A 57,671-nucleotide genomic window follows, 5' to 3' on the forward strand; every position below is an offset into this window, starting at 1 on the left:
ACGGAACTCTGTCTCCTACTCGTGGGGTCGGGCCCATTCCTGCCGTTGGCCAACTGGTCAAGATGCTGCGGTGCAGCCCGCATACCCGACATTCGCTGCGTGCGCGACATCTGGAAATGATCGAACTCACACAACGCGGACAAAGCTGCCGTTTATACCAAAAGCTAAGTTCCAATTTCTTGTTAGCTAGGGCTGGCTTCGGGGTTTGGAAAATTCAAAATCGACAAAGTAAGAAAACAAGAAAAGACAAGCATTGGTACTCCGGCCCAATACGCATCTCCGGGATCAACAATTACTTGGAAAACCCCTAGGGCACCGATCGTAAGGCACGCTGCCCAACCGCTTCTCTTCACCCACTTATCCAGAGGCTTACGCCGGAACTTTTGATAAATAATACAAAAGGTTATCGCGAAAGGAATAAAGGCCAGTACGATACCTGCTGCTCCGATTAGTATGTCAGTGGTGGTGCCTCGCCCTGAGCCCAAACAATCGGTCATTTCACACAGACTCAGCGTACCAAACGTCGAAAAGAGCAGTGTCGAAGCGATGAATGTAGGGATTATGAAGAACAGAAATTTCACACTAATTTTCCACTTGTTCAATTTCTGTCTATATATATGCAGGACCTCGAATTCCTTGCAAGCGTCACTTCTGGGCTCTTCGCTGACTTTCTCTGCAAACAGGATCAATGCCTGCTACCAGACAAATTTAAGTGATGGTGCGTGAGGTTCACAGTGGAGCTGATCACTCTAACTAAGCTCGCTTCACATAACACCTGCTTTGCGATATTCACAATTCGTTTTGGAGTCATCAAACATCCGTGGGTTGCAGAGTGTGATGCGCTCAAAGTCTTGCCTCGGTGCACAATATCCGCAACACAATAAGTATGAAAAATAATTGTAGCTTGGAGTTTCAACAGAGGGAATTTAGTTTAGCGTAAACAATTTTTCCACGAAAACGCAAAACAACATGGGATGAAGGGCAGCTTCAAGCCTCGTAAAGGTGCTTCCGCACAGTAGGATCGATCCTATTACTTTGGGCAGGGTAGATACCGCAAGCGGCAATAGCCTCGCGCGCTGATACGCGCTCGTGCAAGCGTTTCCAGATTGTTTTGGCAGCGTAGGGGTGCGGGTATGGGCGCCATGCAACGCCCATGGTCATGCCTCGCAGATACTTCAACTGCTGACGGTGTGCGGAGTATAGGATGGTATTGGCTACGCTGCCTTCGCGCGCCAGCTCGTGTTCGGTCACGAATATCCTGTTTCCACGCATTGTCACCAAGCCAGCGTAGCGCGATATCTGGTGCGTGCTTTTGTCTGGTGATGTGGCAATTTCTCGGGAACGGATCGTGATAAGCCCATCAACTTCCTGAATGCGTATCAACGAACAGAAGATCCGTCCTTCCCACGATGGCGTGCAGAAATATGAATGATAGAAACCTACGTAGCGCCTCAGGTTTTTCTGCTGACCCCGAAAAGGATCCAGAAACGCATCTGTGGGTGTTTTACCAATTTGCGGCAGAACACCGTTTAGCATGCGTTCGAAGCTTGCAGTATCAGCGAACAGCTCAGCTTCTGTCAGGTCGAAATGGCGTGCAATCCGACGCATGTTATGGGCCGAAGGCAGGCTAGAGCCATTCAGGTAGCGATTGAATTGCTGTCTGTTGACGCCGATATCGCGACAAATCTGTGAAATATTGCCGTGTTCTGCGCACAGTGATTTTAAGTTGGCGGAAAAATACTCTGACACAGACAAAACCTTTCGCGTTTTGACGCTATGTCGCGACAAATAGCATCAATTCGCACAAGATCGCACAATTTGTTTTTCCTGCAAACTGCTTTCTTCTTCGACAGCAGCTCCTAACAGACAAGCCCATCAAGATGCTGATTGAGACACTAGAAAACACATGGATCACTCTCTCCGATGGGCGGAGGCTTGCTGCACGACTCTGGTTGCCCGAAACGAGTCCTGCCCCGGCCATCCTGGAATACCTACCTTACCGCAAACGCGATGGCACTGCGCCAAGAGATGAAACAACCCACACGGTATTTGCTGAGGCAGGCTATGCCTGCATCCGGGTTGACATAGCTGGCACCGGGGACAGCGAAGGGCAATTCGACGATGAATACTCTGAGCAGGAACTACGTGATGGCGAGGAAGTCATAGCCTGGATTGCCGCGCAGGATTGGTGTGACGGCCATGTCGGGATGATCGGAATATCGTGGGGCGGATTTAACGGCTTACAACTGGCTTTTCGCCAACCACCAGCTTTGAAGGCTGTGATCAGCGTCGCTTCGACCGTGGATCGCTATGCGGATGACATCCATTTTATGGGAGGGTGCCTGCTGAGTGACAACATGAATTGGGGCAGTCAGATGTTTGCATACCTGACCCGCCCCGCAGATCCTGATCTTCGTAAGGATTGGCGCGAGGACTGGCTAAATCGCCTGCAAAACGTCCCGTTCTCTGCCGCGGTCTGGTTGCGCCATCAGGTGCGTGACTCATATTGGCAACATGGCTCGGTTTGCGAGGATTGGTCCGCAATCCAAACCCCGGTCTTGGCAATCACAGGTTGGGCAGATGCATACGTCAATGCGCCCCCGGCTTTGGTAACCAACCTGACAGTGCCAACCAAAGCCGTCATTGGGCCGTGGGAACACCGCTATTCGCACATCTCGAATCTTGACCCTGCAGACTTTCATTCCGAAGTCATCGGGTGGTTTGACCGCTGGTTGAAGGGACAAGAGAACGGTGCCGAGGACTTGCCTGCGTACCGGACATACATGCAGGAACACTTTAATCCGACAGCGCATAACTGCGCGCGGCAAGGTCGCTGGATTGCAGAGACGACTTGGCCGTCGCCCTATGTATCTGAAAAAGTCTGGCATCTCGCTTCCGGCGGGTTTTCTCTGGAACCGACGGCTGGCACCGTCGCTATTGCGTCGCCTTGCCATATCGGAAGGGAAAGCGGGTACTTTTGTCCAGGCATGCGGATCGACAACGAACTTGCAGGGGATCAGGCAAGCGATGATGCCTTGTCGGTTTGTTTTGATAGTGAGCCGCTGCAATCACCACTGGAACTGATGGGTCGCGCGCAGCTGACGTTTCGGTTTTCAGTGGATCAGCCTGTTGCTCAGCTTGCCGCGCGGTTATGCGATGTTTCGCCTGAAGGTGTTTCGCAACGGATCAGCTATCGGTCGTTGAACCTGTGCCATTACCGCAGTCACGAAGTACCCGAAATCTTACAGCCAGGTGAGATTTATGAGGCTGATATTGCCCTGAACGAATGTGCGCATCACTTGCGTGAGGGTCATGTATTGCGGTTGGCTCTGTCGACTTCTTACTGGCCGATCGTCTGGCCAACGCCACATTCTGCCGAAGTGACATTGCACTTGCAGGACTGCGCCATCCACCTGCCAGTGCGCGAAGTCACGCACGAAATCCAAGCCGCTGAACCCGGTCCAGCGCAGGATTTTCCAGTTCTTGCAGCCGAGCAATTGCGCGCGCCTTCGTCACAATCCGAACGCGCCGTGACGGAAGACGGTCGAATGGTTCTGGAAACGTTTGATGATTACGGCAAAACGCGCGACCCCTACCATGATCTGATTGTCGGCAGTGACGTGCGTATGCTCTACCGCATTCACCCCGATGATCCGACAACCGCGCATTTCGAGACCGCTTGGAGTTTTTCGTTCGAGCGCGAAGATTGGCAGATCGCCATCTCGACCGAGTGCCGCATGCGTTGCGACACACAGAATTTCTACCTCAATCGCAAACTGCGCGCCACTGAAGGCGCAGACGAAATCGAAGTCCTGACAAAGGAATGGTCCGAAACCATTCCGCGCGGATTTCTCTGACTTAATCCAAGGGAGGATACTATGAAGATCGAATGGACACAGGCCAATGTTGGTCGCCGCAGATTTCTGAAGGGCGCAACTGCTCTTGGGGCAGCCACAGTGCTTCCTATGGGGTGGGCGAACCGTGCGTTCGCGGCGGATGACGGCGTTTTGCGGGTGCGGGCCTATGGCGATGCGCAAAACATGGATCCGGCACATTCAGTTGGTGTCGTTGAAGAAGAAGTGCATGCCTCCATCTACAACAAGCTGATTCAGTACAAGCCCGGCAATGAATGGGGCTGGCAACTAGATGCGGCTACGATGATCGAGCAGGTGAATCCAACCCACATCAAATTCGCATTGCGTGACGATATCGGATTTACCAACGGATTTGGCGCCATGACCGCCGAGGACGTCAAATTCAGCATGGAACGGATCGTGGACGACGCGACCGACAGCCCGAACAAGCCCGACCTGGGGCCATTCAGCCATGTCGAAGTGACCGGCGAACGTGAGGGGACAATTGTTCTGAACAGCCCGTTCGCACCGATCTGGTCGATCGCCCTGCCTTACATTACGGGCAACATCGTCTCGAAAGCAGCGGTAGAAGCCGCCGGCGGCCGGATCGGTGCTGACCCGGTCGCGGAATCCGGCCCTTACCTGCGGGACAGTTGGTCGCCCAAGGAAAAGACTGTCCTCAAGCGTAACCCAGACTGGAAAGGGGATGCCCCCACTTGGGACACCGTTGAGATCTATCCGATCGATGATGAAAACACCGCCGAAATTGCGTTTGAAGCGGGTGAGCTGGACATGACCCGCGTATCGTTGGCTTCGGTCGAGCGTTATCGGGCAGGGGTTCCAAATGGTGGATCGCTGGTTGAGAAGCCTTCGCTCTATTATGTCTGGATGGGAATGAACGTCGAGCATCCGAAGCTGCAAAATCAAAAACTGCGGCAGGCGATTCAACACGCGGTGGACGTACCCAGTATTCTGGAGGCCGCGTATTTTGGTGCTGCTGAACCAGCAACAGGTATCATCGCACCTGGCCTTGCCGGGCATCGAGCGGAATCGCTTGTGCCGCCTGCGGCCAATTTTGAGAAAGCGGCACAGCTGCTTGCGGAATCCGGTGAAACCAACGTGACGCTGACGCTTGATACGCTGAACAAGACGACATTCACAACCACAGCGCAGATCATTCAGGCGACGTTGGCACAGATTGGGATCACGGTAGAAGTGAACGTTCTGGAATCCGGGGCATTCTGGGCGTCTGGTGACAATGAGAACCTGCAGCTTGTTTTGAACCGCTTTTCAATGACACCAGACCCATACTATGCGACGTCGTGGTTCACACCTGAACAGATCGGAAAATGGAACTGGGAACGCTTTAACAGTCCTGAATTCAACGAAATTCATGAATCGGCAGCTGCTGAAACGGATATCGCAAAGCGGGCAGAGATGTATCAGCGTGCACAGGATCTGATGGAAGAAAGCGGCGCCTACCGCTTCATCACCCACGAGGCGACACCGGTCATTCACAGCGCGCGTGTCATTCCTGCGCTGCGCCCAGATGGCCTGTCATTGCTTCGTTATTTCGGCAAGGCGACCTGACCTCCCCAGGTCGGCCGGGTACGGCGGGCAGTTGATGTTTACCGTACCAAACTAACGCCATCAAGCCACAAGGAGCCAGTTGGCCATGCTGAATTTCGCAACCCGTCGCTTCGCGCTGTCGCTGCTTATCCTGTTCGTGGCGGTCACCGTCATGTTCCTGATGATCCGCGCCGTGCCAGGCGATCCGGTCCAGATCATGTTGGGGCCCCGCGCCACGCCCGAGCTTCAGGCCCAGCTAACAGCGGCGCTGGGGCTTGATCAACCGATCTGGAAACAGCTTCTGATCTTCTACGGGAATCTCTTACAGGGTGACCTTGGAACCGATGTCTTTTCGGGTCGGTCCGTGACTGACATCGTATTCCAGCAATTGCCCTTCACTCTGGAACTGATTTTTGCGTCGATCCTGTGGTCTGCAACACTGGGCATTGCGCTTGGTGCGTATGCGGCGGCGCATCCCAACACGTTAATCGATCGGGTCGCCGCTGCAATATCTGTCAGCTTCGTCGCTGCCCCGGCCTTTGTTGTCGCGCTTTTGGCGCTTTTGGTTTTCGCCGTGCATCTGCAATGGTTCCCCGCCATTGGCGCGGGAGAAGGGTTCTGGGACCGCCTCGATCACCTCGTCCTGCCCGCTTTCGCCATCGGACTAAGCTGGGTTGGTTATATTGCCCGTCTGGTGCGAGCCTCGATGCTGGAAGTCATGGGTGAAAGCCATGTGCGCACAGCCCGGGCCTTTGGTATCGCCGAACGCCGCGTGGTCATGGTTTACGCATTGCGGATCGCCATTCTGCCAGTGGTTACCGTGATCGGCGTCGGGATGGGCTTTCTTCTCAGCTCGGCCGTTTTTGCTGAAATCGTCTTTGCCCGCCCAGGTCTGGGTAAGTTGGTGATCGATAGCATTACAACCCGTAACTACCCAGTTGTTATGGGCTCTGTCCTTATTTCAACGGCGTTGTTCGTGGTGTCGACCGCATTGGCAGATCTGATCAATGCGTTGCTCGACCCACGTGCACGCACGGCTCATTGAGGAGGGACAGTCATGGAAAAATCTCGTTCCGAACTTGGCCAGATTATTGTCGGAGTCGCGCGCGATCCACTTGGTTTGATGGGATTGATCATTGTCGGTGTGATCGTTTTCTGCGCAATCTTCGCCTATTGGATTGTGCCTTATGACCCGATTGCGATGGATATCAAATCCCGCATGCAAGGACCGTCCACCGCGCACCTGCTGGGCACAGATCAGCTAGGACGCGATACGTTTTCGCGGGTTATCGCCGGGGGTCAGGTCGCGCTTAAGGTGGCGTTGCCGGCTGTTTTTGGCGCGATGGCGATTGGCCTGACGCTGGGCATGATTGCAGGGTATGGGCCCAAATGGCTCGATAACCTTCTGATGCTGTTTTTCGACACCATACGGTCTTTTCCGACAGTGATGTTCGCGCTTGCCGTTGTGGCCCTGATCGGGCCCAGCCTGCAGACGGTGGTGTTCGTCGTCATGGCGACTTCGATCCCAACCTATGGGCGCGTGGCGCGGACCCAGACAATGACGCTACGCAATTCAGAGTTCATTCTGGCCGAACGCTCGATGGGGGCCAGCATGTCCCGCATTTTGGGCGTTCATATGCTGCCTAACATTATTGGCGTTCTGGCGGTGTTGGCAGCCATGGACATCCCCACGGTTATCGCACTTGAGGCAGGTTTGTCCTTTTTGGGTCTGGGCGTAAAACCCCCGACACCCAGCTGGGGCTCCTTGCTGAAGGATGGGTATTCCCTGATCCGCCAGACGCCTTGGCTGGTGGTGGGCGGAGGTCTGCCGATCATTCTGGCAACGCTTGGATTTACCTTCCTGGGTGAAAGCCTGCGCGATGTTGTTGACCCGAAACTGAGGAAACAGCGATGACCGAGAAACTTCTGGAAATCGACCACCTCTGCGTGGACTATGAAACTGGCCGTGGCGACCTCAAAGCACTGAGGGACATTACATTCAACGTCAACAAAGGTGAGATCGTTGGCATCGTCGGGGAATCCGGGTGCGGCAAGTCCACCTTGATCTCATCCATCCTGCGCCTGACCGCGCCCAATACGCGGTTCCGCGAGGGAGAGATCAGGTTCAAAGAGCAGGATTTGCTGCAGGCGTCAGAACGACAGATGCGCGATCTGCGCGGTTCGGACATATCCATTGTCTTTCAGGATCCAATGCAAACACACAACCCGGTTCTGACCATCGGGCAGCAGATGCTGGATATTCAGCATCGATCCAAACAGTCAAAGGCTGACAAGTTGTCCCATGCGGCCAAGATGTTGGGTGCGGTCGGTATCCCCGATCCCGACGCGCGTCTGAAGCAATACCCGCATGAATTCTCAGGCGGGATGCGCCAACGGATTGCCATCGCGATGGCGTTGATGTCCGAGCCCGACTTGCTGATCGCGGATGAGCCCACGACAGCACTGGATGCGACGCTGGAGGTGCAGATCATTGAGCGCCTGCAAGAGTTACAGCGCGAATTTCACTGTGCCATCTTGTTCATCTCGCACCACCTGGGCGTTATTGCAGAACTCTGTGACAGGGTAGTGGTGATGTATGCTGGCGCGGTCGTCGAAAGCGGGGAGGTGCGTGAGATTTTCCACAATCCCAAACACCCATACACACGCCGCCTGATCGAGTGCGACCCCGGTCACATCAAGGAACGCGCCCGCATTTTGCCGACCATTCCCGGCGAAGTGCCTGATCTGGCCAATCTGCCAGGGGGCTGCATTTTCCGGGATCGTTGTGATCAAGCCATGGCACGATGCGCCACCGAAGTGCCGCCGCTGGATCAATTGAAAGAAGGCCATCACGCCGCTTGCTGGCTGAACCATGCGGAGGCCACATCATGAGCTTGCTGAACGTTGTCGATCTGAACACCAGCTACGGGCCCATAAATGTGCTGGCCGGCGTCAGCTTTACAGTAGAACCCGGCGAAACCTACGCGCTGGTAGGTGAAAGCGGGTCTGGCAAAACGACGGTTATTCGCGCCATTGCCGGGCTTGCGCCTGCTCAAGACGGCTCTGTCACCTTCGAAGGTCAAGAAATTCGCGGTGCTCCAGAAAGTGTCATGCGCCCGCTGCGCAAAGACATGGCGATGATGTTCCAGGACCCAGTGGGGAGCCTATCACCGCGTCTGACTATCCGCAGCCTGATCACCGAACCCTACCGCATCCAGGGCATGAAAGACCGAGATCTTGATGCCGAGGCCAAGCGTTTGTTGGCAATGGTGAACTTGCCCACGCATTTCGCCGACCGCTATCCTTATCAGCTATCAGGCGGGCAGGCGCGGCGTGTGGGCGTGGCACGCGCGTTGGCTCTTGAACCCAAATTGATCCTCGCGGATGAACCGACTGCAGGCCTCGACGTGTCGGTGCAGGGCGAACTCTTGAATCTGCTCAACGATCTGCGCGAACGGCTGGGTCTGGCGATGGTGATCATCACCCATAACCTCAGCGTCGTGCGCCACGTGGCCGACAGAATGGGTATCATGTATTTGGGCCGGTTGGTCGAGGAAGGCACAACCGAGACGATCTTCAACAATCCGCGCCACCCCTATACCCGCTGCTTGCTAAGTGCCAACCCAGAGCCGGACCCGGATGCACGATTGGAACGGATCGCCCTAAAAGGTGAACCTCCCAGCCTGCTCAAGCGCCCTTCGGGGTGTGAATTCCGCGAACGCTGCCCCTTTGCCAAGGACATCTGCACCCAGACCCCACAATGGGAAATGAACGGCGACCACGGGCTGCGTTGTCTGGCCCCGTTGTCGTAATAGGGAATCCAATGCCAAGCACACTTTTTTTCAACGGCACAATCCTGACCATGGATCCGCAGAACTCTGTGCCTGAGGCTGTTCTGACCGAAGGAAACAAAATCCTGGCCGTGGGCTCCGAGGCTGAATTGCGCGCACGCATGGCCGCAGATGCTCGGGAGCACGACCTGCAACATCGGACGCTGATGCCCGCGTTTATCGATCCACACGGGCATTTCCCGGATCCCGGGTTTATCCGGCTGTTCCGTGTTGACCTGTCTTCGCCCCCTTTGGGCAATTGCAGGGACATGGCGCAAGCGCTGGACAGGTTACGAGAAAAGGCTAGCGCAACGCCCGAGGGTGAATGGATCATGGGGGTGTCGTTTGACAATACGTTCATTCTAGAAGGCCGAATGCCCACCCGTGCAGAGTTGGATGAGGTATCACAACGTCACCCAATCTGGGTTATTCATGCGTCGGGTCACAATGGCGCGGCCAATTCCCTTGCGCTTGAGAGGCGCGGGATTAATCGTCAAATGCCTGACCCAGAAGGCGGCCGCTTTGGCCGTGATCCTAATACCGGAGCCCTAACAGGATTGATCGAAGGGCTATCTGCCATGGGTGAGATGGGCGACACTGATTTCCTGATTGATCGCGAAAGATTCTGGCAGGGTTTTGACGCCTGCCGTGACGAGTATTTGACCCATGGGGTGACCTATGCCCAGAATGCCTGGGCTTCGCAAACCATGCTGGATCATTTCGCCAGCTTGCCCGCAGATCAGGACCCGGGAATTGATATAGAGCTATTGCCTGTCGCAAGTCTGGAGCCAGAGCTCAGTGCGCACTGGATCGGCAGCAATTGGCCCGGCAACCCGCATTTCACACTGGGTCCGCGTAAACTGTTTACTGATGGGGCCTTTCAGTTGCAGACCGCGTATCTGTCAGCCCCGTATTTCAAGCCAGCTAATCCGGATCGCCCGTATGGGATGATTTATACCTCGCAAGAGCAATTGGATGCTGATGTCGCCAAGCTACATAGCAGGGGCTTGCAAATTCATTGCCACTGCAATGGTGACGCCGGTGCGGAGATGTTCATCGACGCGGTCGAAAAAGCTCTTCATGCATACCCACGTGAAGATCATCGTCATACCATCATCCACGGTCAGGCCCTAAGGGACGATCAGTTAGAGCGTATGGCTCAGCTCAGCCTTACCGTTAGCTTCTTTCCAGCACATGTATATTATTGGGGAGATCGCCACTACGACACCTTCCTGGGACCCGAGCGGTCCGAGAGGATATCTCCAGCAGCGTCAGCAGAACGGTATGGCGTGCGATATACGATCCACAACGATGCCTCAGTCACGCCGACACGCCCGATCCATCTGGCCCATTGTGCCGTGAATCGGACAACCGCTTCGGGGCGCGTGCTCGGTGAAAATCAGAAGATCAGCGTTCTTTCTGCCTTGCGCGCCCAGACCATCGACGCCGCCTGGCAGGTCTTCAAGGAGGACCAGCGCGGATCTATCGAACCGGGTAAGGTAGCTGACTTTGTTATCCTTTCGCGTAACCCACTAAATGCACCTGAGCGTCTGACCAATACACAGGTGCTCGAAACAATTCGTGGCGGCCAAAGTGTATTTGCCGCAACGCATACCGAACAAGAATTTGAGCACACTTGATGGCGAACAAGCGAATTGCGATTGCTGGATTTCAGCATGAAACCAACTGTTATGGTGCAACGAAGGCCGGCCTAATCGAGTTTGAGATGGCTGATTCTTGGCCAGGCATGTTGATCAGTGCACAGGTTATCTCGGAAACTGAAGGCATGAACCTGCCTGTCGCTGGCTTTACCGAGGCTGCTAAGGCGACAGGATTTGAAGTCGTGCCGATATTGTGGTGCTCTGCCGAGCCGTCCGCACAAGTATCTGATCATGCCTTTGAGACGATTTGCGGAATGCTGTTGGATGGAATTTGCAAGGCTGGTCAGATAGATGGCATCTATCTTGATCTCCACGGGGCAATGGTTACCGAAGCCTTTGCCGACGGTGAAGGTGAGATTTTGCGTCGCGTCCGTGAAATCGTGGGCCCCGATGTTCCTGTGGTTGCAAGTTTGGATCTACATGCCAACGTCTCTGCGCAGATGGTTGAACACGCGGATTACCTCTCTATTTTTCGCTCCTACCCTCATTTGGATATGGCAGAAACGGGGGCACGATGCGTTCCTGTCCTGCAGCGCTTGCTAGCGGGTGAAACACTACACAAAGTGTTCCGGACAATGCCGTATCTCATCCCTTTGCATGCGCAACATACGGGTTCCGCGCCATTCAACGAAATCTATCAGTTGCCGGTAAGGTTCGAACGGCAGAAAATCCTGGCAGAAATTGCTCTTGGTTTTACTGCGGCGGATTTTCCCGACACCGGCCCGTCCTGCGTTGCCTACGCAGCCAGAGCCCAACAAGCCACCGTTGCCGTTGAAGAGATCGTCAACTTGTTTGTGGCCCGGGAAGCAGACATTGATTGCTCAATGTTGTCTCTGGAAGAAGCTGTTTTGATAAGCCGCCAAAGTCGGGAAAAGCCGGTTGTTCTTGCCGATGTTCAGGACAACGCTGGTGCAGGTGGGACATCTGACACCACGGGGTTGCTGGCAGTACTGATTGAAAGTGGGGCAAAGAGTGTCTTGATGGGTCTCTTCCATGATCCGGAAAGTGCAAAGGAAGCCCATGTGGCGGGTGAGGGGGCTCTGGTTAAACTGGCAATCGGAGCGAAGTCCAACCTGGCAGGGCACGTTCCGGTCAATGCAGAGTTTGAAGTCCTGGCTCTGGGTGATGGCGCTTGCCGCTATACCGGAGAAATGTATGGCGGCGGTGTAGCAACCCTCGGTAAGACAGCTGCGTTGCGTTTAGTAGGGCACGAGGCAGAGGTTGACCTGGTCCTCACAAGCATACGCAACCAGTGCCTGGATCGCGCACACTTTACTCATATCGGACTAAACCCGAAGAATTACTCGGTGATTTGCGTTAAGAGCACCACCCACTTCCGAGCAGATTTTGAACCTATTGCAGGAGAGGTTTTTGCAGTCTCTTCTCCGGGTGCCTTCCTCTGTGACCTCGAAAAAATCCCTTACACTTGTATCACCAGAAGGCTGCCGAAGACCCGTGAAACTGTTTTTGATACAAGTAAAGCTGACAGCAAAAAGAAAATTCTCATTCTATGAAGTGTGCCTATTCAGGCATCGAATAATGAAGGCTTGTGATGCCAGAGCGTTGAATGTTTGACGCAACTGGCTGGAAACGCTTTTGGCTTGTGCATCGAAACAGGCGATTACACACAAAGGTAACGACTGTCAGTTCCAATTCGCTCCTGAAGCGGCACCGCTCAAGATGGGATCTATCAGGACAATTTTCGTGGTGTCTATGATGACGTTACCAAAGAACTAACGGATGAATGGAAAGGTTTTGAGTCGCAAATGGCAGGGTTGGTGAGCCAGAGAAATACCTGTTCGTTCAAAATCAATTGTTTAGTCGGCGATTAATGGCAAAACTATGTGTCGCCCGACATCAATATAAAACGCCAGAGATGTTTGACTTTTCCGTCACAACATTGACCCAAATGCCTATTGAACCCAACTTGGCATGGGCCGGCCGCTTCATCTTGGCGGCTAACACGGCGCTAAGATTTGTGTGATAGGCGAATCTCAAAACTCAACTTGGACAAAGCGGTCAATGGAAACGGGCGCTTCTTGAGCGGTTCGAGAAGCTCAGGGTTCCCCTATATTGAGAGCAGCGCGATACTCAGTTTCGACTCTTGATAGAATCGTTACACCCTGCCCATAGCGGTCCTCCACTGTTATATCGATGCTGCGCTGCAGGCCGCCACCTTGAGCAGGATTAGCAGTTCCTTCTTGGTTTGGAAATTTGACGGCGACGAACTTCCGCTACATCCCAGAAAGGCCTGCATTGGTGTTTAATAGAAACTGGCGGAAAATCGGGCTGCTTGCAGCCCCTATGCCACGGGCGTTCTCTCCAACTGCTGCGGCTTCCACGACCGGGGGGATCAGACCGCGTTTGTCCTGATTGATCAAATAGCGGCGAACCCTTGCCACCAGTTCTTCTCTTACGTCCGGCGGAAACGCCCCGTCGATGAAAATGGCCTCGAAGTCGATGACGGCACAGATTGAAAGAGAAGCCTTGGCCAACTCCTGTGCGGTCGTTCCAATCCATGGCTCGACATACCGTGAAATGCTGCTCCAGTCCTGCGGCTTCTTCCAGAGAATCCCTGGATCGACCCCCCCTTCGATCAGCCTGTCCTCAAGCAGAAACAGTGAGGCGGTGTCGATCAGTTGCTGGCTTTCACCCAATGGACCCGTCGTGCGCATCGCGCCCAAGGCACCAGCATTGCCTTGGTTGCCTTCAAACACGGTGCCGTTCAACGCGACTCCACCGCCGATCATTGAACCAATGAAGAAATAAAAGTAATCGCGATACTCAGCCCCACGACCATAGAGATGCTCCGCGTGACACGCAGCCGTCGCGTCGTTGACTACAAAAACCGGCAAGTCGCTGAACTTTGCAACCTCCGAGAAGAAGTTCACGTTTTTCCAGGAGCTAAACCTCTTGGCCGCAAGCCCAGACAGGTCGTGCCATTTCCAAAGTTCGAACGGTGTACCGATTCCAATCCCGCATACGCGATCACGAAGCCTCTGAGGTTCTTGGGAGAAGAGCGTTTCCAAGCCAGATTCCAAAAACCCGAAAACGGCCTCTGGCAACGGATAGTCATAGGTCGTGGAAAGTTGGCGGCGTGGCCTGCCGGTAAAGTCGATCAATAGCAGATCGGCACTGCGTCGCCCTATCTTCATCCCGACTGACAAAATGCCTTCCGGATTTAGCTCCATTGGGATCGAGGGCTTCCCAACTTTTCCTCGCAAAGGGGCTCCGCGCTTGAGAATCTGGTCTTTTTCGAGTTTGCGCAAAATGATTGATACGGTCTGAGGAGACAGACCTGTCAACCGCGCAACGTCGGCACCTGCCGCAGGCCCATGCCGTTGTAAAACTGTTAAAATCAGGCGTTCGTTGTGGTCTCGAACACCACTTTGGCTTACGCCCCCTGTCAGTATTCTCAGCGCGTCTTTCTCCATAACGCAAAACATAACCACCTTGTTTTACTATGGAAAGGCAGTCGATCAAGTTAATAAATAAACTTTATTTATTTATTGACAGGGAGACCAGAATCACAGTTTCTTGAATGGGGCCTTCATTAGCGGATGGAGGTAGGCCTCGTTGGTACGCCGCTCGGGGCAACAACAATTTTCTGGGAGGACAAATATGAGAAATCTATTCAGGATTGCCGCATCTGCGACTGTGCTCACGATGGCAGCAGCCTCTGCTCAGGCGGCCGGAGAAACCGTCTGCCTGATCACGAAGACTGACACCAATCCATTCTTTGTAAAAATGAAGGAAGGCGCGACGGCCAAGGCCGAAGAGCTTGGAATGACACTGAAGGCCTTTGCCGGTAAAATTGACGGCGACCACGAAACTCAGGTTCAGGCCATTGAAACTTGCATCCTCGATGGTGCAAAGGGAATTCTACTAACTGCATCGGACACGAGCTCGATAGTTCCTGCGGTCCAACAAGCGCGGGATGCAGGACTTTTGGTCATTGCGCTGGACACACCGCTCAGCCCGATCGATTCAGCTGATGCAACCTTCGCAACGGATAACTACAAGGCCGGACTATTGATAGGGCAATGGGCAAAGGCGAAAATGGGTGAGGCAGCGGCGGATGCAAAAATCGCGACGCTTGATTTGAATGTCAGCCAGCCAACTGTGGACGTTCTGCGCAATCAAGGCTTCCTCGACGGTTTCGGAGTGGACTTGGCTGATCCCAATGTCATCGGCGACGAAACGGACGCGCGGCTGGTTGGTAGTGACGTGACCGACGGCAACGAAGAAGGCGGGCGCCGCGCCATGGAAAATCTTCTGGCTAAGGACTCGACGATCAACGTTGTGCATACGATCAATGAACCGGCAGCGGCGGGCGCTTACGAGGCCCTGAAATCCATTGGACGTGAAAACGATGTTCTGATCGTTTCAGTCGATGGCGGGTGTCCCGGCGTACAAAACGTTCAGGCCGGTGTAATCGGCGCCACAAGCCAGCAATACCCCTTGCTGATGGCTTCGCTTGGTGTTGAAGCCGTAAAGAAATGGGCAGACGAAGGCGTGAAGCCTGAAAACACACCTGGAAAAGACTTCTATGATACCGGTGTGGCGTTGATTACTGATCAACCCGCCGATGGTGTTGAATCGATTTCAGTCGCAGAGGGCCTGGAACTCTGCTGGGGCTAAGTACAAGCCCATTTGGTGAGGCGCATATGAGCGCCTCACCATTGCTTTAACCAGCAATCCGAAACTTCCTGTAAACTGACCTCGTGACCCCAATGCAAGCCACGAAAGGGTGAGATATGTCTGAAACAAACCAAAGCACCCCGGAATTTGAAGCCGCCGCAAGCAGGGCAGAAACCGTCGCGGAGTTTGAGGATCATCGGCGCGGCGTATTGGGGAAGTTGCAGCACCTTCTCCATGTCAATCCGTCCCTTGTGCCTCTTATTGTCTTAGTCGGCGCGATGTTGGTTTTTGGCCTGCTTTTGGGCTCAAAGTTCTTCTCGCCTTTCGCGATGACGTTGATCCTACAGCAGGTTCAGATCGTCGGCATTGTAGCCGCAGCACAGAGTCTTGTAATTCTGACCGCTGGCATCGACCTGAGCGTCGGTGCGATCATGGTTTTTTCTTCGGTCATCATGGGACAATTCACATTTCGTTACGGCATTCCAGTGCCAATTGCCGTTATGTGCGGACTTGCTGTTGGAACCTTGATAGGGGCACTCAATGGTTGGCTTGTGAGCCGTGTTAAGCTCCCCCCTTTTATTGTCACACTTGGAATGTGGCAGATCGTTCTGGCAACCAACTTCCTATATTCCGCAAACGAGACCATTCGTAGTCAGGACATTGAGGCAAACGCTCCTTTCCTTCAATTTTTCGGCACCAAGTTCAGCATCGGTGGGGCGACTTTTACAGTTGGCGTCATCTTCATGCTCGTTCTTATCTTCGTGCTGACCTATGCACTCAAACACACTGCGTGGGGACGGCATGTCTATGCTGTAGGAGATGATCCTGAAGCGGCTGAACTGTCCGGTGTCAACGTCCATAAGACCTTGATGTCAGTTTATATGCTCTCCGGCCTAATCTGCGCGTTCGCCGGCTGGGCTCTGATCGGCCGTATCGGGTCAGTCTCTCCAACTTCCGGCCAATTGGCCAACATCGAAAGTATCACTGCGGTTGTGATCGGGGGCATCTCACTGTTTGGCGGGCGGGGATCAATTCTGGGATCGTTGTTCGGAGCACTGATCGTTGGGGTATTTACTCTTGGGCTGAGGCTACTGGGCGCAGATGCGCAGTGGACCTTCCTGCTCATCGGTCTTCTCATTATCGCAGCGGTCGCAGTCGACCAATGGATCAGAAAGGTATCGGGCTAATGTCAGACACAACACCCGTCGTCCAAGGCCGCGGAATCGTGAAGCGCTATGGCCACGTGACCGCCATTGACCATTCCGATTTTGAACTGCGTCGGGGAGAAATACTTGCGGTCATAGGGGACAACGGCGCCGGAAAATCATCCATCGTCAAAGCGATCTGCGGCGCCACGATCCCGGATGAGGGCGAGATTCTGATCGAAGGGAAGAAGGTTAATTTTACCTCTCCGATCGACGCCCGGAACATGGGGATCGAAATCGTCTATCAACAACTTGCTATGTCTCCTGCCCTGTCGATTGCCGACAACATGTTCATGGGGCGCGAGATCCGGAAACAAGGCTTTATGGGCAAATACCTGCGTCAGCTTGACCGACCCGCCATGGAGAAGTTCGCCCGTAAAAAACTGACCGAACTTGGCCTCATGACCGTTCAGTCGATCAATCAAGCGGTTGAGACACTGTCGGGCGGTCAGCGCCAAGGCGTTGCCGTTGCGCGCGCCGCAGCCTTTGCGACCAAGTTCATCATCATGGACGAACCGACGGCTGCACTGGGGGTGAAAGAGAGTCGGAAAGTTCTCGAACTCATCCAGGATGTGCGCGGGCGTGGCATTCCGATCATACTTATCAGCCACAATATGCCGCATGTCTTCGAAGTTGCTGACCGCATCCATGTGCACCGGTTGGGCAAAAGGCTCTGCACAATCGATCCCAAGGACTACACGATGTCCGATGCCGTGGCCTTCATGACCGGTGCCAAGGAGCCCCCGAAAGAGGACGCCGCGTGATCGAGCAGGACGTAATGCGCGTTTGCGACCTGATCTTCTCCCGGAGGCGGGTTGGGGTTCGGACGATTGTCGCAATCGCTGGCCCGCCAGCATCCGGCAAGTCGACCCTGGCAGAAGCCGTTGTGCAATCGCTGAACGCACAACAGGGTTCCGCGGTTCCATCAGCCACGCTGGTACCCATGGACGGCTATCATCTGGACAATCGCGTGCTTGAGACGCGTGGTTTGTTGGCGAGAAAAGGTGCGCCAGAAACCTTCGACGGAGTTGGGTTTTGCAATGCAATCAGAGGACTGCAGTCTGCGCAACAAGAGTCCTTTCACCCCAAATTTGACCGCCAAATGGATCTGGCCAATGCCAACGCGATTGCTGTTCACCCAGAAACTCCAACTATCGTAGTTGAGGGAAACTATCTACTGATGGATAGCGACCCGTGGAGAACATTGGCGGATGTCTATGCTGCAACGGTTTTTGTCAGCCCAACTTTGGAAGAACTCGAAAGCAGGCTACAACACCGCTGGATCAAGCATGGATTTGGCCCCAAAACCGCGATGCAACGCGCGAAAACGAACGATCTGCCCAATGCTAGACTTATCATCAGTGATAGCAGGAAAGCCGATCTTACATTGAACCAAAATTACACCGAATTCGGGACGCGCTACGCGTTCTGAACCCGCACAATGGATTCCGAAGTGATCCGTTGATGCTAACGCCCTTGGGCGGTTTCAAGTGCAATCAAAATCACCCCATACATGATGAGGAAAACTCATGAGATTCTTCGTGGACACTGCAGAAGTAAACGACATCAAAGATCTGATAGATTTCGGATTGTTGGATGGGGCATTGCCAGGTTGCTCGCCTGACTTGACCGGGCTATCTGCGGGTCATGAACATTCCGACCAATATGCCGCGCCTGAAGGGGTTCCGCTTTCCTCGTGAGATCTTGCTTGGGTAGTCTGGGCGTACCACCGCTTCGCACTGAGCACGGCAGATGTTGAAGACCTGTTGGCGGCGCGGCGCGTAATTGTAAGCCGGGAATCGATCCGGCTATGGGTCAACCGCTTTGGGCAGCATTTTGCAGACTGCATTCGGCGGGACCGCCCGCGGCCGACCGACAAGTGGCACATGGACGAAGTCGTGATTTCGATCCGCGGAAGAAAACACTGGCTGTAGCGCGGTATCGACGCAAATGGCGACGTACTCGACGTTCTCGTGCAAACACGCCGAAACGCAAAGGCAGCAAAGCGGGTTTTCCAAAGGCTGATAGCACTATTCGGCGAGCCAAGAGTCCTGATCACAGACAAGCACCGCAGCTACATCAAGCCGGTCAATAAACTGGCCCCCGAAGCTGATCATCGCGCCCACAAAGGCTTGAACAACGCAATCGAAGTGTCGCACAGGCCGACCCGGAAGCGAGAGAAGATGTTCGGGCGATTCAACTCACATCGGCAAGCACAGAGGTTTCTGTCTGCGCATGACCAGATCAACCTAATCTTCCGTCCTCGCCGATATCAACTCACCGCAAACTCATACTGACACGCACGCTCCGATGCATTCAAGCTTTGGGGTGAGTACACCGCTGAAATGGCAGCTTGAGTGCTGCGAGACAACATTTTTCATGCAGCCTCAATTAACTTGGCAATACCGAGGCCACATGTAGAGCGTTTCGCCTCGCCACGCGTGGCGCGCGGGATAGTTCGATGGGTTTTGCCAACACGAAGATAGCATCGCAGGGCGAGCTTAAGTTTCGATTAACTCCTTGCGGCCGGGTGTTGCCAGTTCTTCACGGCGTCCGCCGTGACTGGGCAGAAGCTGGGTTTCACGCGGACTAGGAGCTTCTCGTTGAAATCATGGGCGGAGCCATGGTGGGGTACACATGTTGCAAAGTCTTGGCCTTTGAGGGTTCAATTCTCGGTCGCCGTAACAATGATTTCAACCTTCAATGCTTCTCGCGCCAGTTTTGCCTCTCCGCAGGCGCGGGCAGGTGCGTGAGCGTCTTCGACCCATGCATCCCAAACAGCGTTCATTTCAGCGAAATCTTCCATATCCGCCAGCCAAACAATGGCTTGAAGAATGTGGTTCTTGTCTGACCCGGCCTGCTTCAGCAACGCGTCGATCCGTGACAGGCAGTCTCGGGTCTGCTCAGCAGCAGTTTCGCCGGCCCCGACCTGCCCACACAGATAGACTGTACCACTGTGCTTGACGATCTTGCTCATACGTGGGCCGGTTTCCATGCGGGTTATGGTCATCTGTAGAATTCCTGCTGTGTGTGTTGATGAGATTGAGTTACAAAACTTTTCGGTCATATCGATCGATGCGAAAAGCATCCAGCACGAAACTGGATTGCCCGTTCAGCACCAAATCGGCCATGACCTGTCCAACCACCGGCCCCATTTGGAACCCGTGCGCGGAAAAGCCAAAGGCATGAAAAGCGCGCGTTGCGTTCACTGCTGGTCCAATCACAGGAAGATTGTCTGGCATATACGCCTCAAGTCCCGCCCACATGCGATTGATGGCAGAGCGTCGCATAATCGGAAAAAATTCGACCGCTGTGCGTGCAGCATTGGCCAGTTTGGAATAATCCAACCGTGTGCGATTATTGGCACGATCGGCAAAGCCCTTGGCCCCACCGCCTATCAGAACAGTGCCATTCTCGAACTGCTTGAAGCTGAGTTGCCGGCTGACCGCCCCAACAACCGGTTTGGCAAAATGCGGCATCCGGGCTGTGATCATCAGCATTGGCGCTGCATGGCTAAGCGGGACGTTGTCGCCAATCATCAGTGCAATCCTGTCAGCCCACGCCCCGGCACAATTGACAACCGTATCCGCCTCGAACCGGGTGGTAGTGCCCTGCGCAAGCCAACTATCCCCGACCCGGCGCAGGTTGAGCACTTCCTCACCCGCGACGATTTGTGCACCGTGGCGCTCTGCCGCAAGGCGGAAGGCATTGGTGGCCATGTAAGGGATCGCATATCCATCCAGATCAGAGGTCACACCGCCCACACAATCAGGGTTCACGTGCGGCAAGTGTTCCCGCAGCTCGTCGCGGGAGATGATGCGCTCATGGGTGTAACCTTCGCAACGCATCATCGCTTTGCGCTGGCGCAGAGTTTCCATGTCCGCCTCATCCAACGCGATGTTGATCATACTCTGGCGTCGAAATCCGGTGTCCTGGCCCAGATCGTCCGACAAGGTTTGCCACATCTCCATCGAGGCCTTGGACAAGGGAACTTCGGCCATATCCCGACCCAAAAGGCGCACGCCGCCCGCGTTCACACCCGACGCGTGACGCGCGATGTAATCCTTTTCCAGAACGACTACCGATGCGCCCTGACGCGCCAGATGGTAGGCTGTGGCGCAGCCTTGAATGCCGCCACCGATGATCAGAACATCCGCATTCATTCTGCCGCCTCCGCTGAAACCGCGTGGAAACGGCTCAGTTCGTCCAGCGTCAGCAAACGCTGCGGGCTGCGCAGGCGATAATATCCGACTGCTTCCGCCGGCTCTCCCCGCCAGTCCGACAGCAGCTCTGTCAGGACATGCCCGCATTGGCGGCCCTGACACGGGCCCATGCCGCAGCGAGTCAGCATCTTGAGGGCGTTCGGGTCTCGAGCACCCTGATCAAACCCGGCACGCAATTGGGCGAGGCTTTGCTCTTCACAGCGGCAGACCAATGTCGTTGGGACGTTTGGCAGGCGCAAGGCCTTGGTTGGTCGATACAGTCGGTCGATGAAGGCGCGGAAAGGTGCCATCGCGGCCAAAGCACCTAGATCTGCAGCCGCAGCATTGTCGCGGTCGGTTCGCGGCAATCGGCCTAGTCGATGAAGAATGTTCAACGCCGTCAACCGCCCTGCCGCCCGCGCACCATCCGCACCGACTATCCCTGCGCCGTCCCCGGCGACGGAAACATGGGGCACCGAAGTCTGACCGAACGCATCGGATTTGACCTGCCAGCACAGTTGTTCGGGGTTCCATTGATGTTCAAGATCCATTGCCCGGGTCATGTTCAGGTTGGGTTGAACGCCGTGATGCAGAAAGATTGTGCGTGCCCCGATTTCATGGCTTGTGCCTCCAGCGATGAATCGCAAACCTATGGCGTGCTCGTCCCCGAGCACTTGCAGCGCGCTAGCACCACGAAAAAACGGCACGCCAGCATTCCGAATTTCACGCAAAAGAGACAGCCCCTTTTTGAGCAGCGGCAACCGGCGCAGGGCGCGGGGCAACATTGGGGCTGCGTCAAAATAGTTGCTGCGAGGGGTAGTATCGACCAACGCGGCCACCGGCACACCAAGCCTAAGGTATTGCGCAACGATCAGGTACAGCAATGGACCTGACCCCGCAAAAATGGCCCCTTCGGCCACGGTGGCGTCGGATTTAAGCATGACCTGCGCTGAACCAGCGGTCATCACACCGGGTAAAGTCCAGCCAGGGATCGGCATGGGTCGTTCCATCGCGCCAGGGCACAACACTATTTCCCGGCAATGCAGCTCATGTGTCTCGCCCTGACGGGAAAACAGGATACGACTGTCGTCGCCCACATGCCACACATCCGCCTGTGTGAAATGAGTGGCGTCGGCCTGTTCGAATGCCGCAACCAGTGCCGCCCCTTCGGTATAGTCGGAACCCAGTACCTGAGTATCGGGCAATGGGCTGTCGGTAACGGCACGGTATATTTGCCCCCCCGCCCGTCTGCCCCGGTCTAGGACCGCTATACGGGCTCCGCGCTTTGCCAGTTCAATAGCAGCGGACATGCCCGCTGGCCCGGCGCCGACAATGGCGCAGTCAAACGCAGGCATCGCTGGCCTCTGTCATTTCTGTAATATCTTGCGTCGTGACGACCATACCTTTGGAGACCCGTCGCAAGCAGGCCTGCTGATTGGGGAATCCGTCGATTTCCACCATACATTCAAAGCAGACGCCCATCGCGCAATACGCGCTGCGGGCTTCGGCGGACAGAGCGGCCCGCCGGGTGATCGATTGATCGTTCAGCGCCATGACCGACCAAACCGACTGTCCAACAAAGGCCTCAATCAGTTCACCGTTTACCGTAAGCTGGACCCGTTCATCATTGGGATTGCGCAAGGATTGAAACATCTGTGGGCTCCGGTTTAGGTGTTGGGGGAAAGGAGCCGGGAGGAAGCTCCTTTCCCGTGGTCAAAACAGGACCGGCTTAGTTGCCAATCTTGTCAAGGATCGACTGACCCCATTCCTGACCGACGTCTTCAAGAACCTGCGGCCAGACTTGCGCGCGGACATGCTCGGCCGTTGCAACCAGTTCTTCGTCGCTCAGTGATACGATCGTGGCACCATTTTCAGCCAGTTTCTGTTCAAACGCGCCTTGGTCAACCTCAGCCGTTTCCCAGCGCTTAGCTTCGAACGCCACGGCAGCCTGTTCCAGTGCGGTACGGTCTTCATCACTCAACCCAGCCAGCGCGCCCGAGTTGATAATCATGTACCAAACCTCGAAATGCGTGTTCACCGGTACGTAGGTGGTGGTCACGTCGCGGAACGATGCATAATACCCTTCGGCACCCGAGCCAACGACCCCGTCAACGACGCCGGTCTGCACTGCAGTGAAGGCTTCAGAGAATGGGATCGGCGACGAGATGTATCCCAGCGCGTCAGCGGTCAACTGAAAGCTCTTGATGCCTGGTACGCGAACTTTGATGCCTTTGGCAGCTGCCGGGTCACCGGGATTTACCGCGTCAGTGTTCAGCGCCACACCACCGAAATAGACCGGATAGGCCGCCAGCATGGTAATATCCTGCTTGGCGTACAGTTCTTTCATTGCGTCATAGATCGCGCCACCGGGGCCATAGATATTTTTGGCTTCGGTCCAATTGGAAGCCACGTAAGGAAAAGCCGAGATTTGCATACGGCGATCCACAGCAGTTGCAGCCGGTTGCACGGCCATGTCGATCGCGCCAACCGAAATGCGCTCTTGCACCGATGTATAGTCCCCCAAAGCCGATGCCGGGAACAGGTTCAGTTCAAGCGACCCATCGGTGGCACCCGACAGACCTTCGGCAAAAGCGCGCAGTTCGTTGTCGATGGTCGCGCCTTGCGGACGGATATGGCTAATCTTCAGTGTATCGGCTGCAGCGATGCTGGCGATTGCCAGAACGGCCGCGGCCATTGCCGTAGATTTCAGGAAGTTCATCATTGGGTTGGCTCCTCCAGGTGGATGATGAGTAGGGTTGAGTGGTTCGGAATTCGGCCGATCAGTAACCAAAGAAGCGGGGTAGCCACATTGACAGGTCCGGCCAGAAACTGGTTAGGAACACGACAGGCAGATAGCCCAGCAGGATCAGGGTCATGGCGGGGCGGATCACCTTGGTCACCGGGACTTTTCCGATGCGCGCGCCCAGATACAGGATCGACGCGTAGGGTGGTGTTACTCCGCCCATAGCGGTGTTGACGCCCATGATCGCGGCGAACTGAATCGGGCTGACCCCGATAGCCTGCATCAACGGCAGCAACAGCGGAGCAATAAGGATGATTGCGGTGACGTCATTGACCACCATACCCACCAGAAACAGCAGAATGTTGATCAGCACTAGCAGCAGCGCCTTGTTTTCTGTGATAGCAAAAATCGCCTGAACAATGGCTTGCGGAATGCTTTCCAACACGAACATCTGGGACAGGATCATCGAGAACAGGATCATCAGCATGATCGTTCCCACGGATGTGGCGGCCTCTTTCCCGGCACCCAAAAAGGTGCGAACATCCAGACCCTTGTAAATCAGAAAGCCGACCGGAATCGCGTAGATTACTGCCACCGCAGCGGCTTCGGTCGGTGTCATGATACCGCCATAGATGCCGCCCAGAATGATCACCGGCATCAGCAGCGCCGGGGTAGCCTTTAATCCGCGGCTGGTGGCTTCAGTCACAAATTCGGCCCCTTTCGGCGGTTCGTTCAGCTGCAATGGGAATTTGCGGGCCATGCGAATGTTGACCACCGAGAAGCTGGCCATGATCAACAGACCGGGTCCAAGCGTGGCCAGAAAGCAGGCCAGAATCGACGTATCGGTGACCCAACCATAGACAATCATGGTGACCGATGGCGGGATTAGCAGACCTAACAATGATGCGTTGGCAATCAACGCAGTGGCGTATTCGCGGGGATAGCCCTGTTTCTCCATCTCGGGGATCAGCAGCGGGCCGATGGCAGCAACACCGGTCAGGCCCGAGCCGGAAATCGCGCCGATCAGCGCGCAAGACACGGTTGCCACCACACCCAAGCCGCCGCGCAGATGGCCGATGAAGATATTGACGAAGTTCAGCAGGCTGGCCGCAATGCCAGAGACACTCATTATTGTACCCGCCAATACGAACAGTGGAATGGCCAGCAGCACCGGGTTGCCCAATTGCTGGAAGCCCCAGAGCATATTGCCCTTCATCACAACGTCACCGGCGTAATACATCACCATCAGTCCGGCGCCAAAGCAGTAGGGCAGCGGAACACCGAAAGTCAGCAGGACGACCAGAACCAGAACCGCAAGTAGTGCAATCTCGATCATTTCAGGCTTCCTTCTGGGGGGTGGCGGAGACAAACACGGCACGGATATGACCGATGAGATGCCATGCGGTGAAAACCATCATCAGGACCATTCCGGCAAACAGCGCGACATCGACGTAGAATGTCGGCAGGTACAGCGTTGGGCTTTCCCGCCAGACTCGGATCGAATATTTGGTGAAATCCCAGGCCCACATGGTCAGCCAAAGCCCGACAATCAGGCTGATCACCTCACCGACGATAGCCAGCACCTGATGCTGACGTTGAGTAGTCAAGAAAATCTCGAGCACATTGGCGCGGATATGAGTGTTTTCTCGGGACGCATTGACCGCACCCAGCATGTAGAGCCAGAGCGTGGGGTAAAGCAGGCTTTCCTCAAGCCCCATTACGGGGATTTCCAGAACGTACCGGGTGATCACCTGCACGAACTGGCCTGCGGCAACCAGGCAAATCAAAACAGTTAGCAGGACACTAAAGATGCGTGTCATTGTCCCCTCCCTCCGGGCGGCATGCAGGGCTGCATCCGTGGCAGAGAAACTTGCGGAGTACTTACATTAAGTCAAAACGATAAAATTGATAAGAAAATAAAGTTACTTTATAGCTTGTTGAATACAGAAAGGAAATCATAGCTATGAACCTGAGTATTCGTCAGCTGCAAGCATTCCGAGAGGTCATGCGCACGGGGTCCGTGTCGAACGCGGCGCGCGTTTTGGGGCGAACTCAGCCCGCAATCAGCTCGCTGATCGCCAATCTGGAAGCCGAGCTTGGTATTGCGCTGTTCCGTCGCCAACGCGGCAAGATGGTCCCAACCCCCGAAGCGCAATACTTCCTGGGCGAGGCTGAAGCCATCCTGGACCGGCTGGCCTTGTCGACCCGAACTATGCATGAAATCGGCACCATGTCGCAGGGGAGGCTCAACATTGCCTGCATGCCGGCCGCCGCGTTGGTTGTGATGCCTCAACTCATCTCGATTTTTCTCAAAGACAAACCAGACGTGAAAGTTTCGCTGATGATGCGTGGCTCACCGGTGATCGAAGAATGGATCGCCTCGCAGCAATACGACATCGGAGTGACAGAGACCCCGGCCAAGTCCAACGCTACGTTGAGTGAAGATTTTAAGATGGCCTGCGTATGCGCTTTGCCCGCCTCGGATCCACTGGCGGCCAAAACACAGATCACGGCAAGAGATCTGGATAATGCGCCAATGGCAGCCCTACCCGAGGGGCATCCCAACCTGATCGACACACAAGCCGCGTTCAATGCAATGGGCGCGCGGTTCAACCAGCGGTTCGAGTTGCGAAATTTCCACCCAGCCATGACATTGGTTGAAAACGGACTGTGCTACTGCGTGTGCGATCCAATTACGGCAGCAGGTCACATCGAAGCTTTGGGCGGCGAAAGTAGCATCGTTTTTCGTCCTTTTGCTCCACAGGTTGTGTTGCAGGTGTCCATCCTGCAACCCGCCCATCGACCTCCATCCATTTTGGCGGAGAGTTTTGTATCGTTGCTCTGCGACGAGCTGCAACGGATACACCGGCTTTTTTAGTGTGGTCGGATCAGTCGCAAATTTTTGAGGCTCTCTGTCTGAGATGAAGCCCTTGAGGTATCGGCTGCTCGAGTTTCAACTGGAGAGCGCGGACGATGGCGATTTCATTCAAAGGTGCCCACTTCCCAAAGGATGTGATCCTGTTCGCAGTCTTCTTCTACGTTCGATACAGCGTTTCATATCGCGACCTGGAAGAAATCATGAGAGAGCGAGGTGTTTTCGTGGATCACACCACGCTGAACCGATGGGTAACGCGATACTCTGGCGCCATTGCTGAAGCTGCGCGTAGACGCAAAGGGCCATGTGACCGCTCCTGGCGCATGGGTGAGACATATGTGAAGGTAAAAGGCACTTGGGTCTACCTGTATCGCGCGGTCGACAAGCACGGTAGGACCCCTGATTTCATGCTGTCCAAACGCCGAAACAAAGCTGCGGCAACCAAATTCTTCGCTCGCGCCCTGGAGGTCAACGGGCTTCCGCGAAAGATCGTCATCGACAAAAGCGGTGCCAACACAGCTGGCATCAAGACGATCAACAAGATGCTCAGGAACTTTGGTTGTCCGATACCGACCGAAATGGTCAGGCGGAAATACCTCAATAATATCATTGAACAGGATCACCGGTTCATCAAACGTCGGATCAGGCCCATGTTGGGATTCACGTCTTTCGCTTCAGCCGCATCTGCCTTGGCTGGTATCGAACTGATCAACATAATCCGCTAGGGTCAGTTCGCGCCTGGACTCTCTCCATTTCAGCAATTCGTCCGATTGGCAGGATAACCCGCTCAAAAGCTCCATCTTTGCTACTCTCAAAGAAATCTGCGACAGAACCAAATAACAGGACAAAAATTGATTGGCCTCCTTAAAACTTGCGTTCAGGACCGTCGTCTTGGCGCTATACATGTTGTTCCTCTGGCGACGCACTCCAGCTCGCAGCAGATCTTGAAGGGAGTTGGATTACTTGAAGTGACGTAGTCGGTGAATTTTTTGCCTGCGAGAGTTCCTATCTTTTCCGCGGGTATCCGAATTGTCGTTAACCCTGGTTCAATGTCTGCCGACCCCTTAAAATCTCCGATCCCAATTATCGAAATATCCATTGGCACAGACATCCCAAGTTTCTGGGCCGCATAAAGTGCACCCTGCGCGATGACATCATTACCGCAAAGCAAAGCCGTCGGACGGGGGCGATCAGCAAACAATCGAAGCGCCGCCTGCTTCGCTTGCGATACGCTGTAAGGGGCTTCAGACTTTCGGTTTTCTGGAATGGAGATGCCGTGACTGTTTAGGTGGTCAACAGCGGCTAACAGCCGGTGACGTGCCCGGTCGTTGCCCTGAGTGTCGGGGAAAATCAGACCTATGTCCTTATGGCCCAAGGCAAGCAGATGCGCTGCCGCTTGCCGCCCCGCGAGATAGTTGTCAGCACCTACGCAGGGCAGCTCAGAATCCTCTGCATAATTCCAGATTGCCATCGCAGGAATTTTCTGTTGTTCAATCAAGCGGCGAGTAGCATTGGAGTGCTCCAACCCAACAAGCGCCACCCCGTCCACGCGATGCTCAAGCAGCTTGCGGACCATCGCGTATTCACGGTCGAGATTATATCCATGCGACGCCAGCAGTAAACTGAACCCTGCCTTGTCGATCGAATCCGAAAACGCCTGAATGACCTCAGCAAAAATGGCATGGTTGATCGTAGGCACAACCAGACCGATCGTTCCCGATCGTTTTCCGTGCATCGTTTGAGCCGCGCGGTTGCGGATATACCCCAACCTTTGAACTGCCCTTCTAATCTTCTTCCGAGTCGCGGGGTTTACCAATTCTGGGTGATTAAAAGTACGAGAAACAGTTGATGGAGATACTTTTGCGGCCTTTGCGACCGCCACAATATCCACCTTACCCCTTTGAAAGTCTGGCATAATATTCTCCCAATCGGTCGAATTTATGAAAACATTTGCAATACTATTTTCATTGCCTAACCTGATTTGTCAACAAATGTAAAAGTGTGAACCGACGGGTTGGGAGGCCCTGTATGGAATTCATTTATTACTTCGGAGATGTGTTCACGCCGCTGTCGTTGATGCTGCTTTTGGGTGGAACGATCGGCGGGCTGATTCTGGGCGCAACGCCCGGGCTGTCACCCACGATGGCGGTTGCGCTGCTGATACCATTCACTTTCCAGCTTGAGGCGGCGCAAGGTCTGATCCTGTTGGGCGCTGCCTATACTTCGACCGTGGCTGGTGGTGCGGTCAGTGCCATCCTTCTTAAGATCCCCGGAGCTCCGGCCAATATTGCGACCACGCTGGATGGTCACACCATGGCTAAGAACGGCGAAGGTGCGCGCGCGCTGCAATTGTCTTTTCTGGCCTCAGCTGTTGGCGGAATCTTCGGTGTTCTGTTGCTGATCTTTCTGACTCCGGTTCTGGCGAAGTGGGCGCTGGCCTTTGGTCCATCGCACCTGTTCTGGCTTGCAATTCTGGGTGTGACAGTGATTAGTACGCTGGATTCTGCGTCTGTTGTCAAAGGGTTATTGTCAGGTTGTATCGGGCTCTGGCTCGCCACAATCGGCTTTGATGACATCATGGGCGCCCAGCGGTTCATCTTCCATCCAGCACTGGGTGGTGGCATCAACATCATTGCCGCCCTGATTGGTCTGTTTGCCATTCCTCAGGTCTTGACCATGTTCGCCAAGGGCCGCGGTAACGACGGAGCTGAGGTTATCGAAGTACAACGTCATTCAATCATGGCTGCCATTCGCGAACTTTTCAGCCGCACCCGCGCGTTGAGCATCGGCACCCTGATCGGCTCAATCATCGGTCTGATCCCAGGTGTTGGCGGGCAGATCGCGGGTCTGGTGGCCTATGACCAGACCAAGAAGTTCTCTCCTGAAAAGGACAAGTTCGGAACAGGACATCCCGAAGGCGTTATTGCGGCCGAGGCTGCCAATAACGCCATGGTCGGCCCGTCACTGGTACCGCTTTTAACTCTGTCGATCCCGGGCAGTCCCACTGCTGCGGTTCTGTTGGGTGGTTTGTTGATACACGGGATCTTCCCCGGCTCAGATCTGTTCGACAACCATCCAGACGTGGCATGGACCTTCATCAATTCGATGCTGATCGGACAGGTTCTGATGTGCATCTTTGGCCTCTATGTTGCTGGCCTTGCGGCACGTGTCGCGCAAGTTCCGCAATCGGTCATGGTCGCGATTGTCTTGGCGTTATCTGTCTTTGGCGCCTACTCAGTGCAAAGCTCGATGGGCGACGTATACGTCATGGCGTGTCTAGGCATTGGAATGTTCTTTCTTGAACGCTTTGGCTTTTCTGCCGCGCCACTGGTTCTGGGCTTGATCCTTGGACCCATCGCGGAAGCGAATTTCATTCAGGGTTCGATGATCGCCGATGCCACTGACGGAAAGGCTGCCTACTTCATGACCGGTGGCTTGAACCTGTTCCTGATCGTCGTTGTAATCGCATCCATCGCCTACTCGGTCTGGATGGAACTGCGCCACAGCCGCTACACCACCAAAGAGGAGGCGCAGGCATGAACCGCTCTCAGCATATTTTTGGGTCAGGGTTGGTATTCGCCGTGGGGCTCTGGGTGACATGGGTCAGCTACACCCAACAACCTGCTGAGGCGTTTCTGTTCCCGCGGTTGATTGCATCAGTTTTTGTAGTTTTGGCGGGCTGGACCTTTGGCAAAGCGGTTATGGGCCTGTCCAAGGTCGGAAACGGTGTGTCCCGAACGATGTTCGTAAACATGCTGCCGGGCCTATTTGTCACGCTGGTTTATATCTTCTGGGCGGCAAAGTCGTTGGGGTTCTACACAGCGACTGCAATCGCCTTTTTCATTCTACTGTCGATGTATGATCCGACCCCACATTCTGTAGCCAAAAGCTGGATCAAGCGAGGGATCATCACGACGATCTTTGTAGCGATCATGTACGGGCTCTTTGCCATGCTTTTGAATGTCTACACACCAAAGGAAATTCTGTTCTGACCGCAAAAAACGCGGCTGAACCTAATCTGGGAGGAAACGCAAAATGAAACAATTGATTGCTGGGGCTGCATTTGCCCTTACGGCCCTGACAGGCGCAGCGACAGCTGACGAATACCCCGAACGCCCGATCATGATGATGGTCAGCTATGGCGCGGGTGGCGCGACCGACTTTCAGGCGCGGATCGTGACCATGACCGCCGGGAACGAGGATGCGTTGGGAATGCCCATCGCCATCATCAACAAACCGGGCGCCGGTGGGCGTGTGGGATGGAACTGGTTTGCCACGCAGGCGGACTCGGACGGATATACCTTGGCCGCATATAACGTGCCGCACTTCATCGCCCAGTCGATCAAAGGCGGAGTAGAGTATTCAACCGACAGTTTTGAACCTATTGCCAACTGGGGTGCAGACCCCGCTGTATTTGTTGTGGATGCAGACAGCCCGTTTAATTCGATGGAAGACGTGGTTGCCTATTCCAAGGAAAATCCCGGCAAACTGACCGTTTCGGGCGCCGGGTTATTCGTGGGACACCACATCGCGGCTTTGCAGATCGACAAGGCAGCCGGAACCAAGATGGCCTACATCCCGACCAAAGGTGGCGGCGCGGCAGCCATGAAAGCGGTGATTGCGGGCGAAGTGATGGGCGGCATCAACAACCTGTCTGATGCATTCCGCGCGCAGGAGGCAGGCAATGTCAAAATCCTTGGCGTAGCCGATCTGGAACGCAGCGCGTTTCTGCCGGATGTGCCGACGATGATGGAACAGGGGTTGGAAGTGGACAATTCCTCGGTCAATTTCCGGGGTGTGATGGTACCCAAGGGCACGCCACCCGAGGTCATCGAGAAACTGGCTATAACTGTGCCCGAGATGTTCGCCAATTCGCGTGTTTCCAAGAAGATGGAGGCCGGCGGCTCACCCATGCACATCATGACGCGCGATGAAGTGATTGAAATGTGGGGACAGCGCCAGCAGACATTGAACGAATTACTGGCCGGTCTCTGATCCGGACAGACCAAACCGGGGCGGAGTGGGTCCGCCCCGAACAACCAATCGAGGACCAAGATGAACGCTCAGGACGGGATTACCCCCGAAATTGCTGAAGTTGATCACATTGTTGCGCGCGTGCGCGCTGCTCAGAAGGCTTATGAAGCCAGTGGCAGTCAGGCGCTATATGACAAGGCGGCATTGGCGGTGGGGTGGGCCATCATGGAATCCACCCGCAATCGCGCGCTGGCGGAACTTGCGGTGGAAACCACCGGTCTGGGTAATGTGCCGGACAAGATTACCAAGAACCACCGCAAAACGCTGGGGCTGTTGCGTGACATTGCCGAGGTGAAGACCTGTGGCATCATCAGCGACGATCCGACAACGGGCATCACCGAAATTGCCCGCCCAATCGGTGTTATCGGCGCGGTCGTACCGTCGACCAACCCCGCCGCGACGCCTGCCAACAACATCATTAACGCGCTAAAGGGTGGCAATGCCATCGTGGTCGCGCCCTCGCCAAAGGGGGTGACATCCTGCGAGACACTGCTGAGCTTTGTTCACGCAGAATTCGATAAACTGGGGCTGGATCGCGATCTTGTCCTGATGATCCCCGCACCCGGCTCAAAAGCCAAGACACAACATCTGATGGAAACCGTCGATCGAGTGATCTGTACCGGCAGTCAGAACAACGTCCATCGCGCGCAATCCTGCGGTACACCTGCAGTTGCTGTTGGTGCGGGCAACGTCACGGTGATCGTAGATGAAACCGCCGATCTGACCGCCGCTGTCGCAAAGATCGCGGCCTCAAAGTGCTTTGACAACGCAACGTCCTGCTCGTCCGAGAATTCAGTCATCGTGGTTGACACAGTGTACGACGCATTTGTCGCCGCGATGGCCGCCGAGGGAGGTGCCCTGGTGCCAGCCTCTGACTCAGATGGTATTATTGCGCGGCTTTGGCCTGACGGGCGCCTCAATCGGTCGGTCATTGCACAAGATGCCGACAAAATGCTTGCCGCTTTAGGAATGTCCGACAAGGTGCCTGAGGGAACCAAATTCCTCGCCGTTGAAATTGACGGGATTGGCCCGGATCACCCCCTTTCTGGGGAAAAGCTCAGCCGTGTGCTTGCGCTGTATCGGGCAGCAGATTTCGAAGAAGCCAAATCCGTCGCATCACGTATTCTGGCTCATCAGGGGGCTGGACATTCTGTTGGCATCCACACCAGCGACGATGCCCGCGCCGTGGCCTTGGGTCGTGATTTGCCTACCTGCCGGGTCATCGTGAACCAGGCGCATACCTTTGCGACAGGCGGAAGTTTCACCAACGGGTTGCCGTTTTCCCTGTCGATGGGATGCGGCAGTTGGGGGGGAAATTCCATAGACACCAATCTGCACTGGCGGCATTTCGTCCAAACCACAAAGATCGTGCGTGAAACGCCTCTGAATGAACCCCGTTTGGATGAGGTTTTCGGTGATTACTGGGCGGAGGCCGGTCAATGATTGAGCCGCCCAAGGGAACCGTCCGCGATTGGCTCGACCTGCGAGCGGACCAAGGTGGAACCGGGTTCGTTTTTCCTGATGGGGCACCGGATTTGAGGTGGTCAGAACTGCGGGGCACCGCCCGTCATGTCGCGTGTCTGTTAACTGGTCTGGGCGTGGCGAAGGGAGAAAGTATCGCCATCCTCTACCCCAATTGCCGTGAAGCGCTCGAAGTGCTTTTTGGTGTTCTCTATGGCGGGTTTCGAGCGACGATGATCAATCTCGTCGCAGGCGATAGTGCAGTTGCTTATGCGCTGGACCACAGCGGTGCGCGCTATGGATTTGTTCATCTAGACCAGGTCGATTTGTTCGACCGAACCGCTGATCCCAAGACCATCACCCCGCTGCAAGTTGCTGGCGCGGGTGATGTCGTTGGTGATCTGCATGAACTCTCGTCTGAGGATCACGCACTTCTGATGTATACATCCGGCACGACCGGGCGCCCAAAGGGCGTGGTCCATACGCATTCTAGCCTACTGGCAGGGGGTTGGACGACTGCAGTGGCCCATGAACTGACTGAAGCCGATCGCGGGTTTTGCGTTTTGCCGATCTACCACATTAACGGATTATGCGTCACCGCAATGGGGACGCTGGTGTCGGGCGGATCGCTGGCTATGTGCGAACGGTTCTCGACCAGTCGGTTCTGGGACAATTTAGGGAAAGTTCAAGCAACGTGGTTTTCGGTCGTCCCAACCATTATTTCCCACTTGCTGCATTCGGATTCCAATCCGACGGACGAGACGTGCCAGCGTGTTCGGTTTGGCCGTTCGGCCTCATCAGCTTTAGCTCCGGACGTTCAGCGCGCGTTCGAGAAACGGTTCTCGATTCCAATTGTCGAGACGATGGGCCTGACGGAAACGGCGGCACAGATACTTTCGAACCCGCTCCCTCCGGGCGTGCGCAAGATCGGCTCACCAGGTATCGCGTTTGGGAACGAAGCGGCGATCTTTGACTCAAATCTCAAACCTGCACCCGTTGAGACCGAAGGCGAATTGGTCATACGCGGGCCAAATGTGATGGTCGAATATCTTAACGACCCTGATGCGACAGCAGGGACCTTCACCCCTGACGGTTGGTTGCGCACCGGTGATCTGGCACGCATGGACCAAGATGGCTACGTCTATGTAACGGGTCGATTGAAAGAACTGATCATAAAGGGTGGCGAAAACATCGCTCCACGTGAGATTGACGAGGCGCTCTATTCACATCCTGATGTTGTCGAAGCCGCAGCCTTTGCACGACCCTGCAAAAGCTATGGGGAAACTGTCGTGGCGGCGGTGAAGATACGCGAAGGGTCAGACGTGACCCTGGCAACTTTGCTGGAGATCTGTGAAGGTCGCTTGGGAAAATTCAAATCCCCTGATGAAATACACTTTCTTGAGGATCTCCCCAAAGGGCCCTCGGGCAAGATTCAAAGGAACAGGATAATCGCGCTCATCGGAGAGGCCAGCGTCGATGCAACCTCTTAGGTTTCATAGGCCTCGGTATTGCCAAGTTAATTGAGGCTGCATGAAAAATGTTGTCTCGCAGCACTCAAGCTGCCATTTCAGCGGTGTACTCACCCCAAAGCTTGAATGCATCGGAGCGTGCGTGTCAGTATGAGTTTGCGGGGTTCTGTTGCAAACTTTCGGCCATTGACGCTTTCGGAATTAGCGAGTGAATGACTGTCGGTCGTATCAAGTCGAAAGCCAGCTCATGATTTCCTTCAAAGGTGCACAGTATCCGAAGGATGTGATCCTGTTCGCAGTATTCTTCTACGTTCGATATGGCGTTTCCTACCGCGATCTGGAAGAGATCATAGCAGAGCGTGGTGTGTCCGTCGATCACACCACGCTGAACCGCTGGGTGACACGATACTCTTGCGCAATCGCTGACGCGGCACGCCGCCGCAAAGGCCCATGCGACCGTTCCTGGCGAATGGACGAAACCCATATTAAAGTAAAGGGATCATGGGTTTATCTCTACCGAGCGGTCGACAAACACGGCAAAACTCTCGATTTCATGCTTTCACAACGTCGAAACAAACCGGCTGCTGCAAAATTCTTCGCCCGGATGTTGGAGGTCAATGGTCTACCGCGAAAAATCGTCATCGACAAAAGCGGCGCAAACACAGCTGGTATCAAGGCTGTAAACAAGATGCTCAAAGGTTTTGGTTGCCCGCTCCCGATCGAGATGGTGAGGCAGAAATACCTAAATAACATCGTGGAACAAGATCACAGGTTCATCAAAAGACGAACCCGCCCGATGCTTGGCTTCAAGTCCTTTAGATCTGCATCTGCAACTCTTTCAGGTATCGAAGTCGCGCACATGATCCGCAAAGGTCAATTCACGCCCGGACTCTGTCCATTTCTACAATTCGCAGAACTGGCCGCCTAACCCATCGGCACAAAAGCAGTATTCCGAACAACCGCTAACTTTGCAACGGAACCGTCCAGCACACCTTCGTCAATCATAGCGCACGCGCCCAAGCCGTGTTCTTCGTTGGGCTGGAAGATGAATATCACGGTGCCGTCAAAATTCGGGTTCTGTGCGAGTATCTCAGCCGCGCCCAGCAACATCGTCATATGCCCGTCATGCCCGCAGGCATGCATAACGCCGGGAGTCTCTGAAGCGTGGTCATGCGTGCTGACTTCCGTGATCGGCAGTGCATCCATATCCGCGCGCAGACCAATGGCCTTATTACCCTCACCGGCTTTCAGCACCCCGACGACACCCACGCCCTCGTGAACGTCCAGCCCCAGGCCCCGCAGGACATCCGCAACTATCGCCTTGGTTCGTTTTTCTTGAAACCCAAGTTCCGGATTGCGATGAAACCTGTGGCGCAGGGCCGTTAGCCTACTATCAAAATCAATCATGCTGCACCCAACTCAGATCGCTTCGCTGACCGCACTCAGGAATTTCTGGGTGCGCTCTTTCTGCGGGTTGCCGAACAGATCCGCCGGAGGGCCCTGTTCTTCGATTTTGCCGCCGTAAAAAAAGCAAACCCGATCCGAGATATCACGGGCAAATCCCATCTGGTGGGTCACCATCAACATGGTCAGCTTGTGCTGTGAGACCAGCGCGCGGATCACGTTGGTAACCTCGCCGATCACCTCAGGGTCCAGAGCCGATGTCACCTCGTCAAACAGCATCACCTTGGGCCGCATCGCCAACGCCCGGGCAATTGCGACGCGCTGCTGCTGGCCGCCGGACAGGCGCGAGGGGTGCTGATCCTTCTTGTCAATCATGCCGACCAATTCAAGCAATTCCTCGGATCGCTCACGCGCCTCGGTCTTGGACAGGCCAAGAACCTGCACCGGACCTTCCATGCAGTTTTGCAGAGCGGTCATGTGTGGGAACAGATTGAAATGCTGAAAACACATGCCAATATCGGCGCGTCTTTCACGCAGATAGCGCGTATTAGCGAGAACCAGTTTGTCGTTTTTCGGCATATGCGTCAAAGGCTTGCCGTCGACATAGATACATCCGCCGTTTATCGTTTCCAGTGTCATCAGCATACGCAGAACAGTGGTTTTACCTGAGCCGGACGGCCCGATAATGGATACCATTTCGCCCTCGGCCACATCGAGGTTCAGATCGTCCAACACCACCAGTGGCCCATATGATTTGCGAACGTTCGTGAACCGGACCATCGGGGTATCTTCGCCTGTAAGTTCGAGCGGATAGCCTACCAGATTTTGCATTAGTTCATTCCCATTTTGCTGCGGACGCGACCCTCGAACAACCGAACCAGAGCGGCAGTGGGCAGCGAGATAGCCAGAAAGATGAAACCGACCAGTGTGTAGGGTTCCAAAAACCTGTAGTTTTCCGAGCCGATTGCGTTTGCGGTATGGACAAGTTCATAAACGCCGATCACCGACAGCATTGGCGTGTCCTTGAAAATTCCCACAAGGTAGTTGCCCATGCCAGCGAGCGCGAAGGGCAGCGATTGCGGGATGATCACCTGTTTGTAGGTCTGCCAGCGGGTCATGTTCAATGCGGTCGCGGCCTCCCACTGGCCGCGCGGAACACTTTCGATGCCGCCCCGATAGACCTCGGACAGATAGCACGAGTAATGCAGACCGATGGCGATCATGCCAGCCACCCAAGGGCTGAGGACAAGGCCGAACTGCGGGCCAACATAAAAGACAAAAAAGATCTGCAGGATCAGCGGGGTCGACCGGATGAACTCGATCCCCTCGCGCAGAATGGTGGTCAGAACCCGGTTCGAACCGCGCTGCCCAAGGGCCAGAAACAGGCCCAGAACAAGGGCAATCACATATCCGATCCCGGCTGCCATCAGGGTGTTTCCGGTGGCCCACAGCAGGCGTGGCATGATTTCGGCGACAAAGTCCCAACGCCAGTCAAACATGATCTCAAGCCTTTCCGATTTTGCGGGCCATCGCGCGCTCGGCCCACCGCATGAATGGTGTCAGTATAAAGCGCGCTAGGACGTAATAGATGATCAGGGCTGTGCCGAAAGCCTGCGCCGACAGGAAGGTCGAACCATTGATCTGCTTAGCCTCGAACATCAGGTCGGCGACGGAGATCAACGACACCAACGCGGTGCCTTTCAGCAATTCTATCAGCAGATTGCCCCAGGCGGGCAGCATGTTGACCAGCGCTTGCGGAAGGATAATCCGCCACATGCGCTTGGCCGGGCTCATGTTGATAGCCAGCGCGGCCTCCCATTGACCTCTGGGTGTGGACAGAATGGCGCCCCGTACCAATTCGGCTCCATACGCGCCGATGTTCATCCCGACAGCCAGATAACCCGCTGTGAATTTTTCGATGGTGAAGCCGAACAGCGGCATCACGAAGAATACCCAATACAACTGAACCAGCAGCGAAGTACCGCGAAATATCTCGATATAGCTGATCGCGGTCCACCGCAGCGCGCGGTATGATGACAGCTTCATCAGCGCCATCACCAGCGCAATGGCTATACCCAATGCCGCTGACAGAAAAAACAGCGCAACGGTGTTCGCGGTGCCGGTCAGAAGGCGGGGCCAGTATTGGGCGACAAATTCTAATAGGGTCATCAGATTGATTACCTGGTCGGGGTGCAAGGGGCGGTGCGCCGGGTGGCGCACCGCAATCAGTTATCAGCGGTTGGCGCAGGCCCATTCCGCAGTTATGTCACCGGGTAGGTGGGATTCGGTGTAGCCGTAGGGAGTCACAGTGGCCATCATTTCATCCGTGCCCATGTATGCTGCCTGTGCCGCGTTGTATTTTGCCAAGAAGTCCGCATCTTCCGGGCGGAAGCCAATTGCGGCAAAGTTCTTGGTCCAATCCGGCAGAAGGGCGGGGTCGGTGACCTCAAGTGCGCCGTCGGATTTGTCAGCCAGTTCCTTGACTTCGAAGTAGGTCAGGATGCCCGCATCCGCCCGGCCTGCCTTGACGGCAGCAAAGACCTCGGTCGGGCCAGGCACCTGCATGATCTGCGCATCGGTCAGGCCTTCTTTTTTGGCGGATTCAACTGTGTTGTATCCCGCGCCGGTCACCATGGTCACGCCCTGATCCAGAACATCCTTGTAGGTGGTGATGTTCTTGGGGTTGCCTGTAGGCACCAGAAAGGCGTCGCCGAAATTGCCCACTGGTTCGGAAAAATCGATGTTCTGGCAACGGCTGTTCAGAATATAAAGGCCGCCGGTCACCATGTCATAGCGGCCCGCTTTCAGGCCCGGAATCAAACCGGCCCAATCGGTGACAACGGTTTCGACATTGTCGTACCCCATGCTGGCCAATGTCTCCACGGCGATCTCGTTGACAAAGCCTTCGGCCTGCCCGTCATCGCCGGGATAAGCCCAGATCGGGATATTTGCGAATCCGATACGCAGCGGCTCACCCGCTGCAATCCGATCCTCGATTGGACCAGCCAGAGCCGATGTTACCGCCATCACAGCAGTAAATGCCGTCGCGCCGATCAATTTGAATGTTGCAGTAGTCATAGTGACCTCCCTTTAGGTTACAAGTGTTGCCTCGGTTATCAGGTTGAAAATTCTGCTATAACCGAAGGCCACGCCCCAACGCTTTGCCCTGGATGAGAGCTGTTGATCAGGCATTTGCGCATGGGCGTGTCCTCCTCTTTTCTGATTGGCATCAGGTGTCGCCAAACAGCATCCGTTTGCTTTTTGGGTCGTAGAACGGAGTCAGACTTATGTCGGCCTCAATCTCCTGACCTTCGACCAGAACCGTGAACGCACCCTGCTCAACCGCGGCTTTTTCCGTCTCGCCATCCGGCAGGTTCAGCAGACACAGACCCACGGCCGCGCCAACCGACTGGCCCCAGGCCCCGGCGGTGACGTAACCCGCGACCTTGCCGTCACGCAGCACAGGTTCGTTATGATGCAGCAGCGGCCCCGGATCGCGCAGCTTGACCGAGCACAGGAACGGCCCCTTGTTTTCCGCCTTGCGCGCCAGATAGGCATCGCGGCCGGTAAAGGGGATGTCTTTTTTGGTCTTGCAGACAAACTCCATCCCAATCTGGTGCGGGGATTCTGTATAGGCCATGTCGTGGCCCCAGTGCAGAAACCCTTTTTCCAGTCGCAGTGCGTTCAACGCCTCGCCGCCGATCAGGCGGAGGCCGAATTGTTCTCCGGCTTGCATCAACACCTCGAACACATGCTCGGCAAAGTCGGGAGAAACAAAGATCTCCCACCCCATTTCACCGGAATAAGACAGGCGTTGGGCAAAGACTTTGGCATGACCGATATGGAAATGACGCAGGCTGTTGAACGGGAACGCTTCGTTCGGGGGATCCACATCATCGCTGACGGCGCGCAGCAGGTCGCGGCTTTTCGGCCCCATGATCCCCAGCACCCCGTATGAGGCGGTGGCATCGCGCAGGCGCACATCTTCGCCGGGCTGTATCTGATCACGCAGGTGCAGATAGTCACGACGAGTATGTGAGATCGAGCTCATCATCATGAAACTGTCATCGGCATGGCGGGCAACGGTCACGTCGCTTTCGATGCCGCCGCGTTCGTTCAACATCAACGTATAGGCCACGCGCCCGGTTTTCAGCGCCATGTTGTTGGTGCAGATACGTTGCAGAAAGCGTTCGGCGTCGCGGCCTTCAACCATCAGCTTGCCCAGCATGGTATAGTCGATCATCGCAACTTGTTCGCGTGCGGCTTTCTGTTCCTCGATCGCATAGTCGAACCAGTTCTGACGACCGAAACTGTATTCATATTTCGGCTCAACCCCTTGCGGCGCAAACCAGCCGGGGCGTTCCCAGCCCTGTGTCTCGGTGAAACAGGCACCACGGGCCTTCATCGGGTGATAGAACGGAGTACGGCGCAGGTTGCGCACGGTCTCGCGCTGGCGGTTGGGCCAGTGCATCGCATAGGTCAGCACCAGCGTTTCCGGGCAACGTTCGCGCAGATACAGGTCGCGGGCCTGGAAATCCTCACAGCGTTTGGGATCCATCTCGCTCAGGTCGATGGGGGGATGGCCGTCGATGATCCACTGCGCCAGCGCCCGGCCCGCGCCCGACCCGGACTGAATCCCGGTCGAGTTCACCCCGGCCAGAACGAAATACCCTTTCACGTCAGGGGCTTCGCCAAGGGTGAAGCGTCCGTCATAGGAATAGCTTTCCGGCCCGTTGAAAAAGGTGCGGATGCCGACATCGGGCAGCGGAACCCGCTCCATCGCCAATTCCAGCACCGACATCACATCGTCTTCGACAAAGGGCAGGCTGTCGAACTCGAATGTGTCGGGAATACCGTTCACGGCCCAGGGTTTGGCCTGAAAATGCGCAAAGCCGAACAGCAGCTTGCCAGCATCTTCCTTCCAATAAGTGCCGTCGCAATAGGATCTCAGCACAGGCAGATCGCTGGGCAGGTTCTCAATCGCTTCGGTCACCAGATAATAGTGTTCGCAGGCGTGCAGCGGCACCCCGACCCCGTTCTGCTGTCCTAGTTCACGGGCCCACATCCCCGCGCAGTTGACCACATAATCGGCGGTGATCGTGCCCTGATCAGTACGCACGCCGGTGACCTTGCCGCCTTCGGTCAAAACCTCTTCGACCTTTATGTTTTCAAAGATCTTGGCCCCCCGCGCGCGCGCGCCCTTGGCCAGCGCGGTGGTCAGATCGATCGGGTTGGCCGAGCCGTCGCTGGGCATATAAATGCCCCCCAGAACACCATCCGGGTTCATCAGCGGCCAACGTTCCTGAATCTCGGGCGTCGACATGTAATGTGCGTCGATTCCAAACAATTTGGCGAAATCGGCCTTGCGCTTAAGCTCGGCCATCCGTTCATCATTCACCGCAACCGAGATTGACCCGGACCGGCGATAGCCCGGATTCTGGCCGGTCTCGGCCTCAATCTCCTCAAGCAGTTCGATGCCGTATTTGGCAAAGTCGGTTGTCGCGTGGCTGCCCTGCAATTGCCCCACAAGACCAGCTGCGTGCCAGGTTGTGCCCGAGGTCAGTTGCTTGCGTTCCAGCAGAACAACATCGGTGAGGCCCTGCTTGGCAAGGTGATAAGCTACCGAACAGCCATGTATGCCACCACCGATGATGACGACCTGCGCATGGGACGGGAGTTGTTTTTTCATGATCTATACCCGTTGACTTAAGTGATAATCGGAAGGTCGCGCGCGGCGCGGCGGGTCAAAAGTTCGGCCCCGCCTTCGCGGATAACGATGTTTTCCTCGTGCAACATCATCTTGCCGTCGCCAAATGCCAGACCCGGTTCTAAGGTCAGCACCATATCGGCCTCGATCATGGTGTCGTCCCCGGCCATCAGCGAAGGCCACTCGGTCACCTGCATGCCCAGCCCGTGCCCCATACGGCCGATCTGATGGCCGCTGCATCCGCCATCTTCCAGCACTTTGCCCATCGTGGCCCAAAGCTCGGTCGTGGTGATGCCGGGGCGGGCGGCCTGCAATCCGGCCTCGGTGGCGCGCCAGGCCAGATCATATGCGGTCTTGGCCGCGTCCGAGGCATGACCGAAGGCAAAATTGCGGTCGAAATCGCAGCTATAGCCGTCGTACAGAGAACCAGTATCCAGCAGCAGCATGTCGCCCTCGATGATCACCCGGTCCGTCGGGCGGTTGATCACATCGGTGAATCCGCCGGGGCCGGAACTGCCGACCAGATAGGGCACGTCATCGGCACCCTTTTGCAGCAGATCGATCTTGAACTTGGCAAAGGCCTGACGCTCGGTATCGCCCGCCTTGATATGATTAGGCAGATCCGCGAATGCGGATGAAGCAATCGAGCACATGCGCGCGATCTTGGTGATCTCAGCCTCAGATTTCACCATGCGCAGGCTACGCACCACATCGGTGCCATCGGCAATTGAAATACCGTCCAGCCCCGATTGCAGCCTCCGAAAATCTGCTGCGGGCATGCGAACATGGGTTTCATGACCCATCGGCAGACCAAGGGTGCCGTCGTTTGGCATCACCTCATGCAGAGTATCTGTTAGCAGGGTGATGCCGTCATCCTCGGGCCGAGGTGCAAGCCAGGTGCGGATATCGGTGACCCATGTCAGCGACATGCTGGGCGCGCCGATTTCCGGGATCACGGCAATGGGTTTACCCTTGGAAGGAACCACAACGAACCAGGGCCGCGTCGGGCTGAGCCAGAAGATCGTATCAAACCCAGTGAAATACCGTACCTCGGGCTCGGTGGTCAGCAACATCGCGTCCAGACCACACTGCGCCATTATCTTTTGGGCAGCGTCCGTTCTGCGTTCAAACTCGGACGTGCTGAAACCACGGGATGCGGCGGGATGCGGGTCGGTCATGGAGTCAGTCCTGTGACGTCAGTTGATGTTGGAAAATGCGGCCAGCGTTGTTCGAGGTGTCGGTGATCCCGGCCAGACGGGCCAAGTGCCAGGCCGTCGCCAGGTTGCTGGACAGAACCGGCTTGCCCAGACGGGCCTCGGCCTCGGATATGACGGGCAGAACGCGGAGGCTGGTGCAAGAAACAAAGACTCCGTCGCAATCTTCACGAGCCCCGACCTCTTGAATTGCGGCCAGAATGCTACCTGAAGAAATCCGGGCGACAGTGAAATCATCCGATTGATTGAATGACCCCACTGCGCTGACAGTGAAGCCTGCCAGCGCTAGCGTGTCCCGCAACTCAGCGGTGACCTCAGCAGTATAGGGTGTGATCAAGGCAATCCGCTTCAACCCCAATGCTTGCAGTGCTGCCTTGCAGGCAGTCAGCGGGTTGGTGGTTTTTGCGTTCGGATGTACGCGGCGCAAAATCTCATCCACCCGCCCCTCGCCGATCATCGTCGCGCCCGAGGTGCAGCAATAGCCGATAACATTAAATTCGAACGCCGGCGGCAATAGCGCGGCGGCCACGGGCAAGTCAGCCTCCATCTGGCTCAATGTATCCGGGGTCACATCCATTTCATTGGGAATGCGCGCATGGTACAGGGCTACGTCATCGCGCCGCAATGCGGTTGCGAATTCATGCTCGATGGTCTGATCCGTTTGCAACACGATCAGGCCTACCTTGGCTCGACCACCGAGGCCGGCATCGATGTCAAACCGCAATGCCTGAATATGAGGCTCCGGATTCATACCGCTGGCTCCAACCCCATGTCGAGCAAAGTCATCCCTCCCATTTACTGCAAAAATCCAGAGCGTCGTTGGTCGATGGCATGGAGTTTTCGCTTCTTCATTCATTGGTATATACCAGTACATGCTGTCGGCCAACAAATTTCTGTGCTAGACAGGCTGACATGAGCGGACCCGAAGCAAATGATCAGGAAAAAAGACCAGCTTTTCTAAAGGTTGCGTCCCATATTCGCAATCAAATCCGCAGCGGTGAACTGGCCGAACATGCAGCCTTACCATCGGAAAGAACCATCGGAGAACGATTCGGAATCAGCCGGATGACGGCAAGGCGAGCCCTAATTGCCGTGGAAATGGAGGGGTTGGCGTACAGTGCCGGGCGACGAGGCCGATTCGTTTCTCCTAAGCGGCTGACCTATGACATTAGCCGCACGGTCAGCCTGACCGCCGACGTTGATGGCGGCAGCCAAGAACTGGAAGTTGAGGTGCTTGCCAAGAAAACCGTACAGGCCGACGGGTTGCTGGCCGAGAAGCTGCGCATTGACCGCGATGAAGCGCTTTTTGAATACACCCGACTCTTTCTACTCAACGGACTGCCTGCGTTTATCGAGGTGGAGTATGTCGTTGCAAAGTGGTTCCCGGGTTTGTTCAATCATGACCTGCAACAGTCCACAACCCTGCTATTGGAGAGGGCGTACGGTACGCAGTCTTGTTCAGGCGACATCACCATACGCATGCGCGCCCTTCAGGAGGACGAAGCTCGGCACCTTGGCCTGCCGACCTATCACGCGGGTATCGAGTTGGAACAGGTGATCTGCGATGCCACCGAAAGGCCCTTTTGTTACGGCCGCCAGATTTGGCGCGGTGAGCTGGCCAAATTCACCGCTCGCGCGCTTGTCCGGGGCGAGCGCCCCGGCCTCTAACAGGCAAGTGCAGAAGGATCTGTTGCGAAGTTTCTGACTGAACGAAGAGTTGACACTGAACCCGCGGCTTATGCCGCCAGTTCTGCGAACTGTAGAAATGGACAGAGTCCGGGCGTGAATTGACCTTTGCGGATCATGTGCGCGACTTCGATACCTGAAAGAGTTGCAGATGCAGATTCAAATGACTTGAAGCCAAGCATCGGACGGGTTCGTCTTTTGATGAACCTGTGATCTTGCTCCACGATGTTATTTAGGTATTTCCGCCTCACCATCTCGATCGGGAGCGGGCAACCAAAACCATTGAGCATCTTGTTTATGGCCTTGATACCAGCTGAGTTGGCGCCGCTTTTGTCGATGACGATTTTTCGCGGTAGACCATTGATCTCCAACATCCGGGCGAAGAACTTTGTCGCGGCCGGTTTGTTTCGACGTTGTGAGAGCATGAAATCGAGAGTTTTGCCGTGTTTGTCGACGGCCCGGTATAGATAGACCCAGTTGCCTTTCACTTTGATGTAAGTTCTTTAATTGAGCAGTAGCTCTCGATGGTTTTAGTCCGGTATCGACCACCTGCAAGGTTCTTTCCGAAGTCATCCCATTGGCGCTTCATCTCGGCGTTCAAGGCATCAACCCCCAAAGGTCTCATGCGCTGTCACTGTACCCTAATAAATCAGAATTTACGGATTCACGGCGTTCTTGGGCGTTTTTGTACCCTTAATTGCAATGTATCCACAGGTTCCGTGGCTTATGACTTGACCCCACTTGAGTGCTTCCAGATTGTATCGGCGCGTGTCAGAAGCGCTTGACGATTTGCGTCTGCTCCAAGCTCTGAGATGGCCTGACGAGCGGCCTGCAAAGCGCTCTCCGACACTCTTGGGCGGCACAATCCATGTGTTTCATGCCCGGTTGGATGTCCAGTTTCACCCAGTTCAGGAAGCGGTCGACCGAGGTCCTGCGACAATCCACGGATCCGCTCGATTATCTGACGATGTTCAGGAAAGACGCGGCTCAACTCCCGGGCCGCCAGGTCGTTTCCTCGCAGTATGATGGCGGCACCCAACAAGGGACGGGTCGTGCCGATACCAACCGCAGTAAGCGCCAGTAGCCTATCGCGCTTGTTCCCAGAGGTGAGCGACCAAAGACGCCCGATCTTCAGCACCGACATGACTTGCAGGGTCAGACTGATCCGGCGCAACCGCGCGAGATCGGTCGTGGTAGCAGCCGTCTTCAGAACTTCCGCGCCACGCAAAGCGCGGGCATGAAGTCTGCCTGATACATCTTTGGCTGGATACTTGGCTGCCAGGACCTGGCCGCAGATTTCACAGGTCATCGACCATGCCAAGCGCCAATGGCGAAGCACCAGATCGGGTGATTTAGCAACACACCCCGGGCAATATTGGAAGTCATGCCGGGACACGTATTGCACGTCATGATGCATTGAATCCGGAAGAGCCATGCTGACGATTTCATCCGGGGACCGCTGAACCGCCCCGCATAGCATGGCCCAGTTCGCCGTCCGCAGTTCGCTTGCACATTCCGGCACCCTGCCCTGCCCCAAACCCAGATAGCCACAAAGCTCTTCAACCGAACAATGATTGGCCTTCGCCAAGCGACCCATCCAGCTCGACAGAAGCTCATCACGCATAGGTGGCGGTCGAAACGGTAGCGGTCTGACGGTCACCCGAATGCAGCGGCGGGCTGTCGAGGGATGTTCCAGGCATGCTTCGTCCAAACCGGTTGCCAGGCATGAACCGCTTCGTCCGTAATCCGCTCTTCTCCGGTCTCGATTGCATCGATAGCCAGGGATTTGATCATGATAAACACGCGCGAGGTGACGCCACCGGTCACTTTCAGGATCGTCCGAAGCGACGCCACCGTAAGGCCTGAGCGTTGCTCAAGCGCCATCGCCGCGATCAACGTCTGGATCAGGCGAGAGAACTCCACATCGTCTTCCCAGAGCGGCAGGTAGTGTTCGTCCAAACGTCGGGCCAATTGATCGTCTCCTCGAACCGCTTCCAGAGCTTCGTTCACACCGAAGACGACGAGCGAGGCGCAGAGATCGTTGGCGAGGAACCGGAGCATGTTCAGGAAACGGCGTTGCTCACGGTAGCTGCCAGCAAGAAGGTTATGCACTTCGTCGATCATCAGCATCCTAAGGTCCATGTCCCGAAAATGACTGAGCGCGCGCACCTCGAGTTCGGACACGATATGCCGACCCCACATAGGTGCCCCGATCGTCGCCAGGATGTGTTGATAGAACCGTCGTTCGTCCGGGGCCGGCGGGGCCTGAACCAGCAGGATGGGTGTTTTCGTGATGCCCAGTTCAGCGTTGTACTGCGTTGGATATTTGCTCGCCATCCGCTTGGCGATCATCGTCTTTCCGATGCCGGAACTTCCATAAACCATCAGCCCTGGCATCCGGCTTTGCTGTGGCATTTCCATCAGGGATGTCAATCGGTTGAGAACGATGGTGGCACGGTCAAACGCGATCCAATGGTCGCCGCGGATACCGTCAATTCTTTCTTCTGGGGTCATTAAACTCATCAATCTCATAGGTTGGCAGATCAGGGTTGCCTGTATCAATCGCGAACATTTCGCGCGACGGATCACGGCGCAGTTGGTGCCGGGGCAGCCGCGCGTCTCTTTCGTTTTCCAACCGGGCAGTCCGCGTTTTTTGGCGCGCCGCCTCAGCCAACTGCCGTTGCGCGTCAATCAATTGGAATAGGACCCGCTCGTTGATCCGGCCACCATGCTTTTCCTGCCAATCTTTCCGCGCCCGCCGACTTTCCCAAAGCGATATCCGCGGGTGGCTGAGATCCCGGTAGCGTGCTGGGATCACGCGGTCATCACCGGTGATGACCCAGACCTGCGATAAATCTCGCGGATCGTATTTCACCTGTACCTTGCCCTGCCCCCGTCCGACCAACGATGCAAAGACATCACTCCAGTAATGGACCCCGAAGAGCGTGATCCCGGTGCGCCCGAGCTGACGCCACTCGAACGGCAGGAAGCTTGTCCGAAAGGCATCGACATCGACAACCTGCCGTCCCGCAGTATCCCCGCCCATGTCCGCCCATGCCGCAAGCGGCGTTCGTCCGAGAGCTTCGTGAACCGTATTGTGGTATCGGCAGATTTCGAGATGAAGCCAGTCCTCAAACTCGGTCAGTGTCAGGGCCGCGTGCTTCTCGCTGTCATAGTCGCCCTTCTCAACGATAGAGGATTGCGTCGTCCCGGGCAGCACATGAACGGCCCCCATGGTCGTTCCGATCAGCCGTTCGACATGGCCGCCGTAGTGTTTGCCGCCAAGCGGACGATACTCGACAGTAATGCCCCAATCTTCGCAGGCCATTCTGAAGGCGTCGCTGTGGAACTCCCGCGCATTGTCGACGTAGATCGCCTTCGGAATGCCGGCCGTCGGCCAAACCACCTCTTCCTTTGTTCCAGGGACGTGCACCGATTTCCGGCGCACGCAGTGATCGAGACATAGGGCGATCGACAAGACAGATGGCTCATCGAAAGTGACATGGACTCCGAGGACGATCCGGCTCGCGACATCGATGGCCACCGTCAGATAGGGGCGCGCAAGTGGCCGTCGATTGACGTGATCGACCAACGTGATGTCCGAAGTCGTATGATCGATCTGAACGACTTCCAGCGGGGCTGAAACTTCAAGGCGGCCAGGACGCGCTGCAAAGACCTTGTCAGCCTCCTCTGCCCCGCGCCGTTTCCGGAAGACCTCTCGCTGATCCATCGCGTCGAGGCGAGCTTTGACCGTTCTCCGGGTCGGGGGCTGAAACCCCTTCGCCACGCACTCGGCCCGAATCTCGCGCCAGATGCGAAGAAAGCTCGAGCGCTCGCGGATCAGATAGTATTTTCGCAGGCTCTCATCGATGATGATTTCGACGCCTTCGGCAATCCGTTTCGACCCTGGTTTCGGCCCGCGACGGTCCAACTCCAACGCCGAGGCACGGGCATCGTTCTCTCTCAGACGCCGGAAAAGCGACCATGTGTGGCTTTTCGCCAAGCCCAGTTCCCAAGCGGCATCTCCGATCGCCGCGCTGATCGGCTCACCTCTCTTCTCAAGCTCCAGGATCGGCCGAAGAACCGCTGCACGGTGTTTCGCAAGACGCTCATTTACCACGCAAATCCCCCGCCCCAATAGGCCGACACTCATCCACAGTTCCGACAGTACGGCAATTAAGGGTACAGTGTGGTAATTAGCGGTACAATATGAAAATTAAGAATACAAACCACCATTGATTTCGCAGGACAATTTCAGACAAGATTCTGATTAATTAGGGTACAGTGACACCTCCGAACAATCAGATCCACGGAGCAAAGCGCGACTATGCGCTGGCGTTGGTCAAAGAGAATTGTGCGGATTTCGGGCCGACATTGGCCGCTGAGAAGTTGGCTGAGCATCACGGCTTCAAAGTTTCGCGTGAGACTTTGCGCAAATGGATGGTGGAAGATGGAATCTGGCTATCTCGTAAGCAGCGCCGGTCATTCCATCAGCCGCGTCTGCGGCGGGAATGCTATGGTGAGTTGATCCAGATCGACGGCTCCGACCACCGCTGGTTCGAGGATCGAGGCGATCCCTGCACCCTGCTCGTCTTCATCGACGACGCGACCAGCACCTTGATGGAACTGCGCTTTGTTCCATCCGAGAGCACCTTCAGCTACTTCGAAGCGCTTGAGAGCTATCTCCACAAACATGGCCGTCCGGTCGCGTTCTACAGCGATAAACACACTGTGTTTCGTGTCGCCAAGGAAGACGCCAAAGGCGGTGCTGGCATGACCCAGTTCGGTCGTGCGTTGAACGAGTTGAACATCGAGATCCTGTGCGCGAACAGTTCCCAGGCTAAAGGCCGGGTTGAGCGCGCCAACCGCACGCTCCAGGATCGACTCGTCAAAGAGCTGAGGCTGGCCGATATCTCGGACATGGAAGCCGGGAACGCTTTTCTGGAAAGTTTCAAGGATCGCTATAACGCGAAGTTCGCAAAGGTGCCTGCCAAGCAGGACAACCTTCATCGTGCGTTGAACGTAGAACCGGATCGGCTGGCCGATGTTCTAAGCTGGCGCGAGAACCGCTATGTCGGTCAACAGCTTACATTTTCCTATGATCGCAAGCGGATCATGCTTGAAGAGACCGATGTCACGCGCGGTCTGGTCGGCAAATACGTGGACACCTACGCCTTTGTCGATGGCCGGTTCGAGGTGCGCTGGAAAGGTCAGTCCCTGCCCTATCGGATCTTCGATATGGACCAGCGCGTCACCCACGCCGCGGTCACGGAGAACAAACGGCTGGGGGCTGTGCTTGCGCATATCAAGGAACTTCAGGAGAAGACTCCACCAAAACCCAAGGTGCGGACCAATTCCGAGAAGATGGGTTACAAGCCCAACGGCAGGAGGCCAGGCCGGCCGCCGAGAAAGCGAGCCAGCACAAAGATCACCCAAGGCACTGTTCTGGAATAGAAATAACCATTGATCTCGAAACGGAAATTTACTTAGAAAATGGTGGTAACTGTGCCATGTAAGCATATGCTTGAGGCATGCATTCTATCATCGATAGGCTTTCGGGAATTATACTTCGCATAGAGCAGACCCGGCTCTGGACGTGGGCAACGGCATCGGTTATCCGAATTTATATAAGCATCGTTGTTCTTTTGGGTGTATTACTCCCGGCCATTCCAGCCATCTATCTTCTCGCTCACTATGCGCCGATCTTGGCTGTTATCATCGTTGTTGCGGCTATTATCTTCATTGGCCTGCCAATCCACCTTCTTTCCGAAGAGGGGCGAAAGCGCACAAAACGCAAACAATAGCTGAAATCCCACACCCACCCGCAAGGCTTTTCAGCCCTGCGATATGTGAGGTCTCCGGGCTGCTAAGCCTTGCTACCGTCAGCGCTCTTGGTGACACTTCTGCTTTGCAGAGGGAGGGACATTTCTACTTGGTTGCAACATTGGACCGAAAGCGGGCACATTCTAATCTGGATTTGGGCAATACCCGTTTATCAGGGAGGCAGATCGCTCAACCGCAACTCGGCTTGGCTTCGTAATACTGGCATTGCAACGTAATCATCTGGACTGAACTGGGCTGGACGATATTTGCAAAATTTGGCATGATTGAGCAACACTGAATCTGAAGATCATCCGATGCTACCATCCGAACGACACGCAATAATCCTAGAAGAAGTCTCGCGTCAACCTGCGGTTTCAATCCGATCTCTGACAGAACGGCTTGGAGTGTCACGGGAAACCGTGCGCAAGGACATCGAACAACTGGCGCAGGAAAACAAGCTCAACCAAGTGCGCGGCGGAGCGACAAGTGTGCGAACGCACGAACCCCCTATGGCCGATCGCACCCAAACCAACCGTGAAGGCAAAGAGCGCATTGGCGCTTATGTTGCCAGCACAATTCCGGATGGAGCGAGTGTGATTATTGACAATGGCTCTACGACGCTTGCTGCAGCACATGCTCTAGCGGCAGCTCGTCGGGATTTGGTGATATATACCAATGATTTAACTATAGCTTCTATTCTGGAGCCGGCTGCGGCGACAGTCACTCTTCTGGGCGGGCGACTGGATTTTTCAGAGAATGCAACAATGGGCTTGGATACGCTGGACCACCTGTCCCGGTACAATGCAGAATATGCGCTGATCGGGGTGGGCGGGATCAGCGCGCGGGCTTTGTTTACCTATTTTTCGCTGGAAGGCGCCAACCTGCGCAACATGATGATAGAGCGGTCGCAGCGCCCGTTCCTATTGGCGGACAGCAGCAAATTCAACGTGGTTGGGCAAGTTGCGATGAAGCCATTGTCAATGGATGTGACTCTTGTGGTTGATAGCGAGTTGCCCAAAGGCATTTCTGAAACGCTTAGAAACCAGCCCGTCAAAGTTGTGCGAGCATAACGCCAAGAAAAGAAAAATATTGCCAAGTTTTGCAAAGTAACAATAAGGTGTGTGCAAACCCGATTCCTCTTGTACGGAGCAACGCAATGGCCGACACCCAACTTCCGCAAAGCGCGCAATTTGTCATCGTGGGGGGCGGTATCGTTGGCTGCTCGGTCGCGTATCACCTGACGAAGATGGGGCATCGAGATGTTGTGCTGCTGGAACAGGGCCAATTGAGTTGCGGCACAACCTGGCATGCAGCGGGCCTCGTCGGTCAGCTGCGCAGCCAGCCCGCGATGACCAACCTGATTCGCTATTCGACCGAGCTGTATTCACAGCTTGAGGCCGAGACCGGACTCGCCACCGGCTGGATGGAATGCGGTTCGGTCACGGTTGCACGAACTGAGGACCGTATGACCATGCTGCTGCGCACTGCTGCTGCCGCGCGCGCGCAAGGTGTTGAGGTTCAGGTGATCACTCCGCAAGAGGCGCAGGACAAGTGGCCTGTCATGCAGGTGGATGACGTCAAGGGTGGGCTTTGGATGCCCGGCGATGGCAAGGCGAACCCGACCGATTTGACTCAGTCTCTGGCCAAAGGCGCGCGTATGGGTGGCGCGAAGGTGATCGAAGGAATGAAAGTCACTGACATTCTGACCAAAGACGGCACCGTCGCCGGTGTGGTCACCGATCAGGGCGCTATCAATGCCGAGATCGTGGTGAACTGTGGTGGACAGTGGGCCCGGCAACTGGGCAAGATGTGCGGCGTCAATGTACCTCTGCACTCTGCCGAGCATTACTATATCGTGACCGAGCAGATTGAGGGCGTGAACCCCGATCTGCCCGTTCTGCGCGACCCTGATGGCTATATCTATTTCAAAGAAGAGACTGGCGGACTGGTCATGGGCGGCTTTGAGCCGGACGCCAAGCCTTGGGGCATGGACGGCATACCAGACAACTTCTTCTTTCAGCTTCTTGAAGACGATTGGGACCAGTTCGAAATCCTGATGGAAAACGCCCTGATCCGGGTGCCCAGTATGGCAGAGACCGGCGTGCGTCAGTTCTATAACGGCCCCGAAAGCTTTACCCCCGACAACAACTATCTGTTGGGCGAAGCGCCCGAGCTGAAGAACTTTTTCGTCGGCGCAGGTTTCAATTCGATGGGGATCGCCAGTGCAGGCGGGGCCGGGCGCGCGCTTGCCGAATGGATTGTCGAAGGGGCGCCGACCTCGGACTTGTTTGCGGTGGATATCCGGCGGTTTGCGAACTTCAACAACAACCCGACTTGGCTGCATGACCGTGTCAAGGAAACGCTGGGCCTGCACTACGCGATGCCCTGGCCTAACCGGGAACTAGACACGGCTCGCCCCTTCCGCCGCTCGGCCCTGTATGACCGACTGGCAGCAAAGAACGCCGTATTCGGGTCGAAAATGGGTTGGGAACGGGTGAACTATTTTGCCGAAGACGGTGAAAAAGCCGAGATCGAATACAGTTTCGATCGTCAGAATTGGCATGTCAATGCTGGCAAAGAACACAAGGCCACTCGCGAAGCGGTAACGCTGTTTGACCAAAGCTCGTTCTCGAAATTGCTGGTGCAAGGACGCGATGCTTGCAGCGAGTTGAACAGAATCTGCGCTGCAAATGTTGACGTGCCCGTGGGCCAGACAGTGTACACAGGCTTGCTGAATGAACGTGGGGGGTATGAATCCGACCTGACGGTTCTGCGAGTGAAAGCGCAGGAGTATATGCTGATCACGGGATCAGCCCAAACCATTCACGACGCGGATTGGATACGCAAGAATTTTAGCGATGATGCCCATGTTTTCCTGACGGATGTGACGGCTGCATGGTCGGTGCTGTCGGTCATGGGGCCAAAGTCGCGTGATGTCTTGAAGAAGCTGACGAAAGCGGACCTGTCGAACGCAGCCTTCCCGTTTGCCACCGTTCAGGAAATCGATCTGGGCTATGCAACGGTTCCGGCCAATCGCATGACCTATGTCGGCGAATTGGGCTGGGAATTGGTGGTTCCGGTTGAATTCACAGTTGGCGTTTACGAAGACCTGATGCGCGCCGGGGCCGAGTATGGTATTCGCGATGCGGGATACTATGCGCTGGAAGGCCTGCGGATCGAGAAAGGCTTCCGCGCCTGGAGCCGCGAGTTGACTCCGGACATCACGCCGATCCAGGCTGGTCTGAACTTTGCCGTGGACTATGACAAGCCCGGCGGCTTCATCGGGAAAGAGGCACTGCTGGCCGCAAAAGCGGACCCCGGCCACCTGAAAACCCGGATCGTGCAACTGGTGCTGGAAGATGGTGCTCCGCAGCTGTGGGGCGGTGAGGCCGTGTTGTGCAATGGGGTCGAAATAGGTGAGGTCCGTTCGGCTGCCTATGGTCACACGCTGGGTGCAGCGGTCGCGCTGTGCCAGTTGGACGCGCCGCAACGGGTCACGGCGGAATACATCCGAAGCGGGGCATTCGAAATTGACCTTGCCGGAACCCGGTTGTCTGCAACGGCTCATTTACGAACCCCTTACGATGCAAAAGGCGAACGGCCTAAAACGGACGGCTAGGTTCGGATGACACTCAGTTGGCATAGATCAGGATGAAACACTGTTCGGTCATCGAACCCGACACGACGCGTGTCAACGACATCGGCTTTTTGTGCTGGGATGGATTGCCTCTGGATCAGCTTTCGGTGGGGTTGGCCTATCTGAAGACCGCGAACCAACTTGCCCCTGACAAACGGCTCAGAGTCTCGGTTCTGTCGTTTGCTGGCGCTGATGTGCAGAGCGATTGCGGAGTAAATTTGAGCACCAGCCGCATCGATGACGACGCGGCGCGATGTGGCTATCTGTTTTTGCTCGGAGGACCGGACCTGCCTCCTGATCAACAAAACCATCTTGGCCGCGTGGCGCGTTCGCAGCTCAGGGCGGGCCGGGTTCTGGGCGCAGTTGAGGCGGCGTTGATCCCACTCGCACGTACCGGGCTTCTCTGCGGCTTGGATGTCGCTGCCTCGTCCTCAGTATTAAGTGCACTGCAAGAACAGTTCCCAGATATCTCGCCCGCATCTAACGATAGCCACGCCAGTGGAGCGATATGGTCTGCAGGTTCAGGGTTCTCTCTGCTCAACCTGCTGTCCAAGACTACAAGCGACACACTTACTCCGCAGGAACAGCCCCGGCTAAACCGGAAATTCCTGAGCTACAGACCGAATTTCGGCAGGTGTATCGCTTGCGCACACGACGTCGCCCAAGTTGATGACGGCTTTACCGGCGACATCGTTGTTGACAAGGCCATAGAACTGTTTCGGAATAATCTGGAAGAACCCCTCCAGATTAATAGCATTGCTGAGGAAGTAGGGATTTCAGTGCGCCAACTTGAAAGGAAATTTGTAACCGCGACAGGACTTACCCCAAAGGCATACTACTTGGAGGAAAGATTGGAGAAGGCCCATGCAATTGTCAGATGCACCAATCTAACGCTGGCCGAGGTCGCACTAGCCAGCGGATTTGGGTCTTATGCAACGCTGTCGCAGAAGTACAAACAAAGGTTCGGGCAAACTCCTGCCTGCGAACGCGCCCGGATGAGCGCCCCGGGGTTCGAAACTTGATGCGTCGCTGGCGTTCACCACATTTCGTCAGGTTCTTATGACAATTGACGCGCTTTTCATTGTTTTGACCGCTGCATTTCTGCACGCGCTTTGGAATGCCGTTGTCAAAGGTGCGCCGGACAAAGCCATTGTTCTGGGGCTGATTTCGCTTGGCCATGCGATACCAGCGATGTTTGTAATACCATTCACTGGCTTGCCGGTCTGGGCGGCTTTTCCCTTTATCGTTGGCTCGACCCTGATCCACTGGGGGTACTACTGGTTTCTGAACACCGCCTACAAACATGGCGACCTGTCGGTGGTCTACCCAATCTCACGCGGAATGACACCGGTTCTGGTCGCTGTGGGCGCGATACTGTTCGCAGGCGAAGTTCTGCCGTCCGTCGCATGGATCGGCATTATCTGTATCTCATTGGGAATTGGGTGCCTATCCCTTGCAGGATTAGGCAGACACACAAACTGGATCGCCGTAGCAGCCGCCTTTGGCACCGGCTTGATGATTGCGTCCTATTCACTTGTGGATGGTATTGGCATCCGGTTGTCCGAGAACACACTGGGGTACATCGCAACACTGTTCGTGGCCGAGATTTTTGTGGCAGGTTTCATCTTCACTACCAGGTGGCAGCGTGTCGTGACTCTACCCAGACGTTATGTCTGGGCTGGCCTCGCGGGTGGTGTCATCTCGGGCGTGGCCTATGGGCTTGTACTTTATGCAAAGACAATCGCGCCATTGGGTGTGGTGTCAGCGCTCAGAGAAAGTTCCGTTATCTTTGCGTCGATTATTGGTGTCATGTGGTTTGGCGAAGGGCCAAAATCCAACAGGCTTCTGGCTGCGAGCATCGTGGCGATCGGGATTGTAGCTCTGGCGATGGCAAGTTGAGGGGTTAGGAGGGGGATTTGCAGACAGAGAACACAGAAACACGCCCGAATGTATTGCTGATCGTCATCGATCAGTTCCGCTATGATCTTCTGGGGCAGGATGGACTCGGACGGGTGGCGCAGCTGCCCAACCTGCGACGACTTCAGGAAAGCGCCGTCAGCTTTGCCAACCATTTTGCCGTCACAGTTCCTTGCGGCCCCAGCCGGGTATCGCTTTTCACCGGGCAATATGCTTTCAATCACCGGGCAGTCCGAAACGGCACGCCGCTCCGGCACGATACACCGAATTTGGCGCGTGCGATGCGGAAGGCTGGGTATGTTCCACGTATGTTTGGGTATTCCGACACGACCCACGATCCCTGGGTTCTACCCCTCGATGACCCAAGGCTTGAAAGCTACGAGGAGTTACTTCCGGGCTTTGAGGAGGTGGTGAGATTGCGTATGGAATCGGATGTTGGCGCCTGGCTTTCGCATTTGTCGCAGCGGGGCGTTGAGCTACCCCCCTACCCCGACACCTATCGACCCAACGGCCCGAACGTCGGCGATCCGGCTTTGTATCCGGCTGAACAAAGCGATACGGCGTTTCTGTCGGATCAGTTCCTGTCGAAGATGCAGGATGCTGAATCCACATGGTTTGCCACGCTGAACTATATTCGGCCGCACCCTCCGTTTGTGGCGCCTGCACCCTACAATACGCTATACGATCCACAGGATATGCCCCCGCCGCGTTCAACCCGCGATCCATTGGGAGACCGACACTGGCACCCTTTCCTTGCCCCGGCGCAGGATAAACAACCGATCTCAAGCATGGTTGTCGGCTTCCCCGATCTGAAGAATGATCCGGAAACCATCGCCCAGCTGAGATCGCTGTATCTGGCTCTAGCAACGGAGGTCGATCATCATATCGGGCGCGTATTAGACTGGCTCAGGACCTCCGGTCAGTGGGACAATACCGTTCTGATCGTCACCGCAGATCACGGCGAGATGCTCGGGGACTACGGGCTGTGGGGGAAAGGCACGTTCCATGATGCCGCCTATCATGTGCCCTTGATTGTGCGCGATCCCGCGCGTCCTGATATGCACGGGCGAGTGCATTCCGGGTTCACGGAATCCATTGATATACCCGTCACCATTCTCAAAAGAGTGGGTTCGGAAATCCCCTCTTCAATGAACGGGCGAAGCTTGCTTGGTATTTTGGCTGACACCGAAACGGAAGGCGCTACACACAGCTTTTCCGAATTCGATTTTGGCAATCCGGTAAAGCCGACGTCGTGGATGGTTGAGCTAGGCCTGACCTCTCGACAGGCAAATCTGGGCATTTTGCGCACAAAAAAACACCGTCTGGTCGAGTTTGGCGCGGGGCTGCCGCAGGTACTCTTTGGCATGGACGAGGATGGCGAAGAAATGTCCAACGCTGAGCGGCCCGAAAACACGCCAACGCTGCTTCACCTGACCCGCAAGATGCTGGACCACCGCATGATTAATGCCGATCCCACCTTTGCACAAACGCTTGTGCGTGCCGGCGGCGTTAAGACAGGGCAGCACTAAACACAATCAAAGCACTGATTTCAAACGTTTAAAACCTACCACTGCAAATTTAAAACCGATCACAACAATCCTGGGGTCGACGATAGTTCTTCCATAAGACCGGCTTATGATGTTGAAGGTATAATCGATTTTTCTTGAAAAGAATATCTGTCAAACTGTTGGCACTAATCTGAATGAGAACGCCGCACGAGAATGGCGAACCATTCCAAA

The 57,671-nt window shown here is 55.5% G+C and carries 48 protein-coding genes and 4 pseudogenes; 29 read left to right on the forward strand and 23 right to left on the reverse strand.

Going from position 1 to position 57,671, the window contains the following annotated elements; genetic code table 11:
- Positions 1-987 precede the first annotated feature (987 nt).
- Positions 988-1,749, reverse strand: a complete 762-nt coding sequence (locus HW561_RS12400) for a helix-turn-helix transcriptional regulator (protein WP_176865215.1) — start codon at positions 1,747-1,749, stop codon at positions 988-990.
- A gap of 131 nt (positions 1,750-1,880) precedes the next feature.
- Here HW561_RS12400 and HW561_RS12405 point away from each other — a divergent pair, with 131 nt between their 5' ends.
- From HW561_RS12405 to HW561_RS12440, 8 genes are all read left to right on the forward strand, one after another.
- Entirely contained in the window at positions 1,881-3,857 is a 1,977-nt protein-coding gene (locus tag HW561_RS12405; RefSeq protein WP_176865216.1) for a CocE/NonD family hydrolase, read from the forward strand.
- 21 nt (positions 3,858-3,878) lie between these two features.
- Positions 3,879-5,444 (forward strand): ABC transporter substrate-binding protein, encoded by a 1,566-nt coding sequence (locus HW561_RS12410; protein WP_176865217.1) that lies wholly within the window; start codon positions 3,879-3,881, stop codon positions 5,442-5,444.
- Positions 5,445-5,529: 85 nt separating this feature from the next.
- Positions 5,530-6,468, forward strand: coding sequence for an ABC transporter permease (locus tag HW561_RS12415; RefSeq protein WP_176865218.1), 939 nt, complete (start codon positions 5,530-5,532; stop codon positions 6,466-6,468).
- 12 nt (positions 6,469-6,480) lie between these two features.
- On the forward strand, positions 6,481-7,338 hold the full coding sequence (locus HW561_RS12420) for an ABC transporter permease (RefSeq protein ID WP_176865219.1): 858 nt from the start codon (positions 6,481-6,483) through the stop codon (positions 7,336-7,338).
- The gene (locus HW561_RS12425) at positions 7,335-8,315 is read left to right on the forward strand and encodes an ABC transporter ATP-binding protein (RefSeq protein ID WP_176865220.1); all 981 of its coding nucleotides are present in this window, start codon (positions 7,335-7,337) and stop codon (positions 8,313-8,315) included. Before HW561_RS12420 ends, HW561_RS12425 begins: the two co-directional genes overlap by 4 nt.
- The gene (locus tag HW561_RS12430; protein WP_176865221.1) at positions 8,312-9,235 is read left to right on the forward strand and encodes an oligopeptide/dipeptide ABC transporter ATP-binding protein; all 924 of its coding nucleotides are present in this window, start codon (positions 8,312-8,314) and stop codon (positions 9,233-9,235) included. The genes HW561_RS12425 and HW561_RS12430 overlap by 4 nt, the downstream gene beginning before the upstream one ends.
- A gap of 11 nt (positions 9,236-9,246) precedes the next feature.
- Positions 9,247-10,893, forward strand: a complete 1,647-nt coding sequence (locus HW561_RS12435; RefSeq protein ID WP_176865222.1) for an amidohydrolase — start codon at positions 9,247-9,249, stop codon at positions 10,891-10,893.
- Positions 10,893-12,428 (forward strand): M81 family metallopeptidase, encoded by a 1,536-nt coding sequence (locus HW561_RS12440; protein ID WP_176865223.1) that lies wholly within the window; start codon positions 10,893-10,895, stop codon positions 12,426-12,428. Before HW561_RS12435 ends, HW561_RS12440 begins: the two co-directional genes overlap by 1 nt.
- Before the next feature lie 720 nt (positions 12,429-13,148).
- Here the strand turns inward: HW561_RS12440 and HW561_RS12445 are convergent.
- Both HW561_RS12445 and HW561_RS24290 read right to left on the reverse strand, forming a co-directional pair.
- On the reverse strand, positions 13,149-14,105 hold the full coding sequence (locus HW561_RS12445) for an ROK family protein (RefSeq protein WP_408015387.1): 957 nt from the start codon (positions 14,103-14,105) through the stop codon (positions 13,149-13,151).
- 57 nt (positions 14,106-14,162) lie between these two features.
- Positions 14,163-14,360 (reverse strand): annotated as a pseudogene (locus HW561_RS24290) (winged helix-turn-helix domain-containing protein); the annotation flags it as partial.
- Between the two features lie 220 nt (positions 14,361-14,580).
- On the opposite strand from HW561_RS24290, the gene HW561_RS12450 reads away from it, so the two are divergent.
- From HW561_RS12450 to HW561_RS12475, 6 genes and pseudogenes are all read left to right on the forward strand, one after another.
- On the forward strand, positions 14,581-15,555 hold the full coding sequence (locus tag HW561_RS12450) for a sugar ABC transporter substrate-binding protein (RefSeq protein ID WP_235962893.1): 975 nt from the start codon (positions 14,581-14,583) through the stop codon (positions 15,553-15,555).
- 116 nt (positions 15,556-15,671) lie between these two features.
- The gene (locus HW561_RS12455) at positions 15,672-16,742 is read left to right on the forward strand and encodes an ABC transporter permease (protein WP_176865226.1); all 1,071 of its coding nucleotides are present in this window, start codon (positions 15,672-15,674) and stop codon (positions 16,740-16,742) included.
- Positions 16,718-17,524 (forward strand): ATP-binding cassette domain-containing protein, encoded by an 807-nt coding sequence (locus tag HW561_RS12460; protein ID WP_176865228.1) that lies wholly within the window; start codon positions 16,718-16,720, stop codon positions 17,522-17,524. Before HW561_RS12455 ends, HW561_RS12460 begins: the two co-directional genes overlap by 25 nt.
- Positions 17,525-17,703: 179 nt before the next feature.
- The gene (locus tag HW561_RS12465; protein ID WP_211198625.1) at positions 17,704-18,192 is read left to right on the forward strand and encodes a nucleoside/nucleotide kinase family protein; all 489 of its coding nucleotides are present in this window, start codon (positions 17,704-17,706) and stop codon (positions 18,190-18,192) included.
- Positions 18,193-18,289: 97 nt separating this feature from the next.
- Positions 18,290-18,460, forward strand: a complete 171-nt coding sequence (locus tag HW561_RS12470) for a hypothetical protein (RefSeq protein ID WP_176865214.1) — start codon at positions 18,290-18,292, stop codon at positions 18,458-18,460.
- Positions 18,408-19,057 (forward strand): annotated as a pseudogene (locus HW561_RS12475) (IS6 family transposase). Before HW561_RS12470 ends, HW561_RS12475 begins: the two are co-directional and overlap by 53 nt.
- A gap of 368 nt (positions 19,058-19,425) precedes the next feature.
- Here HW561_RS12475 and HW561_RS12480 read toward each other — a convergent pair.
- From HW561_RS12480 to HW561_RS12510, 7 genes are all read right to left on the reverse strand, one after another.
- Positions 19,426-19,770, reverse strand: a complete 345-nt coding sequence (locus HW561_RS12480; RefSeq protein WP_176865229.1) for a RidA family protein — start codon at positions 19,768-19,770, stop codon at positions 19,426-19,428.
- A 37-nt stretch (positions 19,771-19,807) separates the two neighbouring features.
- The gene (locus HW561_RS12485) at positions 19,808-20,923 is read right to left on the reverse strand and encodes an NAD(P)/FAD-dependent oxidoreductase (protein WP_176865230.1); all 1,116 of its coding nucleotides are present in this window, start codon (positions 20,921-20,923) and stop codon (positions 19,808-19,810) included.
- On the reverse strand, positions 20,920-22,317 hold the full coding sequence (locus HW561_RS12490; protein ID WP_176865231.1) for an NAD(P)/FAD-dependent oxidoreductase: 1,398 nt from the start codon (positions 22,315-22,317) through the stop codon (positions 20,920-20,922). The genes HW561_RS12485 and HW561_RS12490 overlap by 4 nt, the downstream gene beginning before the upstream one ends.
- Complete coding sequence (locus HW561_RS12495; RefSeq protein ID WP_176865232.1) at positions 22,304-22,615, reverse strand: (2Fe-2S)-binding protein; 312 nt, start codon at positions 22,613-22,615, stop codon at positions 22,304-22,306. Before HW561_RS12495 ends, HW561_RS12490 begins: the two co-directional genes overlap by 14 nt.
- Before the next feature lie 76 nt (positions 22,616-22,691).
- Positions 22,692-23,684 carry a TRAP transporter substrate-binding protein DctP gene (dctP, locus tag HW561_RS12500; RefSeq protein WP_176865233.1) on the reverse strand — a complete coding sequence of 331 codons (993 nt, stop codon included), beginning with the start codon at positions 23,682-23,684 and terminating at the stop codon, positions 22,692-22,694.
- Between the two features lie 58 nt (positions 23,685-23,742).
- The gene (locus tag HW561_RS12505) at positions 23,743-25,041 is read right to left on the reverse strand and encodes a TRAP transporter large permease (protein WP_176865234.1); all 1,299 of its coding nucleotides are present in this window, start codon (positions 25,039-25,041) and stop codon (positions 23,743-23,745) included.
- A 1-nt stretch (position 25,042) separates the two neighbouring features.
- Entirely contained in the window at positions 25,043-25,525 is a 483-nt protein-coding gene (locus HW561_RS12510; RefSeq protein ID WP_176865235.1) for a TRAP transporter small permease, read from the reverse strand.
- A 143-nt stretch (positions 25,526-25,668) separates the two neighbouring features.
- On the opposite strand from HW561_RS12510, the gene HW561_RS12515 reads away from it, so the two are divergent.
- Together HW561_RS12515 and HW561_RS12520 are read left to right on the forward strand one after the other, a co-directional pair.
- Positions 25,669-26,583 (forward strand): LysR substrate-binding domain-containing protein, encoded by a 915-nt coding sequence (locus tag HW561_RS12515; RefSeq protein ID WP_176865237.1) that lies wholly within the window; start codon positions 25,669-25,671, stop codon positions 26,581-26,583.
- A 95-nt stretch (positions 26,584-26,678) separates the two neighbouring features.
- Entirely contained in the window at positions 26,679-27,305 is a 627-nt protein-coding gene (locus HW561_RS12520; protein WP_176865239.1) for an IS6 family transposase, read from the forward strand.
- A gap of 152 nt (positions 27,306-27,457) precedes the next feature.
- Here the strand turns inward: HW561_RS12520 and HW561_RS12525 are convergent, their stop codons facing one another.
- On the reverse strand, positions 27,458-28,495 hold the full coding sequence (locus HW561_RS12525; protein ID WP_176865241.1) for a LacI family DNA-binding transcriptional regulator: 1,038 nt from the start codon (positions 28,493-28,495) through the stop codon (positions 27,458-27,460).
- A gap of 113 nt (positions 28,496-28,608) precedes the next feature.
- On the opposite strand from HW561_RS12525, the gene HW561_RS12530 reads away from it, so the two are divergent.
- The 6 genes from HW561_RS12530 to HW561_RS12555 all read left to right on the forward strand — a co-directional run bounded on the left by HW561_RS12530 (position 28,609) and on the right by HW561_RS12555 (position 35,472).
- Positions 28,609-30,120, forward strand: coding sequence for a tripartite tricarboxylate transporter permease (locus HW561_RS12530; protein WP_176865242.1), 1,512 nt, complete (start codon positions 28,609-28,611; stop codon positions 30,118-30,120).
- Positions 30,117-30,572, forward strand: coding sequence for a tripartite tricarboxylate transporter TctB family protein (locus HW561_RS12535; RefSeq protein WP_176865244.1), 456 nt, complete (start codon positions 30,117-30,119; stop codon positions 30,570-30,572). The genes HW561_RS12530 and HW561_RS12535 overlap by 4 nt, the downstream gene beginning before the upstream one ends.
- A 43-nt stretch (positions 30,573-30,615) precedes the next feature.
- Entirely contained in the window at positions 30,616-31,575 is a 960-nt protein-coding gene (locus HW561_RS12540) for a Bug family tripartite tricarboxylate transporter substrate binding protein (protein WP_176865246.1), read from the forward strand.
- Between the two features lie 60 nt (positions 31,576-31,635).
- Positions 31,636-33,057: an acylating sulfoacetaldehyde dehydrogenase gene (gene sauS / locus HW561_RS12545; RefSeq protein ID WP_176865248.1), complete on the forward strand. Its 1,422-nt coding sequence runs from the start codon at positions 31,636-31,638 to the stop codon at positions 33,055-33,057.
- Positions 33,054-34,565 (forward strand): AMP-binding protein, encoded by a 1,512-nt coding sequence (locus tag HW561_RS12550; protein ID WP_176865250.1) that lies wholly within the window; start codon positions 33,054-33,056, stop codon positions 34,563-34,565. The genes sauS and HW561_RS12550 overlap by 4 nt, the downstream gene beginning before the upstream one ends.
- Positions 34,566-34,791: 226 nt before the next feature.
- Positions 34,792-35,472, forward strand: a complete 681-nt coding sequence (locus HW561_RS12555) for an IS6 family transposase (protein WP_176865251.1) — start codon at positions 34,792-34,794, stop codon at positions 35,470-35,472.
- On the opposite strand, the gene HW561_RS12560 is transcribed toward HW561_RS12555, so the two are convergent.
- The 8 genes from HW561_RS12560 to HW561_RS12595 all read right to left on the reverse strand — a co-directional run bounded on the left by HW561_RS12560 (position 35,469) and on the right by HW561_RS12595 (position 43,620).
- Positions 35,469-35,951, reverse strand: coding sequence for an amidohydrolase (locus tag HW561_RS12560; protein ID WP_176865253.1), 483 nt, complete (start codon positions 35,949-35,951; stop codon positions 35,469-35,471). The two genes, HW561_RS12555 and HW561_RS12560, sit on opposite strands and share 4 nt — an antisense overlap.
- Positions 35,952-35,963: 12 nt before the next feature.
- On the reverse strand, positions 35,964-36,779 hold the full coding sequence (ehuA, locus tag HW561_RS12565; RefSeq protein WP_328803277.1) for an ectoine/hydroxyectoine ABC transporter ATP-binding protein EhuA: 816 nt from the start codon (positions 36,777-36,779) through the stop codon (positions 35,964-35,966).
- A complete protein-coding gene (gene ehuD, locus HW561_RS12570) occupies positions 36,779-37,447 on the reverse strand; it encodes an ectoine/hydroxyectoine ABC transporter permease subunit EhuD (protein WP_176865255.1) in 669 nt (222 codons plus the stop codon). The genes ehuA and ehuD overlap by 1 nt, the downstream gene beginning before the upstream one ends.
- Positions 37,448-37,451: 4 nt before the next feature.
- Positions 37,452-38,117 (reverse strand): ectoine/hydroxyectoine ABC transporter permease subunit EhuC, encoded by a 666-nt coding sequence (gene ehuC / locus HW561_RS12575; RefSeq protein WP_176865258.1) that lies wholly within the window; start codon positions 38,115-38,117, stop codon positions 37,452-37,454.
- A gap of 63 nt (positions 38,118-38,180) precedes the next feature.
- The gene (locus HW561_RS12580) at positions 38,181-39,026 is read right to left on the reverse strand and encodes a transporter substrate-binding domain-containing protein (protein WP_176865260.1); all 846 of its coding nucleotides are present in this window, start codon (positions 39,024-39,026) and stop codon (positions 38,181-38,183) included.
- 151 nt (positions 39,027-39,177) lie between these two features.
- Positions 39,178-41,637: a GcvT family protein gene (locus HW561_RS12585; RefSeq protein ID WP_176865262.1), complete on the reverse strand. Its 2,460-nt coding sequence runs from the start codon at positions 41,635-41,637 to the stop codon at positions 39,178-39,180.
- A 17-nt stretch (positions 41,638-41,654) separates the two neighbouring features.
- The gene (locus tag HW561_RS12590; protein ID WP_176865264.1) at positions 41,655-42,833 is read right to left on the reverse strand and encodes a M24 family metallopeptidase; all 1,179 of its coding nucleotides are present in this window, start codon (positions 42,831-42,833) and stop codon (positions 41,655-41,657) included.
- Positions 42,834-42,837: 4 nt separating this feature from the next.
- Entirely contained in the window at positions 42,838-43,620 is a 783-nt protein-coding gene (locus tag HW561_RS12595; RefSeq protein ID WP_176865265.1) for a maleate cis-trans isomerase family protein, read from the reverse strand.
- Between the two features lie 80 nt (positions 43,621-43,700).
- Between HW561_RS12595 and HW561_RS12600 the strand changes: the two genes are divergently transcribed.
- Complete coding sequence (locus HW561_RS12600) at positions 43,701-44,537, forward strand: GntR family transcriptional regulator (protein WP_176865268.1); 837 nt, start codon at positions 43,701-43,703, stop codon at positions 44,535-44,537.
- A gap of 68 nt (positions 44,538-44,605) precedes the next feature.
- On the opposite strand, the pseudogene HW561_RS12605 reads toward HW561_RS12600, so the two are convergent.
- The 4 genes and pseudogenes from HW561_RS12605 to HW561_RS12620 form a co-directional block, all read right to left on the reverse strand.
- Positions 44,606-45,055, reverse strand: a pseudogene (locus HW561_RS12605) (IS6 family transposase); the annotation flags it as partial.
- Between the two features lie 224 nt (positions 45,056-45,279).
- Entirely contained in the window at positions 45,280-46,215 is a 936-nt protein-coding gene (locus HW561_RS12610; RefSeq protein WP_328803278.1) for a TniQ family protein, read from the reverse strand.
- On the reverse strand, positions 46,212-47,069 hold the full coding sequence (locus HW561_RS12615; protein ID WP_235962886.1) for a TniB family NTP-binding protein: 858 nt from the start codon (positions 47,067-47,069) through the stop codon (positions 46,212-46,214). The genes HW561_RS12610 and HW561_RS12615 overlap by 4 nt, the downstream gene beginning before the upstream one ends.
- A complete protein-coding gene (locus tag HW561_RS12620; protein WP_176865274.1) occupies positions 47,047-48,708 on the reverse strand; it encodes a Mu transposase C-terminal domain-containing protein in 1,662 nt (553 codons plus the stop codon). The genes HW561_RS12615 and HW561_RS12620 overlap by 23 nt, the downstream gene beginning before the upstream one ends.
- Positions 48,709-48,845: 137 nt before the next feature.
- Here HW561_RS12620 and HW561_RS12625 point away from each other — a divergent pair.
- The 6 genes and pseudogenes from HW561_RS12625 to HW561_RS12650 form a co-directional block, all read left to right on the forward strand.
- Positions 48,846-50,009: pseudogene (locus HW561_RS12625) on the forward strand (ISNCY family transposase); the annotation flags it as partial.
- Between the two features lie 683 nt (positions 50,010-50,692).
- Positions 50,693-51,448 (forward strand): DeoR/GlpR family DNA-binding transcription regulator, encoded by a 756-nt coding sequence (locus HW561_RS12630; RefSeq protein WP_176865276.1) that lies wholly within the window; start codon positions 50,693-50,695, stop codon positions 51,446-51,448.
- Positions 51,449-51,534: 86 nt separating this feature from the next.
- Positions 51,535-53,997: a GcvT family protein gene (locus tag HW561_RS12635; RefSeq protein ID WP_176865278.1), complete on the forward strand. Its 2,463-nt coding sequence runs from the start codon at positions 51,535-51,537 to the stop codon at positions 53,995-53,997.
- 104 nt (positions 53,998-54,101) lie between these two features.
- Entirely contained in the window at positions 54,102-55,037 is a 936-nt protein-coding gene (locus HW561_RS12640; protein ID WP_176865280.1) for a GlxA family transcriptional regulator, read from the forward strand.
- Between the two features lie 37 nt (positions 55,038-55,074).
- Positions 55,075-55,914 carry an EamA family transporter gene (locus HW561_RS12645; RefSeq protein ID WP_176865283.1) on the forward strand — a complete coding sequence of 280 codons (840 nt, stop codon included), beginning with the start codon at positions 55,075-55,077 and terminating at the stop codon, positions 55,912-55,914.
- 17 nt (positions 55,915-55,931) lie between these two features.
- The gene (locus HW561_RS12650) at positions 55,932-57,461 is read left to right on the forward strand and encodes a sulfatase-like hydrolase/transferase (RefSeq protein WP_176865285.1); all 1,530 of its coding nucleotides are present in this window, start codon (positions 55,932-55,934) and stop codon (positions 57,459-57,461) included.
- The last annotated feature ends 210 nt before the right edge of the window (positions 57,462-57,671 follow it).

This window comes from Ruegeria haliotis (assembly GCF_013377785.1).
GTDB classification, from domain to species: domain Bacteria; phylum Pseudomonadota; class Alphaproteobacteria; order Rhodobacterales; family Rhodobacteraceae; genus Ruegeria; species Ruegeria haliotis.

What these genes read in the sequence shown, in the direction of transcription:
- HW561_RS12495 (WP_176865232.1), bottom strand. Translation starts at nt 22,615, where the DNA reads ATGTTTCAATCCTTGCGCAATCCCAATGATGAACGGGTCCAGCTTACG.
- HW561_RS12420 (WP_176865219.1), top strand. Translation starts at nt 6,481, where the DNA reads ATGGAAAAATCTCGTTCCGAACTTGGCCAGATTATTGTCGGAGTCGCG.
- HW561_RS12615 (WP_235962886.1), bottom strand. Translation starts at nt 47,069, where the DNA reads ATGACCCCAGAAGAAAGAATTGACGGTATCCGCGGCGACCATTGGATC.
- HW561_RS12580 (WP_176865260.1), bottom strand. Translation starts at nt 39,026, where the DNA reads ATGACTACTGCAACATTCAAATTGATCGGCGCGACGGCATTTACTGCT.
- HW561_RS12630 (WP_176865276.1), top strand. Translation starts at nt 50,693, where the DNA reads ATGCTACCATCCGAACGACACGCAATAATCCTAGAAGAAGTCTCGCGT.
- HW561_RS12555 (WP_176865251.1), top strand. Translation starts at nt 34,792, where the DNA reads ATGATTTCCTTCAAAGGTGCACAGTATCCGAAGGATGTGATCCTGTTC.
- HW561_RS12435 (WP_176865222.1), top strand. Translation starts at nt 9,247, where the DNA reads ATGCCAAGCACACTTTTTTTCAACGGCACAATCCTGACCATGGATCCG.
- ehuD (WP_176865255.1), bottom strand. Translation starts at nt 37,447, where the DNA reads ATGTTTGACTGGCGTTGGGACTTTGTCGCCGAAATCATGCCACGCCTG.
- HW561_RS12535 (WP_176865244.1), top strand. Translation starts at nt 30,117, where the DNA reads ATGAACCGCTCTCAGCATATTTTTGGGTCAGGGTTGGTATTCGCCGTG.
- HW561_RS12635 (WP_176865278.1), top strand. Translation starts at nt 51,535, where the DNA reads ATGGCCGACACCCAACTTCCGCAAAGCGCGCAATTTGTCATCGTGGGG.
- sauS (WP_176865248.1), top strand. Translation starts at nt 31,636, where the DNA reads ATGAACGCTCAGGACGGGATTACCCCCGAAATTGCTGAAGTTGATCAC.
- HW561_RS12520 (WP_176865239.1), top strand. Translation starts at nt 26,679, where the DNA reads ATGGCGATTTCATTCAAAGGTGCCCACTTCCCAAAGGATGTGATCCTG.
- HW561_RS12540 (WP_176865246.1), top strand. Translation starts at nt 30,616, where the DNA reads ATGAAACAATTGATTGCTGGGGCTGCATTTGCCCTTACGGCCCTGACA.
- HW561_RS12445 (WP_408015387.1), bottom strand. Translation starts at nt 14,105, where the DNA reads ATGGAGCTAAATCCGGAAGGCATTTTGTCAGTCGGGATGAAGATAGGG.
- HW561_RS12530 (WP_176865242.1), top strand. Translation starts at nt 28,609, where the DNA reads ATGGAATTCATTTATTACTTCGGAGATGTGTTCACGCCGCTGTCGTTG.
- HW561_RS12595 (WP_176865265.1), bottom strand. Translation starts at nt 43,620, where the DNA reads ATGAATCCGGAGCCTCATATTCAGGCATTGCGGTTTGACATCGATGCC.
- HW561_RS12505 (WP_176865234.1), bottom strand. Translation starts at nt 25,041, where the DNA reads ATGATCGAGATTGCACTACTTGCGGTTCTGGTTCTGGTCGTCCTGCTG.
- HW561_RS12430 (WP_176865221.1), top strand. Translation starts at nt 8,312, where the DNA reads ATGAGCTTGCTGAACGTTGTCGATCTGAACACCAGCTACGGGCCCATA.
- HW561_RS12620 (WP_176865274.1), bottom strand. Translation starts at nt 48,708, where the DNA reads ATGAGTGTCGGCCTATTGGGGCGGGGGATTTGCGTGGTAAATGAGCGT.
- HW561_RS12510 (WP_176865235.1), bottom strand. Translation starts at nt 25,525, where the DNA reads ATGACACGCATCTTTAGTGTCCTGCTAACTGTTTTGATTTGCCTGGTT.
- HW561_RS12590 (WP_176865264.1), bottom strand. Translation starts at nt 42,833, where the DNA reads ATGACCGACCCGCATCCCGCCGCATCCCGTGGTTTCAGCACGTCCGAG.
- HW561_RS12560 (WP_176865253.1), bottom strand. Translation starts at nt 35,951, where the DNA reads ATGATTGATTTTGATAGTAGGCTAACGGCCCTGCGCCACAGGTTTCAT.
- HW561_RS12515 (WP_176865237.1), top strand. Translation starts at nt 25,669, where the DNA reads ATGAACCTGAGTATTCGTCAGCTGCAAGCATTCCGAGAGGTCATGCGC.
- HW561_RS12465 (WP_211198625.1), top strand. Translation starts at nt 17,704, where the DNA reads ATGGACGGCTATCATCTGGACAATCGCGTGCTTGAGACGCGTGGTTTG.
- HW561_RS12525 (WP_176865241.1), bottom strand. Translation starts at nt 28,495, where the DNA reads ATGCCAGACTTTCAAAGGGGTAAGGTGGATATTGTGGCGGTCGCAAAG.
- HW561_RS12425 (WP_176865220.1), top strand. Translation starts at nt 7,335, where the DNA reads ATGACCGAGAAACTTCTGGAAATCGACCACCTCTGCGTGGACTATGAA.
- HW561_RS12645 (WP_176865283.1), top strand. Translation starts at nt 55,075, where the DNA reads ATGACAATTGACGCGCTTTTCATTGTTTTGACCGCTGCATTTCTGCAC.
- HW561_RS12550 (WP_176865250.1), top strand. Translation starts at nt 33,054, where the DNA reads ATGATTGAGCCGCCCAAGGGAACCGTCCGCGATTGGCTCGACCTGCGA.
- HW561_RS12485 (WP_176865230.1), bottom strand. Translation starts at nt 20,923, where the DNA reads ATGAATGCGGATGTTCTGATCATCGGTGGCGGCATTCAAGGCTGCGCC.
- ehuA (WP_328803277.1), bottom strand. Translation starts at nt 36,779, where the DNA reads ATGCAAAATCTGGTAGGCTATCCGCTCGAACTTACAGGCGAAGATACC.
- HW561_RS12455 (WP_176865226.1), top strand. Translation starts at nt 15,672, where the DNA reads ATGTCTGAAACAAACCAAAGCACCCCGGAATTTGAAGCCGCCGCAAGC.
- HW561_RS12470 (WP_176865214.1), top strand. Translation starts at nt 18,290, where the DNA reads ATGAGATTCTTCGTGGACACTGCAGAAGTAAACGACATCAAAGATCTG.
- HW561_RS12480 (WP_176865229.1), bottom strand. Translation starts at nt 19,770, where the DNA reads ATGACCATAACCCGCATGGAAACCGGCCCACGTATGAGCAAGATCGTC.
- HW561_RS12415 (WP_176865218.1), top strand. Translation starts at nt 5,530, where the DNA reads ATGCTGAATTTCGCAACCCGTCGCTTCGCGCTGTCGCTGCTTATCCTG.
- HW561_RS12450 (WP_235962893.1), top strand. Translation starts at nt 14,581, where the DNA reads ATGGCAGCAGCCTCTGCTCAGGCGGCCGGAGAAACCGTCTGCCTGATC.
- HW561_RS12460 (WP_176865228.1), top strand. Translation starts at nt 16,718, where the DNA reads ATGGATCAGAAAGGTATCGGGCTAATGTCAGACACAACACCCGTCGTC.
- HW561_RS12440 (WP_176865223.1), top strand. Translation starts at nt 10,893, where the DNA reads ATGGCGAACAAGCGAATTGCGATTGCTGGATTTCAGCATGAAACCAAC.
- dctP (WP_176865233.1), bottom strand. Translation starts at nt 23,684, where the DNA reads ATGATGAACTTCCTGAAATCTACGGCAATGGCCGCGGCCGTTCTGGCA.
- HW561_RS12490 (WP_176865231.1), bottom strand. Translation starts at nt 22,317, where the DNA reads ATGCCTGCGTTTGACTGCGCCATTGTCGGCGCCGGGCCAGCGGGCATG.
- HW561_RS12600 (WP_176865268.1), top strand. Translation starts at nt 43,701, where the DNA reads ATGGAGTTTTCGCTTCTTCATTCATTGGTATATACCAGTACATGCTGT.
- HW561_RS12410 (WP_176865217.1), top strand. Translation starts at nt 3,879, where the DNA reads ATGAAGATCGAATGGACACAGGCCAATGTTGGTCGCCGCAGATTTCTG.
- HW561_RS12405 (WP_176865216.1), top strand. Translation starts at nt 1,881, where the DNA reads ATGCTGATTGAGACACTAGAAAACACATGGATCACTCTCTCCGATGGG.
- HW561_RS12585 (WP_176865262.1), bottom strand. Translation starts at nt 41,637, where the DNA reads ATGAAAAAACAACTCCCGTCCCATGCGCAGGTCGTCATCATCGGTGGT.
- ehuC (WP_176865258.1), bottom strand. Translation starts at nt 38,117, where the DNA reads ATGACCCTATTAGAATTTGTCGCCCAATACTGGCCCCGCCTTCTGACC.